Here is a 43,745-nt window from a genome sequence, read left to right on the forward strand (position 1 = left end):
GGAGGGGACCATTCTCCCTCCCCTGCGAAGCGGGGGAGGGCCGGGGTGGGGGCAAACGCCGCGCTACAGCAGCCCGTCGGCGAAATCGGTGATCAGCGCCGACAGGAACAGGTCGAGCAGCACCAGGACCGCCGCCGCGACGCCGGAGATGTCCAGCGCCGTGCGCATGACGAACCATTGGTAGGTCAGCATCGCCAGCATGATGCCGAACACCAGCCCTTCGGAGATCGGGCCGGGCAGAAGCCCGGTGGCGGCCAGGATCACCACCGGCAGATAGATGCCCATCTGCACGACCGACGACCAGTTGTAGGCGCACAGGAAGTCGATGAAGCGGCTCTGCCGGTCCAGCAGCCCGCTCACCCCGTGCATGACCACGGGGAAGGCCGTCCAGCTGATGACGTAGGCGATGGCCTCCACCACCACGAGCTGGAACAGCGGCGTGTCCGGCACCTGGTCCCACAGCCGGATCGCCAGCAGCAGCGTCCAGGCCGGGGCGACGATCACCGCGGCGTAGAAGGACTTCCACGCCCCTTCGGGGGTGCGGTCCAGATGCTGCAATCCGGTGGGGTCGAACCGGGCCAGACGATAGGCGCCGAAGACGGAGGTGGCGACGTCCCGGGCGGTCAGCGGCATGTTGCGGTCACCGGAGGGTGGGGGGAACGGGCGGAGGGGGCCTTACGTCAACCGATCCGGTCGAAGACGTTCCGCAAAACCTCGCCGTAAATGTCGGTCAGGCGGGTCAGGTCGTCCAGCGCGGTGTGCTCGTCCACCTTGTGCATCGTCTGCCCGACGAGGCCGAACTCGACCACCGGGCAGAAATTCTTGATGAAGCGGGCGTCCGACGTGCCGCCGGTCGTCGAGTACTCGGGACGGCGCCCGGTGACGCGCTCGGCGGCGTCCGCCACCAGCTCGGTCAGCGGGCCGGGCGGGGTCAGGAAGCTGTCGCCCGACACGAAATGGTCCAGCTCGTAGGAGCCGCCCACCCGGTCGAGCCGCTCGCGCAGCCACGCCAGCAGCGTGTCGGCGGTGTGCAGGTCGTTGAAGCGGATGTTCAGCGTCGCCTTGCCCTGCGCCGGGATGACGTTGTGCGCCGGGTTGCCGACGTCGATGGTGGTCAGCTCCAGGTTCGACGGCTGGAAATGCGGGGTGCCGGCGTCCAGCGGCTCCGCCGTGATGGCGGCCAGCATGCGGGCCAGCCGGGGTAGCGGGTTGTCGGCCAGATGCGGGTAGGCGACGTGCCCCTGCGCGCCGTGGACGGTCAGGAAGGCAGTCATGCTGCCGCGCCGCCCGATCTTGATCATGTCGCCCAGCGCCTTGGGGTTGGTCGGCTCCCCGACCACGCAGGCGTCGAGCGTTTCACCCTTGGCCTGCAGCCAGTCCAGCACCTTGCGGGTGCCGTTGATGGCGACCCCTTCCTCGTCCCCGGTGATCAGCAGGCTGATCGAGCCCTTGGGCGTCCCGCCTTCCTTCACAAAGCGGGCTGCTGCGGCGACGAAGGCGGCGATCGCCCCCTTCATGTCCACCGCACCCCGGCCGTAGAGGCGGCCGTTGTGGATCTCCGCGGCGAAGGGATCGATGGACCAGCCCTTCAGCTCGCCGGGGGGCACCACGTCGGTGTGCCCGGCGAAGCAGAAGTTCGGCCCCTCCGTGCCCAGACGGGCGTAGAGGTTGTCCACCGGCGCCGTGCCCTCCTCCTCGAACCGCAGGCGGTGGCACACGAAGCCCAGCGGCGCCAGCGCCGCCTCCAGGACGCCGAGCGCGCCGCCGTCCTCGGGCGTCACGCTGGGGCAGCGGATCAGGGCCTGCGCCACCCCGACGGGATCGCAGGGGTCGAAGGAGGGAGCGGCGGCGGTGGTCATCGTGGCGTCTTCCCCGGCGTCAGTCGCGCAGCAGGTCGTTGATGGAGGTCTTGGCGCGGGTCTGCTCGTCCACGCGCTTCACGATCACCGCGCAGTAGAGGCCCGGACCCGGCGTGCCGTCCGGCAGCGGCTTGCCCGGCAGGGTGCCCGGCACCACGACGGAGTAGGCCGGGACGCGGCCGACGAAGACCTCGCCGGTGTTGCGGTCGATGATCTTGGTGGAGGCGCTGATGAAGACGCCCATGGACAGCACGGCGCCGCGCTCCACGATCACGCCCTCGACCACCTCGGAGCGGGCGCCGACGAAGCAGTCGTCCTCGATGATGACCGGATTGGCCTGGAGCGGCTCAAGCACGCCGCCGATGCCGACGCCGCCCGACAGGTGGACGTTCTTGCCGATCTGCGCGCAGGAGCCGACGGTGACCCAGGTGTCCACCATGGTGCCGCTGTCGACATAGGCGCCGACGTTGACGAAGCTGGGCATCAGGATGACGTTCGGCGCGACGTAGGCGGAGCGGCGGACCACCGCGCCCGGAACGGCGCGGAAGCCGGCGGCCTGGAACTGCGCCTCGGACCAGCCTTCGAACTTCGGCGGCACCTTGTCGTACCAGGAGGCGCCGCCCGGCGCGCCGGGGATCGTCTCGTTGGCGTTCAGGCGGAAGGACAGCAGGACCGCCTTCTTCAGCCACTGGTTCACGACCCAGCCGGCGTCCGTCTTCTGCGCGACGCGCAGGTCGCCGGAGTCGAGGCCGGACAGGGCCTCCTCGACGGCGTCGCGGACGGCGCCCTTGGTCGAAACGTTCAGGGTGTCGCGGGTTTCCCACGCGGCGTTGACGGCGGATTCGAGGCTGGCGTGGCTCATGGCGGCATTCGCTGGGCTGTCTGTTCGAGGGTTCGGAACATGGGCCGGGCCGCGCCGCCTTGTCAACGTTGCCTTGTTTTTAAAGGGTTCCTACGGAGGGGGCGGGGCCTCGCGGCCGCCGCTCAGCCCGCGATCTCCTCCAGCCAGGCCGGCAGGTCGTCCACGGTGTGGTCGATGTGGCTGCCGGTGCCGACTCCGCCCTCGTCGGGGCGGGACCAGTCGGCCTCGCTGCGCACCCACACCGTCGTCATGCCCAGGGCATGGGCGGGGACGAGGTTGCGGGCGATGTCCTCCACCATGCAGGCGCGGGCGGGGTCGATGCCGTAATGATCCACCAGGATATCGTAGGGCCGCGGGTCGGGCTTGGGCACGTAGCCGGCCTCGACGATGCCGAAGGTCGCCTCGAAGCAGCCGTCGATGCCCAGCTGCCGCGTCACGTTCTCGGCGTGGCGGACGGAGCCGTTGGTGTAGATGATCTTGCGCCCCGGCAGCCGGTTCAGCGCGTCCGCCAGGCTGGGGCAGGGGGCCACCGGGCTGACGTCGATGTCGTGGACGTAATCCAGGAAGGGCACCGGATCGACGTCGTGCTCCACCATCAGGCCGCGCAGCGTCGTCCCGTGCTCCCGGAAGAAGCGCTTCTGCATGACGCGCGCCTCGTCGTAGGTGATGCCGAAATGCCCGGCGATGAAATCGCCGATGCGCCGGTCCACCTGGGCGAACAGGTTGCAGGAGGCGGGATAGAGGGTGTTGTCGAGGTCGAAGATCCAGACCCCGGTGTCGCGAAGGGAAGCCATCATGAGCTGAAGAATGGGGCTTCGCCGGCCCGCCCGCAAGCCGCTTCGCCGCGCGGCCCGATTCCGGTCGCGCGCGGTGGTGGGCTCAATGGGAGGTTGCGTATGGCAGCCACCCGGACCGCCTGAAGAAAGATTCAGGATGGTTGCGCATTTTTCCGGTATACTCCGCGCCGCGCAGTCTCAGGTTCGCACCGTGTCCGCAGACCCAACATCCGACGTTCCGCCGGTCAATCCGCCCGGCCCCCTTCCGACCTCCACGCTTCTGGCCGCCTTCCCCGGTCCGGCGATCCGGTTGGATTCCGCCCACGTGGTTGCCGCCGCGAACGCCGCCGCGGACGAGTTGCTGTCTGCCGGCGGGCGCTGGCTGGCGGACATCCAGGGGTGGCTGGCGACCTGCAGCGTGGCGCCGGGCCTGCGCTCCCTTCCGGTGGAGCTGCCGCGCGGCGTGATGATCGTCGAATGGGCGGCCACGCCGCTGCCCGACGGGGAAATCCTGCTGCTCGGACGCGACGCCACGCTGGAGCGGCAGCTCCGCCAGACGCTGATCGAGTCGCGCCGCCGTTACAAGGATCTGGTCGAGGTTTCGAGCGATTTTGCCTGGGAAACGGGCAGCGACGGGCGATTCGTCTTCGTCACGCCCAAGGGCGCGCTGGGTTACACCCCCGATGCGTTGATTGGTCGCAACCCCAAGGATCTGGCGGTGGCCGAGTGGGGCGACCTGCCGTTGCCGTTCGACAGCCGCCGTCCCGTCGATCAGGCGGAGCTGTGGCTGAAGCGGGTGGACGATCTGCCCGCCTGCTTCGTGGTGTCGGCGGTGCCGCTGTTCGGGCCGCAGGGCGACTGGATGGGCGCGCGGGGCGTCTGCCGGGAAACGACGGAGCAGGTGCTGCGCTCCGCCGAGCTGGCGCGGGTGCGCAACCGCGAGAAGATGCTCGCCCACATCGTCCACACGCTGCGCGACCAGCTCGACGCCCAGCAGGCGCTGCGCGTCGCCGCGGTGGAGACCGCCCGCGCGCTGGGCGCCGACGGCTGCCGCATCTACCGCGCGACGGACACGGGTGCCCTGCGTCCGGCCGCCGATTTCGCCGCGGAGATCCCGGAGGAGTTGCTGTCCGACCTGTCGCGGCCGGTTCTGGAGGAGATCGCCGCCGGCGAGGACGCGCAGGAGCTGACCTTGGGAGCGAACCGGCTGCTGGCCGCCCGGACGGAGCACCGTCAGGCCGTCAACGGCGCGGTGGTGGTCTGGCGCGGCGACGATTCCGATCCCTGGGACGAGGAGGACCGGATCCTGCTGTCCGGCGTGGCCGATCACATCGGCATCGCCCACGCGCATCTGGCCTATCAGGAGCGATTGCGCCGCCTGTCGGAGCGCGACGGGCTGACCGGCCTGTTCAACCGCCGCACCTTCTTCGAGCGGCTGGAGGAGGTGCTCGGCCGTCCGGACACCGGGCCATCCGCACTGCTCTATGTGGACCTCGACAACTTCAAGGCGGTGAACGACCTGCACGGCCACCAGCAGGGCGACGCCGTACTGATGGCCATCGGCGGGCTGCTGACCAACGGCGTCCGGCCCGGCGACCTGCCGGGGCGGCTGGGCGGCGACGAGTTCGTCCTGTGGCTGGGCCGCACCGACGAGGCGCAGGCCGTGGCGGTGGCCGAACGGCTGCTGGCCGGCATGGCCGCGCTGCGCCATCTCTCCGCCGGGCCGGACAAGCCGCTCGGGCTGTCCATCGGCATCGCCGTCCACCGGGTGGGGAGCGAGACCCTGCAGGAGCTGACCGACCGCGCCGATTCGGCGATGTACGACGCCAAGAAGCGCGGAAAGGGTCATTACGCCGTCGCCCCCCTCCCCATGGACGCCGCCGCCGTGGCGGACCCCATGGCGGAGGCGTCCCGATGACCGTCGGCGGCGATCCCCAGCTTCTCGATCCCGCCGACTACGAGGCCGCCAAGCAGATGGCGCGCAGCGCCGATCCGGCGGTGCGCCGCCGCGTCGCCGCGTCGCCCGAGACCCGGCCGGAGCTGCTCTATTTCCTGGCCGCCGACGCGGCGGCGGAGGTTCGCGAGGCCATCGCCACCAACGCCGGCACGCCGCGGCAGGCCGACCTGATGCTGGCCAAGGACCGGGAGGTCGCGGTGCGCGGCGCCCTGGCCCAGAAGGTCGCCCGGCTGCTGCCCGACCTGTCCGCCGACCAGGCGTCGCAGATCGAGCGTCTGACGCTGGAATGCCTGGAGGCGCTGGCCCGCGATCAGGCGACGGAAGTGCGCGGCATCCTCTCGGAGGCGCTGAAGGAGCTGCCCGGCGCGCCGCACGGCGTCATCAACACGCTGGCCCGCGACGTGGAGCTGTCGGTCTGCGCCCCGGTCCTGCAATTCTCGCCGATCCTGACCGACGAGGATCTGGCCGACATCATCATGCGCGGGCCGGTGGCCGGCGCCCTGTCGGCGATCGCCGGACGCAAGCAGATCTCGGCCTCCGTCGCCGACGCCATCGCGCGGTCCGACGACGAGGCGGCGATGACCGCCCTGCTCGCCAACCCCTCGGCCCAGATCCGCGAGGAGACGCTGGACCGCATCCTCGACCAGGCGCCGCAGCACGAGCCGTGGCACGCCCCGCTGGTGCGCCGGCCGCGCCTGCCGGCCCGCGCGGTGGCGCGTCTGGCGAGCTTCGTCGCCGACAACCTGCTGAAGGTCCTGCGCGAGCGCACCGACCTCGACCCCGCCGCCGCCCGCGCCCTGGCCGAGGGCGTGCGGGCGCGCGTCAACCGAGGGGCCGGTGGCAACGGCGGCGCCGGAGCCGGTGTCGCCCGCGGCCTCGTCGATTTCGGGGAGGAGGAGCTTGGCCATCTGCCCGGTGACAAGGACAAGGCGGCCGAACGCCCGTCCGACAAGGCGGCCCGGCTGAACAAGGAAGGCAAGCTGACGGAGAAGCTGCTGGAAGGCGCGCTGGCGGAAGGCGACCGGGCCTTCGTTCTGGCCGGGCTGGGCGAGCTGGCGCAGCTTCCCATGCCGATCATCGACCGCATCATCGGCACCCACGCCCCGCGCGCCGTCACCTCGCTGGTCTGGCGCTGCGGCCTGTCGATGCGCTTTGCCCGGCAGGTGCAATTGCGCATCGCCCAGATTCCGCCAAAAACCGCGCTTATGGCAAAGGAAGGCGTCCTCTACCCGATGTCCGACGACGAGATGCGCTGGCAGCTCGCCTTCTTCGGAGTCGAGGAGAAAGTCTGACGCCGCGCCACCACACGGACCCGTTCATGCGCGCCCTGGCCCTGCTGCTGTTGTTCCTCGGTCTTTCCTTTCCCGTCATCTCCCTTCCGGCCGCCGCCGCCCCGCCGCCCGCCTCCCCGGAGGAGCGGGAGGTCGCGGCCGTGTTCGACAGCGCCCGCGCCGCCCTGGCGCAGAAGCGCGGGGCGGCGGTCGTCCCGCTGCTGTCCCGCGCGTCGGTCGACAAGCTGGAGCAGGTGCGCGGCGTCGCCCGCAGCGGCAACGACTCCGGCCTCGCCAAGCTGGAGCCGGCGGAGAAGTTCGCCGCCATGGGCCTGCGCCGCTACGTCAGCCCGGCCGACCTGCGCCGCATGTCGCTGGGCGAATTGGCCGACCACGGCATGAGGAACGGCTGGCTCGGCCCCAACGTCATCGGCAGCAGCGGGCTCGGCCCGGTGCGGGTGCGCGGCGACCGCGCCTCCGCCCTGCTGATGGTCGACAACCGCCCGGCCCTGGTCCCCGCCGACTTCGTGCGCGAGGGCGGGGCCTGGAAGATCGACCTGACCGGCGTCTTCAGCTTCGGCAGCCAGATGCTGAAGGGCTTCGCCGCCATGTCGGGCAAGAGCGACGAGGCCTACATCGAGGACATGCTGCAGAAACTGCCGGCCAAACCGGCGCCGATGCACCGCTGACCGGCCGGGTGCCTGCCATCGGGCGGGGGAGTGCCGGTTTCGCGTTACACCTCCTGCGACGGGGTGGGCCGTTGCGCGGAATCCGGAGATTGCGTTAGAGTCGCGCCACACGCACGACGCGTTGGTGCCTTTCATGACCGCTCCGGATGGCTATCCCTTCGCCGCGTTGACCGAGGCGGACGCCGGGTTCTTCCCGTCGGCCAGGAGCGTCGGCGCCCCGCCGGCCATCCCCTACCGGGTTTCCTGTGCCCGCGTTTTCGCGGAGGCGGTGGTGCGTCTGGCCGTCAGGCGCGGCACCGACCTCTCCGCGCTCACCGCCGCCGCGTTGCTGCTGGTGCCCGACCGGACGCCCGATCCGGGGACGCCGCCGCAAGACGATGCGGAGCGGGCGGTGCTGGAGCTGCGGCTGCCGCCCGGCCACAGCGACGCGGCGATCCGCCGGTCGCTGGCGGCGGCGCTGGCGCTGGCCGAACCGGGCTGCCGGCTGATGCCCGCCGAGGAGGCGGGGCGGCTGGAAGGGGCGGTGGAGACGCTGACCTACCGAAACAAGGCGCTGGCCCACGCGCTGGAGCGGGTGTCCTTCCGTCCGCTGGACGGCAAGCTGACCCAGGTGCGCGACGCCGCCCAGATGTTCGGCTTCGTCAACGAATGGTGCTTCGACGAGGACCGGGTGGTGAAGCGCTTCCGCGAGCTGGCCCCGGTCTATCACCCGGACACCGGGGTGGTCGCCTGCCGCGACCGCATGGCCCAGCTGATCGACGCCCGCAACCTGCTGATCAACCACGTCCGCACGGCCTACCGCTCCGGCCCGTGGACCCGGCGTTCCTGAGTCCGGGAAAGGATCAGGTGCCGGTCATCTCCTCGACCCCGATGGCGTTGGTCAGGCTGGTGCCGTCCAGCACCGTCCCGTCGAGGTCCGCGCCGGTCAGGTCGGTGCCGGTCAGGTCGGCCTCGCTCAGATTGGCGCCGCGCAGGTCCGCCCCGGCGAGGTTGGCGCCGGACAGGTTCACCTTGCGCAGGTCGGCGTCCTTCAGGATGGCCATGCCCATGCGGGCGCGCTGCAGGTTGGCCCGCCAGACGTGGCTGCTCGACCCCTGGATGTGGACGGGGCCGAGCTGCGCCTCGGTGAGGTTGGCGCCGGTCAGGGTCGCCCGCTCGAAATTGACGCCGCGCAGATCGGCCCTGGTGAAGTTCACCTTGCGCAGATCCGACAGCGACAGGTCGGCGATGGCCAGCGAGGTGCCCATCATCGAGGCGCCGCGCAGCGTGATGCATTGCAGGATGCCGGCGGACAGGTTGATGCCGTCGAGCTTGCGCCCCGACAGGTCGAGCGAGGAGAGGTCGGCGCGCTTGCCGTCCTTGCCGCCGCTGTCGATCCAGGAGACGTGCAGGGTCAGGATGTTGCGCAGGTCGTCGTCCGGATTCTCCAGAACCTTCGCCATCACCGCGGCGGACAGGTTGGGGGAGCGGAGCTGGGCCGCGTCGAGGATGGCGCCGATCAGGTTGGCGTTGGTGAAGTTGGCGCGCCCGATGGCGCAGTTGGTCATCACCGCGCCGGACAGCCGGGCGCCGGACAGGTTGGCTTCCGACAGGTCGGCGTCGGTCAGGTCGCAGCCCGTCAGGTTGGAGTTCGTCAGGTTGGCGCGCATGAACTTGGTGCCGCGCAGGATCGCGTCGGTCAGGTCGGTCTGCATGACGAAGGCGTTCGCCACCTTGGCCCGCGACAGGTCGGCGCCGCGGATTACCGCCGCCGTCAGCTCCGAGGTCAGGACCGAATCCTCGAAATTGTGCGGCATCATCTCGCCCGACGGGGTGTAGTGCAGCAGCGTGCCGTCGCGCAGGTCCACCTCCACCAGCATGGCTTCCGACAGCACGGCGCCGCGCAGGCAGGCGCCGCGCAGGTCGGCGCGGCGCAGATCGGCCTTCTCCAGGTTCGCCAGCCGCAGGTCGGCGGCGTAGAGGTTGGCGTTGGTCAGGTTGGCCCGGGTCAGCCGGGCGCTGAACAGCTTCGCCCCGGACAGGTCGGCGTCGGACAGGTCGATGCCGGACAGGTCCAGATGCGACAGGTCGCGCATCTTCAGATTCGCGCGCACACCGCCCGGCTGGCTTTTCCGGAAAGCCTGATGGCGGAGCAGGATCGTGTTCAGCTGACTCTGCGTCAGCTTCGTCCGCGGCGTGTTCGTTCCGAAGCCTTGCGCGGGGGGCATCAGGGAAATCCCGGGTTGGAGTCGCGGCACACTCTAAAGGGGAGCCGCGAAGAAAAAGTTAACAATCGGTAACGCTTTATTCAAGTACGCCTCGAATGCGTTCTATCGCGGGCGCTGGGCCGGGGCCGCAAAGCCCTTGGTTGTGTATGGAAATAGTGACCTTTTGCGCGCCGTTGCGCAAGAGGCTGCGCGCGGGCGGGCCGTCGCAGGGCAATCGCTTGAGATGGGGACGCCGCCCGGTCGGGGGCAAGATCGACACGGATTTCACGGATTTGAACACGGATGGCACGGACGGACCCGTTCCAACCGCAAGCCGGACGCATCGGGCCGATCGGCTCCGTGAAATCCGTGTCGATCTTGTCCGCGTCTTCGGCACACGGCGTTCGGGCGATTGCCCTGGCGGGCCGTCGCTGCGTTGTTGACTCCACCCCCGGCGATGCGTATGGTCCGCCGACCTGCATCCGTCGAGCCATCGACCGGGTACCATCGGCCTGCGTGCCGAGGACCTCCGCCAGTCCGCGAGTTTCGCGCACTGGCTCGTTTGTGCTTGAGCCGATCGCGTTCGAGCGGATGGAGACCGAAACTGAGGACCGCTGACCCATGTTCGATGGCCTGACCGGACGCCTGGGCGACATCTTCGACAAGCTGCGCCGCCGCGGCGCGCTGAGCGAGGAGGACGTCAACGCCGCGCTGCGCGAGGTGCGCGTGGCGCTGCTGGAGGCCGACGTCGCCCTGCCGGTGGTCAAGCAGTTCGTCAACCAGGTCAAGGAACGCGCGATCGGCCAGGAGGTCCTGCGCTCGATCACCCCCGGCCAGCAGGTCATCAAGATCGTCCACGACAACCTCGTGGAGATGCTGGGGCAGGGCGAGGAGATCAACCTCAACGCCGCCGCCCCCGTGCCGATCCTGATGGTCGGCCTGCAGGGCTCGGGCAAGACCACCAGCACCGCCAAGATCGCGCTGCGCCTGAAGAACCGGGACCGCAAGAAGGTCCTGATGGCCTCGCTGGACGTGCGCCGCCCGGCGGCGCAGGAGCAGTTGAAGGTTCTCGGCGAGCAGACCGGCGTCGCCACGCTGCCGATCGTTCCCGGCCAGGACCCCGTCGCCATCGCCCGCCGCGCCATCGAGACCGGCCGGCGCGAAGGCTACGACGTGGTCATGCTCGACACCGCCGGCCGACTGTCCATCGACGAGGAGTTGATGGCCGAGGTCGCGGCCGTGCGCGACGCGACCAGGCCGGCGGAGACGCTGCTGGTCGCCGACGCCATGACCGGCCAGGACGCGGTGACGGTCGCCACCAACTTCAACGACAAGGTCGGCATCACCGGCATCCTGCTGACCCGCGTGGACGGCGACGCCCGCGGCGGTGCCGCCCTGTCGATGCGCCAGATCACCGGCAAGCCGATCAAGCTGCTGGGCATGGGCGAGAAGATCGACGCCCTGGAGGCCTTCCACCCCGACCGCATCGCCGGCCGCATCCTCGGCATGGGCGACGTCGTGTCGCTGGTCGAGAAGGCCGCCGAGACCATCGACAAGGAAGAGGCCGAGAAGCTCGCCCGCAAGATGGAGAAGGGCCAGGGCTTCGACCTCGACGACATGGCCTCCCAGCTCAAGCAGCTGCGCAAGATGGGCGGCATGTCCGGCCTGATGGGCATGCTGCCGGGCATCGGCAAGATCAAGAACCAGCTCAAGGACGCGAACATCGACGACGGGATGATCAAGCGCCAGGAGGCGATCATCTCTTCGATGACGAAGAAGGAGCGCAAGCACCCCGAGCTCATCAAGGCGTCGCGCCGCAAGCGCATCGCCGCCGGCTCCGGCACCAGCGTGCAGGAGGTGAACAAGCTGCTCAAGCAGTACGACACCATGCGCGGCATGATGAAGCAGGTGCAGAAGCTGGGGCAGAAGGGGCTGATGCGCCACGGGCTGCAGAGCCTCCTGCCGAAGAATTTCCGGGGACCAACCTGATCCCCGGCGAAAGCAACCGCGCGATGAGCGCGATCATGTTCAACCGCCTATCAAGCGACTACACCAAGGAAGCGACTGTCCCATGTCCCTGAAGATCCGTCTCGCCCGTGGCGGCGCCAAGAAGCGCCCGTTCTACTCGATCGTCGTTGCCGACGCCCGCAGCCCGCGCGACGGCCGCTTCATCGAGAAGATCGGCACCTACAACCCGATGCTGCCGCGCGAGCATGAGCAGCGCATCGTCCTGGACGCCGAGCGCGCCAAGCATTGGCTGTCGGTCGGCGGCCAGCCGACGGACCGCGTCGCCCTGTTCCTGGCGAACGCCGGCCTGATCGCCAAGCCGGAAATCCGCGAGACCCCGAAGAAGTCCGCCCCGAAGGCCAAGGCGCAGGAGCGTCTGAAGGCCGAGGCCGCCGCCAAGGCCGCCGCCGAGGGCTGATAAGGATCGGCGTCGGCCCCCTCCCTCCCGCGCTTGCGCGCGGGTCCCTCCCTCCCCCGCCTTTGGCGGTGGAGGGCTGAGATTCCCTCCCTCGCCGAAGGCGGGGGAGGGGTAGGGAGGGGGCAAGTGACGCCCCGCAACGCACACGCTCAAGCCATGTCCACAAAAGTCTGCGTCGGCCAATTCGCCGGGGCGCACGGCGTCCGCGGCCTCGTGAAGGTGAAAAGCTTCACCGAGGATGCGGCGGCCGTGGCGTCCTACGGCCCCCTCTCGGACGAGCGGGGTGCCCGGCGCTTCGCGCTGACGCTTCAGGGCACCATGAAGGAACTGTTCCTGGTCCGCGTCGATGGCATCGCCACGCGCGAACAGGCGCAGGAACTGACCGGTGTCCGGCTCTATGTGGACCGTTCCGCCCTGCCCGAGACGGAGGACGAGGACGAGTTCTACCACGCCGACCTGATCGGGCTGCGTGCGGAACTCGCCGACGGCACCGTCTGGGGCACGGTGAAGGCGCTGTACGACTTCGGAGCCGGTGACGTGCTGGAGATCCGCACCGAATCGGGGCCGCTGGAGATGCTGCCCTTCACCCGCGCCTGCGTTCCGGTGGTCGATGTGAAGGGAGGCCGCGTCGTGGTCGATCTTCCCGCGGTCATCGAGGCGCGCGAAGGCGGGGCGGAAGAGGACGGAGAGGCCGCGCCGGAGGGCGCGGATGTCGCTGAAGACGACGTTGAGAACAAGGGAACCCGCCCGTGAATCACGGCGCTTCCGGTTCTCTTGCCTGGACGGCCAAGGTTCTGACGCTGTTCCCGGAGATGTTTCCGGGTCCGCTGGGGCTCAGCCTCGCGGGAAAGGCGCTGGAAAATGGAGTCTGGGCGTTGGAATCAGTGGACATCCGCTCGTTCGCGCGCGATAAACACCGCTCCGTCGACGACACCCCCTTCGGCGGAGGGGCCGGCATGGTCATGCGGCCCGACGTGCTGGACGCGGCTCTGACCGCGACGGCGGGTCCTCCGGGCACTCCTGGACGCGGACGGGCGATCTACCTGTCGCCTCGCGGACGGGTGCTCGACCAGGAGCTGGTCAAGGAGCTGGCGGCCACCCCGGTGGTCACCCTGCTCTGCGGCCGGTACGAAGGGGTGGATGAGCGGGTGCTGGACGCGCACGGCCTTGAGGAGGTCAGCCTCGGGGATTTCGTGCTGTCCGGCGGCGAAACCGCCGCCCTGTGCCTGATCGACGCCGTGGTGCGCTTGCTCCCCGGTGTCATGGGCAATGTGGAGACGGCGGGCGAGGAAAGTTTCGAACGGGGGTTGCTCGAATACCCCCACTACACCCGGCCCGCGGTCTGGACCGACGGGCAGGGTGTGGAACGGTCGGTTCCGGACATCCTGTTGTCCGGCCACCACGAGAAGGTTCGCGCCTGGCGGCTCGCCGAGGCGGAGCGGATCACCCAGGCCCGGCGACCGGACCTGTGGGACCGCTACGAGGCGGGCAAGAAGGCCGAGGGTCAGATTGGGAAACGGGGTCGCCGGCGCGGCCCGAAACCAGAGTGACGGTCCGCCGCGAGGCGCACCGATGGAAAGGGGTAGTGTCATGAACCTGTTGCAGCAGCTCGAGCAGGAGCAGATCGAGAAGGCCCTCGGTGGCAAGACCATTCCTGTGTTCTCGCCGGGCGACACCGTCCGCGTGAACGTGAAGGTGGTCGAGGGCACGCGCGAGCGTGTCCAGGCTTACGAGGGCGTCGTGATCGCCCGCCGGAACGCCGGCGTGAATTCGTCCTTCACCGTCCGCAAGATCAGCTACGGCGAGGGTGTGGAGCGCGTGTTTCCGCTCTACTCCCCGCGTCTGGAGTCGATCGAGCTGGTCCGCAAGGGCGCCGTCCGCCGCGCCAAGCTGTACTATCTGCGCGACCGTCGCGGCAAGTCGGCCCGTATCGCCGAGCGCACGACCGGCCGCGGCATGAACAACACGAAGGCCGCCGCGGAGTAATCCGGCGCCCTTTCGTTCGGTACGCCTGAACCAGCACCCGCCCGGAGCGATCCGGGCGGGTGTTTGGCGTTGGGCTTTAAGCGGTTTTTTTTATCAACAACCCCGTCGATTGGCTTCCCAATCCACGGGGTCGTAGTTGATCGCGTCGAAGCTATAGGTCGGGGTGCTCGGCTGAGGATTGATGTATGGATCGCATCCGGGAACTTTTCCGTAGATGTATCCAGCAATATACCTATGGTTCCCTTCGATTATCACTCCATCCGCAACTTTGATATTGGGTGCGGTGCGGCCTTGGCCGAGTAAGGCAATGTAACGGTTTATGATTGGAATGCTGACATTGAACTGCTTCGTCCGAAGTGGGGCGTTCATCATCTTGAGTTTCATCTCTGTGCCGCTATAGGTTCTCATCGCAAATTCCTCATAGCAATTAGGGAATTTGATAATAGGAGTATTGAAAGGCGGCTTCAACGCGGTTTTGCCTGACCAAAACTGCATCTGAATGCCAGATGGGAATCGTGCGTTTGTATTCTGAAATTGTATTGTTGAAAAGCTTCCCAAGGCGATGAAAAACAACCTCTTTACCGTGCCCGCATCGTCGTCAGGATTCCCGCGCCAATCAGCGCCACCGCGACCAGCACGCCGGCGGTCAGCGGCTCGCCCATAAAGACCGCGCTCAGCAGCAGGGCGGTGACGGGGACGAGGCAGATGATCTGCCCGGCCTGGGCCGCCGGCATCGCGGTCAGCGACTTCGCCCACCACCAGAAGCACAGCCCCGTGGCGATCACCCAGTTGAAGGCCAGGACGGTGCCCAGCGCGGGCGTCCAGTGGATCGGCCGGGCGTGCTCCGCCGCCAGGGTCAGAGGCGCGGTCGCCACGGCGCTGACGGCGATCTGCCAAAAGGTCTGGGTCCAGAAGGGCGTGCGCCAGCCGCCGCGACGACGACGGTAGACGGTGGCGCCCAGCGCCCAGCTCAGCGCACAGGCGAGCAGCAGCCCGTTGCCGAGCAGAACCGCCGGGTCGCTCCAGTCCAGCAGGGCCGGGTTGAAGAAGACGAGGACGCCGGCGAAGGTCAGCAGCGCGCCGATCACCCGACCGCGCGTGAAGCGCTCCCCGGCGAGCAGCACGCCCAACGGCAGCGCCCACATCTGCATGGTGTAGGCCAGCACCGCAGCCCGCCCCGGCGGCACCACCCGCAGCGCGATGGAGCTGAGGTCCAGCATGCCGGCGATCTGGAGTAGCCCGACGAGGGCCAGCGGCCAGCGCTCCCCCGGCGGCGGCAGGAGGGGGAAGCGCAGCACCCGCGACAGCAGGGCCAGCACCGCCGCCGCCCCGGCGAAACGGAGAAGGCAGAAGGTCAGCGGCCCGATGTCGGACAGGGCCAGCTTCATCAGGGGCCAGTTGGCGCCCCAGAACAGCACGATTCCCGCAAGTTGCGCGTAGACCACGGTGCCCGGACCGCCCACGGGTCCCTGGCCGGCCGCGGCGTGTGGCATGGCCCGATCCGCCATGAATCCTCCCAACCCTGAATTTTGCCGCATCCTACGGCGCGGGTGGGGGCGGGAGGTCTGCGTTCCCGGTGCGGCAGCCCCGCGAGGGGGCCGGCGTTACGGCGTGGTGCCGGTGGAGAAGCCGGTGAAGACCTGGATGCCGAACCAGCCGCCGATGGCGAACAGCACCAGAAGGATCATGGTGGTGGCGATGGCGATGTTGGTCTGGCGGATGCGCCGGCAGTTCGGGCAGCCGGGAAGCTCGGCGGGATACGGCCGTTCGCAGCGTTCACAGCGGACAGTGGGGTCCGTCACGGGATGACCCTTCATGGAATGGGGCAAAGGAGATCGGTGGGCGGACGCTACCATAAGGAGCGCCTTCCCCGCCAGCCGATGGGCGGCGCGGGGAGGCTGCGATTTTTCGCTGCGGGACGAGGGGTGTTTTCCACAGGCTCGGCCTTGTCCTGGTTGAAAGAGACGGCTATTGTGCGGCCCTCTTACCGCACGCTTCGTTCGTCCGGTCTGTGGTTTGCGAGAGAGAATTGCCGCGAGAGAGAGTTGCTATGTCCAAGCCGCGCACCCTGTTCGACAAGATTTGGGACAGCCACGTCGTCCACCGTCAGGACGACGGCACCTGCATCCTCTACATCGACCGCCATCTGGTCCATGAGGTGACCAGCCCGCAGGCGTTCGAGGGGCTGCGGCTTGCCGGCCGTCCGGTGCGCCGTCCGGAAGCGACCCTCGCCGTTCCCGACCACAACGTGCCGACCACCGACCGCTCCAAGGGCATCGTCGAGGAGGAGAGCCGCATCCAGGTCGAGACGCTGGACAAGAACGCGCGCGACTTCGGCGTCCGCTACTTCCCGATGGACGACGTCCGCCAGGGCATCGTGCACATCGTCGGTCCGGAGCAGGGCTTCACGCTGCCCGGCGCCACCATCGTCTGCGGCGACAGCCACACGGCGACGCATGGTGCCTTTGGCGCCTTGGCCTTCGGCATCGGCACGTCTGAGGTGGAGCATGTGCTGGCCACCCAGACCCTGCTGCAGAAGCCGGCCAAGAACATGCTGGTCCGCGTCGACGGCGAACTGCCGGCCGGCGTGACTGCCAAGGACATCGTGCTGGCGATCATCGGCAAGATCGGCACCGCCGGCGGCACCGGCCACGTCATCGAGTTCGCCGGCGACGCCATTCGCGGCCTGTCGATGGAAGGCCGCATGACCGTCTGCAACATGGCCATCGAGGGCGGCGCCCGCGCCGGCCTGATCGCCCCGGACGAGAAGACCTTCGCGTATGTGATGGGCCGCGCCCTGGCTCCGAAGGCCGGCGCTTGGGAGCAGGCGGTGGAGTATTGGAAGACCCTGCCGTCGGACGAGGGCGCGGTCTACGACACCACCGTCGTTCTGAACGCCGCCGACATCGTTCCGCAGGTCACCTGGGGCACCAGCCCGGAGGACGTGCTGCCGATCACCGCGACCGTGCCGAACCCGGCCGATGTGGCCGACGCCGGCAAGCGCGCCGCCGTCGAGCGCTCGCTGGCCTACATGGGCCTGGAGCCCGGCCAGAAGCTGACCGACGTGAAGGTGGACACCGTCTTCATCGGCTCCTGCACCAACGGCCGCATCGAGGATCTGCGCGCCGCCGCGGTGATCGCCCAGGGCCGCAAGGTCGCCGAGGGCGTGCGCGCCCTGGTCGTTCCGGGCTCGGGCCTCGTCAAGGAGCAGGCGGAGGAAGAGGGTCTGGACAAGATCTTCACCGAGGCCGGCTTCGAGTGGCGTGAGCCGGGCTGTTCCATGTGCCTCGCCATGAACGCCGACCGCCTGTCGCCGGGCGAGCGCAGCGCCTCGACCTCCAACCGCAACTTCGAGGGCCGCCAGGGCCGCGGCGGACGCACCCACTTGCTCAGCCCGGCCATGGCCGCCGCGGCGGCGGTGACCGGGCATCTGACCGACGTGCGCAGCCTGTAAGCTCTTACGGTCCGCTGGTACGCCCGGAGCGGGGATGGCCTTCCAGCCGTCCCCGCTTCGTCGTTTTTAGGGGCATCCTCCGCTGTCGCGCGCCGAACGCCTCATCGACCTGATCCAGTGCCTGCGACGCCACCGCCGGCCGGTCAGCGGGCATGTCCTCGCCGACGAACTCGGCGTCAGCCTGCGCACGATCTACCGCGACATAGCCACCCTCCAGGCCCAGGGCGCCCGCATCGACGGCGAGCCGGGCGTCGGCTATCTCCTCCAGCCCGGTTTCCTGCTGCCGCCGCTGATGTTCGCGGAGGAGGAGATCGAGGCGCTCGCGCTGGGCATCCGCTGGGTCGCCGACCGGGCGGACGGCGCGCTGGGGGCGGCGGCGCAGAACGCGCTCGCCAAGATCGCGGCGGTGCTGCCGCCGGACCTCCGCGACCGCATGGACGCCTCCGCGCTGCTCATCGGGCCGGGAGAGCCGATCGTCGGGGACGGCGTCGACCTCGCCGTCGTCCGGCGGGCCATTCGCGGCGAGCGCAAGCTGTCCATCGCCTACCGCGACCGCGACGGGGCCGCCAGCGAGCGCGTCGTCTGGCCCTTCGCGCTCGGCTTCTTCGACAGGCTGCGCGTCCTGGTCGCGTGGTGCGAACTGCGCGGGGCGATCCGCCATTTCCGCGCCGACCGCATCGTCTCCGTGACGGCGCTGGAAGACCGCTACCCGCGGCGGCGGCAGGCGCTGCTGAAGGAATGGCGCGAGGCCGAGGGCATCCCGGCGCGGTGAGCGCGCCCGCGCACGACTGCTGACAGAAACTGTCAGTGTGGTGCCGTAGCTTGGTCTTCACCGGACGGGATCGCCCGGACCGGAGACCAAGCGAGGACACCAGCCCATGTTCAGCGCCAACATCATCCTTCTCTATGTGGACAGCCCGACCGACAGCGCCGCCTTCTACGCCGGCCTGACCGGCAAGCCGCCGGTCGAGGCGTCGCCCACCTTCGCCATGTTCGCGCTGGACTCCGGCGTCATGCTCGGGCTGTGGTCGCGCCACACGGTGCAGCCGGCGGCGTCCGTTGGACCGCTCGGCGGCAGCGGCGAGATCGGTTTCCGGGTGGCGGACGCCGCGGCGGTGCAGGGCCTTCACGACGACTGGGCGCGGCGCGGCCTGACCATCGCCCAGCCGCCGACCGCCATGGACTTCGGCCACACCTTCGTCGCGCTGGACCCGGATGGCCACCGCCTGCGCGTCTTCGCCCCGACGGAAGCGTGAGGTCCGCCATGGATCGGGCCACCGCCAGCCGCAGCTGGATCACCGTCGCCTCCGCCGAGCATGTCCGGCGGGGGCGGGCGGAGGGCTTCATGCAGGTCTGCCACGGCAAGGCGGCGCCGCTGCGCCGCATCCGCCCGGGGGACCGCGTCGCCTACTACTCGCCGACCGAGCGTTTCCAGGGAAAGGACCGCCTGCAATCCTTCACCGCCGTGGGGATCGTGCGGGATGGTGCCCCTTACCCGTTCGATATGGGCGGGGGATTCGTGCCCTTCCGCCGCGACGTGCGGTGGCTGGACGGGCGGGAGACGCCGATCCTGCCCCTGCTCGACCGGCTGGACTTCTCCGCCGGGGTGCAGAACTGGGGCTATCCGTTCCGCTTCGGGCTGTTCACGGTCACTGACCGCGACCTGGACACCATCGCCGCGGCCATGGGGGCGGACCTTCCCTGACCGGTCACCGCGACCGGGGGCTTCAATCCCCCCGCCCGCGGCTTCGTCCCATCAGCCCATCCGGGCGGTAGATCAGGAAGAGGGTAAGCAGGCCGAAGGCCACGATGTCCTTGTAGGCGATGGCGAAGTAGGCCGACCAGAAGGTTTCCACCAACCCCAGCAGAGCGCCGCCCAGCATGGCGCCGGGGACCGACCCGATGCCGCCGACCACCGCGGCGGCCAGCGCCTTGAAGCCGATCAGATAGCCCGTGTAGAAATTGACCCCGCCATAGTAAAGCGCGATCACCGCACCCGCCGCCGCGGCCAGCGCCCCGCCCACCGCGAAGGTGGTGGCGACGGTGCGGTCGACATCCACCCCGACCAGCTCCGCCGCCCCCACATCGTCGGCGCAGGCGCGGTGGGCGCGGCCGTAGGCGGTGCGCTGCATGATCGCCCACAGCAGGGCGTAGAGCCCGCCGGTCATCAGCAGGATCACGGCCTGCGAGGTCAGGGCGGTGACGGTGAAGGCGCCGTCGCTGAGCAGCTCGTGCCGGTTGGCCAGGAATTGGGCGGGCCACCAGTCGCGGGCGCCGTGCAGAAGCCGCATCCCCTCCTGATAGGCGATGGACAGGCCGACGGCGGCGATCAGCGGCGTGTGGTTGTGGGCGCGGCGCAGGCGGCGGAACACCAGCCGGTCCATGGTCCAGCCCTGGACGGCGGTGAAGGCCATCACCGTGGCGAAGACGCCCAGTACCGCCAGCGGCATCCCGCCCAGCCCGGCCATGCCCAGCGCCGCTGCCCCCATGGCGGTCAGCATGGCGCCGATCATGGTCAGTTCGCCCATGGCGAGGTTGATCTGCCCGAGGATGCCGTAGACGAGCGTGTAGCCCAGCGCCAGCAGCCCGTAGACGCAGGCCACCGTGGCGGCGTTGATGACCTGTTGCAGGAAGAACAGCAACGGCGCCCAGTCCGTTTGCGGCCTGCGTTCCGCTCCGCCCGACTCCGGCGGCAGGCCGAGGCGGGCGGCGGGCAGGCCGGCCCAGATGCGCAGCATGGCGAATTGCATGGGCCGCAGCCGCCCCATGCGGTCGGTCGCCACCATCACCAGCTCATGCCGGCGCGAATCGAAGAAGCGTCCGCCGAAGCGGCAGGCGATCCAGTGGGTGCCGGAATCGGTGCGGTAGGTGAGGCGCAGCGCCGGCTCGTCACCGCCCAGCGCTTCCGTGCCCAGGATGGTGACGGGTCCGGAGTCGAAGGCGGGGATCAGCTTGCCGCACAGCGTGGCCTGATCGCCGTCCACGCCGCAGCCGGTCAGCAGCAGCGCGACGACCAGCAGGAGAAAGGGCGGGAACAGGCGCGGCGGACGGCGGTGCACGGCGGAGGAACCTCGGCCGGTTGTTCGTTCGCTGGAGAATCTATCGGTTCCCGCTGTGAAACGCCAGCCGCCGCCTTGCGGCTGTCAGTAGCGGGCGTTGACGAAATACAGGCCGTCGGGCGGGGCGGTCGGCCCGGCGGCGGAGCGGTTGCGGGCCTCCAGCGCGCGGCGCAGATCGTCGGCGCTCCACTTGCCGGCTCCGACCAGCTCCAGCGTGCCCACCATGTTGCGCACCTGATGATGCAGGAAGGAGCGGGCGGCGGCGTGCACCCGCACCTCGTCGCCGACCCGCTCGACGGCCAGCCGCTCCAGCGTCTTGACCGGGGAGTTGGCCTGGCAGAGCGCGGCGCGGAAGCTGGTGAAGTCGTGCCGGCCGACCAGGACCTGAGCGGCTTCGTGCATCGCCTCGGCGTCCAGCGGACGCATGACGTGCCAGGCGCGGCCCGTTTCCAGGGCGAGCGGGGCGCGGCGGTTGACGATGCGGAAGACGTAGCTGCGCCCCAGGCAGGTCATGCGCGCGTGGAACTCCTCCGGCACCGCCTCGGCCTGCAGGACGGCGACGGGGGCGGGCCTCAGGTGGAAGTTCAGCGCGTCGCGCAGCTTCAGCCCGGTGAAGGGCTTCTCCAGGTCGAAATGGCAGACCTGCCCCAGCGCGTGCACCCCGGCGTCCGTCCGTCCGGAGGTGTGGACGCGCACGGTCTCGCCGGACAGGCGCTCGATGGCTTCCTCCAGCGTCTGCTGGACGGAGGGGCCATTGTCCTGCCGCTGCCAGCCGACGAAGGGTCGGCCGTCATATTCGAGGGTCAGTTTCCAGCGCTGCATGCGGCGTCGCCGAGACGGGTGCCGACGGGCAGGGCGAAGCCGCGCAGCAGGGCGGCGCCGTCCACCGGGGCCTTGCCGGGCCGTTGCACCAGGGTAAGGCGCACGGCGCCGTCGGAACAGGCCACGGTCAGGCGGTCGTCGAGCAGCGTGCCGGGCGCCGCCTTGCCGAAAATGAGGCCGGATTCTTTGGTGTTCTTTTCGGGGGTCGGAAACATGACCGCACCGTCCGGCGGCGCCAACTCGGCTTTCAGGACCTTGATGCGCTCCACCCCGCCGGTCGGCGTCGGGGCGTCGAACCAGCAGCCGGGCCAGGGGGTGAGGGCGCGGACCTGCCGCTCGACGAAAGCGGCGTCGCGCGTCCAGTCGAGCCGGCCATCCTCGCGCGTCAGCTTGGCGGCGTAGGTCACGCCCGCCTCGGGCTGCGGCTCGGCGGTCAGGCGGCCGGCGTCGAGGCCGTCGAGCGCCTCGACGATCAGGCGGGCGCCCATGTCGGCCAGCGCGTCGTGCAGGCTGCTGGCGGTGGTCTCGGCGGTGATCGGCACCGCGTCCTTCAGCAGCATGGCGCCGGTGTCCAGCCCGATGTCCATTTGCATGATGGTGATGCCGGTCTCGGCGTCGCCGGCGAGGATCGCGCGCTGGATCGGGGCGGCGCCGCGCCAGCGGGGCAGAAGCGAGCCATGCACGTTCAGGCAGCCCAGCCGCGGCGCGTCGAGGATCGGCTGCGGCAGGATCAGCCCGTAGGCGGCGACCACCGCGGCATCGGCCTTCAGCTCGGCGAACTCGGCCTGGGCCTCGGCGTTGCGCAGCGACTTGGGCGTGCGCACGGGGATGCCGCGCTCCTCGGCGAAGCGGTGGACCGGGGATTTCTGGACCTGCTGACCGCGCCCGGCGGGGCGGGGCGGCTGGCTGTAGACGCAGACCACCTCGTGCCCGGCATCGGTCAGGGCGCGCAGGCTGGGCACGGCGAAATCCGGCGTGCCCATGAAAACGAGGCGGAGCGGCGTCATGAAGGGTCGTCCAACGTCGGTAAGGTCAGGCGCGCTGCATCTTCTGGACTTTGCGCAGGATCATGTTGCGCTTCAGCATCGACAGGTAGTCGACGAACAGCACACCGTTCAGATGGTCGATCTCGTGCTGGATGCAGGTCGCCAGCATGCCGTCGGCCTCGATCTCGCGGGTCTCGTTGGTCTCGTCCAGATAGCGGACGCGGACCGAGGACGGGCGGGTGACTTCGGCGTACTGGTCGGGCACCGACAGGCAACCCTCCTCGCACACCGACGTCTCGTCCGACTTCCAGACGATTTCCGGGTTGGCGAGGCGGATGGGGTTCGGCTTCTCGTCCTTCTCGTGCACGTCCACGACGATCACCCGCTCCAGGATGCCGATCTGCGGCGCGGCGAGGCCGATGCCCTTCGCGGCGTACATGGTCTCGACCATGTCGTCCATCAGCTTGGCGATGCGCGCGTCGACCTTTTCGACGGGCTTCGCCTTCTGCTTCAGGACCGGGTGCGGGGCGACGAGGATATCCAGAACGGCCATGGGAACTCAGCAACGGTGCGTGGAGGTGCGACAATCCGTCAAAATATGAGGGGCGGGCCACAAGGTCAAGGAAGGCGCACAGCGCACCCCGCCGCGACCCGCCGATGCGGCCGCACCTCAGAGGGGCGAGCGGGTGATCGACTTGATGGGGCCGCGCGGGTTGCCGGACATCTCGGCGATCTTGCGGTCCTGCTCCTCGATGAAGCCGCGGGCCGGCTCGTCGCCGTCCAGCCCGCCGACCAGCGTGCCGGGAACCTTGCGGTTGGAGGTGCGGGCGCCGTCTTGGTACAGAACGTCGAACAGCACGAAGGCGCTGTCCACCGGCTGTTTCTTCTTGGTCTTGGCCATGGGGGGAACTCCGAACGTCAGAGGGTGCTTGTAGAAGAAAAGCGCGCAACGGAAAAGGGCACCGGTTTCCCGGTGCCCCCTCCGATGCCGAGTCTTGAGACGTGGCTCAGACGGCCTTCAGGTTCTCCGCCGAGGTCTTGCCGCGCTTCGGATCGCGCTGCTCCTCGTAGGACACCTTCTGGCCCTCGTTCAGGCTGCGCAGGCCCGCGCGCTCGACCGCGGAGATGTGGACGAAGACGTCCGCGCCACCGTTGTCCGGCTGAATGAAGCCATAACCCTTGGTGCTGTTGAACCACTTGACGGTACCGACGGGCATGATTGCTCTCCGATTAGTATGAAAGGCGCCGCATCGGCCGGTGCGGCGCATCAGACTGTGTCCAGGCATAGCGACGATCTGGGCACCCGAAGGCGTAGCAGGCCGGCAGTCCGAAGCAGAATGACAGGAGGGAAATTGGGACCGCTCCCGTCCTTTGCAAGGCGAAACAAGACGGGCAAATCTGGGTTGCGGGGTGCAACCCTACGCCCTGGCTGCCGCCCGCAGGTCCGCGGTCCGGTGTTCGGCGGCGCGAAGCTCCGGCGCCTGGAGCGGGCGCGGGGCGTGGTCCAGCGGTTCCAGCAGGGGAATCTCCTCGGCGCTGTCCGGGGTGGCGTGGAGGTCGCGGAAGCGGCGGGCGGTGACCAGGACGCGGGATTCCAGGCTGCCGACCGCCCCGTTGTAGCAGCCCACGGCCTTGTCGAGCTGCCCGCCCAGCCGCTCCATATGGCCGCCCAGATCGTGCAGGCGCTTGTAGAGTTCGGCGCCCAAGGCGCTGATCTCGCGGGCGCTGTCGGTCAGCCGCTCCTGCCGCCAGCCATAGGCGACGGCGCGCAGCAGCGCGATCAGCGTCGTCGGGGTGGCCAGGATCACCCGGTGGTCGATGCCGGCCTCGATCAGCGCCGGGTCGTGCTCCAGCGCCGCGGAGAAGAAATTCTCGCCGGGCAGGAACAGCACGACGAATTCCGGCGAATCCGCGAACTGGTCCCAATAGGCCTTGGTGCCGAGCTGCTTCATATGCTCCCGCACATGGCGGGCGTGGCGCGACAACCCGTCGCGGCGGGCGCCGTCGTCGGCCGCCTGCACCCCGTCGAGATAGCCTTCCAGCGGGGTCTTGGCGTCCACCACGATGGTCTTGCCGCCGGGCAGCTTGACCACGAGGTCGGGGCGCAGCCGCCCGCCGGCGGCCTCCACGCTCATCTGCTCCACGAAGTCGCAGTGGTCGAGCATCCCGGCCATCTCGCAGACCCGGCGGAGCTGGATCTCGCCCCAGCGGCCGCGCGCCACCGGGCTGCGCAGGGCGCGGACGAGGTTGCCGGTCTCCGTGCGGAGCTGGGCCTGCGTCTCCACCAGCGACAGCACCTGTTGCTTCAGCCCCTCGTAGGCGCCGGCGCGGCTGCGCTCCATCTCCTGGATCTGGCCGTCCATGCGCTCCAGCGACTGGCGGACCGGGGCGACGATGTCGGCGATGGCGGTCTGCCGCTTCTCCAGGTCGCCGCGCGCCTGCTCCTGGAAGGTCGTCAGCGTCTCCTTGGCGAGGTCGAGGAAGCTCTGGTTGTTGGAGCGCAGGGCCTCCGCCGACAAGGCCTTGAAGCTGTCGGACAGGGTGGCCTGCGCACGCTCCAGAAGGGCCAGCTTTTCCGCCGACGACGCGCGCTCGCGGGCCAGCGTGGTGGACAGCTCTGCCTGCCGTTCGCGGGCGGCGGACAGCTCGCCGGTCAGCCGGGCGACCTGGTGGTCGCGGGCCTCCACCTCCTCCCGCAGGTCGCCTTCGATTCGCTCGGCGATGTCGAGCCGGGTGACCAGTTCGGCGTGGATGGCGGCGGCCTCCGCCTCGGCGCGTGCGGCGTAGAGGCGCACGATCATGCCGGCGAGGATCGCCCCGAGAAGGGCGCCGGCAAGGCCGCCGAGAAGCACCGACTGTGCGTCGAACGCGAACTGCATGAAATTCCCCGAAGAACGCTGCAAATCCCGAGAGTACAGGAACGAATCAGGAAAGAGAACGGGCAATGAACAAAGGTTGATCCCTCCCCGGCTCCGTCCCGCCTGTGCTGCGTGTCGGTGAAGCGGGCTTGCCCGTCGTCGCCGTCTGCGCCATATCCGACGGATGCCCCACGATCCGTCCTCCCACGGCCCCAAAGGCCCCCGCGTCCGCACCATCCCGCCCGGCGAGGACCGCGAGCGGCTGACCTGTCCGGACTGCGGCTACATCGCCTACCAGAACCCGCTGATCGTCGTCGGGTCGGTGGCGACCTGGGAGGACCGCATCCTGCTGTGCCGCCGCGCCATCGAACCGCGCAAGGGCTACTGGACGCTGCCCGCCGGCTTCATGGAGGAGCGGGAGAGCACCATGGAGGGCGCCGCCCGCGAGGCGTGGGAGGAGGCACGGGCGAAAATCGCCATCGACTCGCTGCTGGCCGTCTACGACATCCCGCGCATCAGCCAGGTGCAGATGATCTTCCGCGCCCGCCTGCTGTCGCCGGACGTGTCGGCCGGGCCGGAGAGCCAGGAGGTCGGGCTGTTCCGCTGGGAGGAAATCCCCTGGGACGATCTGGCCTTCCCGACCGTCCAGTGGGCCCTGCGCGAGCACCGGTCGCGGCTGGGCCGCCAGGACTTCGCCCCGGCGGTGAACCCCACGCCGGACGTGCTGGCGCAGTGGGAGCGGATGCTTTAGCCGGCACTCACTCCACCACCGGTGTGGCGGGGAACTTTGCCACCAGCTCCGCCGTGCCCTGCTCGCGCTTCACGGTCAGCGGCAGCCATGTGCCGGGGGCCTGGCGCTGCACCACCGTCGTCAGGTCGGAGGCCTCGCGCACCGGGGACCCCGCCGCCGCGACCACGAGGTCGCCCGCCGTCAGGCCGGCGGCGGCGGCGACGCTGCCCTCGGTGACGGAGCGCACGCGCACACCCTCCGGTCCCGGTTCCAGCATCACGCCCAGCCGGGGGCGCGGCGTCTCGGCCGGCGCCTCGCTCGCGCCCAGCCCGTAGACCGCGTCGGCGATCCGCCCGTCCAGCTCGGCGCAGGGGCGGTCCTCGTCCCAGGGCAGCAGGACGACGCTGTTCCGGATGCCCAGATCGGCCAGCTGGTGGGGGACGCCGTCGCGGCCTTCGATGTGCCCCTGGCCGAGGATGGCGACGACGGTGCGGTTGGTCTGGCGGTGGGTCTCGGCGATCCGCTCGGCCATGGCGCGGTCCCAGACCGATTGCGCCTCGACGAATCGCTCGAAACTGCCGGAGCGGCGCTCGCCCGGCCCATGGGCGGCCATCACCTGACGCAGCCGCTCGGTGTAGGAGGCGGGGGGAGGGGCCGGGTTGCCCACGCCTTCCCGTTCACTGGCGGGCACGGCGGCCCAGCCCTCGCGCGCGGTGCGGCTGACCAGCCCGCGGTCGACGTTCAGCGCGACCACCGGCAACCGGTTCATGCGGGCGAAATGCAGGATCGGCAGGTAGAAGCGGGCGTCGTAGCCCCAGACCTTCGGCCAGTTGGTCTCGCGCAGCAATTCCGCCTCGGTCAGTTGCCCGGCGCTCCAGCGGTCGAGGACCGGCTGGACGCTGCGCGGGAACATCTCCATGCCGACCGCCAGATCGGGATTCAGCGCGTGCAGCGCCGCCAGGCTGTGAAGCTGCCAGCGGTGGTGGTCGGCGTCGTCGTGCCGCTCCCCCAGCAGCACGGCCGGGGAGGCGGCGGCGCGGCGCAGCAGGTCGGCGGCGTTCAGCGGGCGGGCGGCGGCGTCGGCCCAGCCGCCGGGCGGCACGCAGGCCGTGTTGGCCTGCGCCTGGGCCGGGCCGGCCAGCAGGCCGCCGGAGAGGAGGCCGGAGAGGAGAAGGACAGCCATCAAACGGGGGAGCACGTCGGCGGTCCTCCTGGACATGGTGAAACGGTTGGACCCAGGCTGAAGGTTGGGCGGTGCAGGGCGCCCGTCAACAGCGCCCGGCACAACCGGCAACGGCCGCGCTGGCGCGGTGCGGCGAAGCGGGGTATCTTCGGACATCATGCCGCACCGTAAAACCGTCATTCTGACCGGCGCAAGCCGGGGCATCGGCCACGCCACCGTGCAGCGCTTCAGCGCCGAGGGCTGGCGGGTCATCTCCTGTTCCCGCGAGGAGGTGCCGGACCATTGCCGGCGCGATCCGAACTGGACCCACCACATCCCGACGGACCTGTCCGATCCGGACAGCCGCGCCCGCTTCCTGGAGGAGGCCAACCGGGCGCTGGACGGCGGACCGCTGCACGCGTTGATCAACAACGCCGGCATCTCGCCCAAGACGCCGATCAAGGAGCGTCTCGGCTGCCTGAACGGGGCCATCGAAGGCTGGCACCGGGTGTTCGAGCTGAACTTCTTCGCCCCGCTGGTCCTGGCCCGCGGCTTCGCGGCGCCGTTGTCACGGGCGAAGGGGGCGATCGTCAACGTGACCTCGATCGCCGGCCATTCGGTGCACCCCTTCGCGGGGTCGGCCTATTCGACCTCCAAGGCGGCGCTGTCCGGACTGACCCGCGAGATGGCCGTGGAGTTCGCCGAGATCGGCGTGCGCGTCAACGCCGTGGCGCCGGGCGAGATCGAGACCGCCATGACCGGGCCGGAATACGACGTGCTGATCCCGCGCATCCCGCTGAAGCGCATGGGGACGCCGGAGGACGTGGCGGCGGTGGTCTTCTACCTGTGCGGCCCCGACTCGGGCTACGTCACCGGGACGGAGATGTTCATCACCGGCGGGCAGCACCTGTATTGATGCGGGTGGCTGCCCGTTGGGAAAGGTGCGTTGGGGACACAAGATTCACACGGATTTCGCGGATCTTCTCACGGATTACACGGATTTTTTTCTGATGCTTGCTCGGCAAGGACTTTTCGAGACGCTTCTGCTGAGCAAGATCAAAGAAAAATCCGTGTAATCCGTGCTTCAAATCCGCGAAATCCGTGAAGTCCTTTTGCCCGCAACGGCGTTCATCCACCTCAGCCGAGGTTATGCTTCGCCACCACCGCCGCGAAGTCGTCACCGAAATGCTCGCCGACGCGGATGACCGAGACGCCGTGCGGGATTTCCTTGAGGGCCGGGTTGTCCAGGCTCATCGAGGTCAGCAGCGCCATCGGCACGTTGTGGGTGACACTCATCGCGCGCAGGCCGCGGATCAGGTCCAGGCCGGATAGGCCGTCCATCACCATCGACGCGATCAGCATGTCCGGCGGGACGCGCACGGCAAGGCTGATCGACTCGATGGGGTCGCTGACCGTCACGGTGCGGAAGCCGCAGGCCGCCAGTTCCCCGCCCAACTTCTTGGCGACGACCTTGGACGGGGTGACCAGCATGATCTCGACGTTGCTGATCTGGATGTCGGTGATCTCGAACTGGTAGCGCACCGGCAGGGCGCGGATGATCCGGTTCGTCTCCGCAACCTGCGGCTGCTCGGCGCGATCCACCAGCTCGGCGATGCGGTCCACGAAGACCTGCGCGTCGTTCAGCTCGCGCGCCTCCAGCCGCTTCAGCCCGGACAGGTATTCCTCCAGGCGGTGCGCGACGAGGCTGACGGTGGGGTAGCCGAAGCTGGTGCCCATGCCCTTGAAATTGTGGGCTTCCAGACGGAGGACGCCGATGACCGCGGTTTCCTCCCGCGTGCCCTTGGCCACGCCTTCCAGGGCGGCGTTCATCACCTCCAACCGGTCGCGGGCGTCGTCCATGAATTCGACGCGCAGGCGGTCTTCAAGATCGTCGGGCGACAGGTTGGAAGCCATGGCGGGGGTCCTGACTATGCTTTCGGGTTAGGCATTATGCCCCGAAAGTTACACCAGAACCCTAACGCGAAACAAACTCCCGCATGAAACGCGGCTAAAACGCCGCGCCGATCACAACCGGGACAGGAGATTGTTGAACCAGGCCAGCCGTTCTTCGGCCTGGGCGATGTCGTGCTCCAGCCATTCGGCGAAATGGCCGTCGGTCCCCGCACTCGCCCGCTTCAGGTCGCCCAGCCGGGCCAGCTCCGTCTCGCACAGGGAGGCGAGGTGGTCGATCTGGTCGCGCTGCGACTCGACGTCCAACAGGTGCAGGAAGCGCAGCTTCAGCGCGATGACCAGCTTGTTCAGCCCGTCCGCCGAGGGCGCGCGCACGTTGGCGCGCATCAGCGTGTCGAACTCCGTCCGTCCGGCGTCGGTGGCGCCGAGCAGGGCGTTGTCCTCCATGCCGGTGCCGTCCAGCGCCTCGATCAGCCCCTCGTAGCGCAGCATCTCCAGCGAGGTGCCCATGAGGTCGAGCGACGGGCCGACGATGCGGTCGAGGAAATGGCGGAGAGCGCCCGCCAGTTCGGCGTAACGCTGCGGCCCGTTCTGGATCAGCGTGCCCAGGACGGCGAGGCGCACGGCCTCCTTCGGCATCAGCGAGTTGTCACGGTACATGGCGAACCCCTGGGCGGTGGCGTTGACGGTTGCGGACCGAACGTTGCGAAACGTTCTCAGCAACGTCTAAAGGTAAGGCGCTCCGGCCCACAAGTCCAGAGCGCCGATGCCTTTATCGCCGGGAGACCGCCGAATCCCCTCCCGCGCGCGGGAGGGGGCGGGGCTTCACGCCGCCAGACGCAGGTCCAGGCGGCTCCACACGTCGAGTAGGGCGTCGACGAGACGCGCCATCTCGGCGTCGCTGTGCAGCGGGGTGGGGGTGAAGCGCAGGCGCTCGCCGCCGCGCGGCACGGTCGGGTAGTTGATCGGCTGGACGTAGATGTCGTGCCGCTCCATCAGCTCGTCCGAGGCGCGCTTGCAGCGGTGAGCGTCGCCGACCATCACCGGGACGATGTGGCTGGCCGACGGCATCACCGGCAGGCCGGCCTCGGCCATCAGCCGCTTCAGGGTCGCCGCGCGCTCCTGGTGCTGGTCGCGCTCCGTCTGGCTCTGCTTCAGATAACGGATGCTGGCCAGAGCCCCGGCGGCCAGGACCGGCGACAGGGAGGTGGAGAAGATGAAGCCGGCGGCGAAGCTGCGGATGCAGTCGACCAGCGCGGTGGAGCCGGTGATGTAGCCGCCCTGCACGCCGAAGGCCTTGCCCAGCGTGCCCTCGATGATGGTCAGCCGGTCCATGGCGCCGTCGCGCTCCGCCACACCGCCGCCGCGCGGGCCGTACATGCCGACCGCGTGCACCTCGTCCAGATAGGTCATGGCGCCGTGCTTGTCGGCGACGTCGCACAGGTCATGGATCGGGGCGACGTCGCCGTCCATGGAATAGACGCTCTCGAAGGCCACGACCTTGGGGCGGTCCGGGGCGATCTGCGACAGCAGCTCGTCCAGGTGCTTGGGGTCGTTGTGGCGGAAGATGTGCTTCTCGGCGCCGCTGTTGCGGATGCCGGTGATCATCGAATTGTGGTTCAGCGCGTCCGACAGGATCACGCAGTTCGGCAGCAGCTTGCCCAGCGTCCCCAGCGTCGCGTCGTTGGACACGTAGCCGGAGGTGAAGAGCAGCGCCGCCTCCTTCTGGTGAAGGTCGGCCAGCTCGCGCTCCAGCAGCACATGATAGATGTTGGTGCCCGAGATGTTGCGCGTGCCGCCGGCGCCCGCGCCCACGCCGTCGATGGCGTCGTGCATCGCCTGCAGGACGACCGGATTCTGGCCCATGCCCAGATAGTCGTTGGAGCACCAGACGGTGACCTCCCGCTCTTTCCCGGCGGCGTCGCGGAAGGTGGCTTTCGGAAAGTTCCCCGCTTGCCGTTCGAGGTTGGCGAAGACCCGGTAGCGGCCATCCTGTTTCAGGCTGGCGATCTGGGTGCGGAAAAAGCTCTCGTAATCCATCGCGCGTTCCGTTCGCATTCATCCGAAGGGGCGGGTGCAGTCCGGGCGGTCCAGCCACCGGGCCTAGCACGTTAGGAAGATGGCATGATCGTTGCCGCGTTGCCACCCGGCATTGACCGAGGTCAAAAGGTCTGCCCTGTGGGGAGCCAATTGTCGCCGATCCGGCGCCGCGGGACCATTCGACCTATGGATGATCGGCCGCGCGGGGGCGATTCATGTCCGGCGCCCGTCACACCGTTGCCGTTGCCGGGAAACTCCCTTTCGCGCTGGCCTTTCATTGATGATTTCAAGTGATCGTGAATGTTCCCAAGCTATGCCGGACAGCAAATTCCTCTGATATTCCTGCCCGATTGCGCCGAATACCTTTGTCGTGTTCTTTTACGAACAACGTCGTATGGACGCGAATAAGGGAAAGTGAGAGCATTCATTCAAGCCGTTGATGAGGAGTGTTGTGCCATGAATGCCGTTCTGACCTTCGACAGCGCGCGAGGCCGGCGGGTGTCTGGTCCGGAACTGGGCCGTGGCGCCATCGCTCCCGGCGGAAGCAGGGTCATCCCCTTCCGCCCGGCTTCCGCCGCCGCGGTTTCCCCGGCGCCGTCCGTGCCACGTCGTCCCGCCGTGCCGTCGCCGGCCCGTTTCGACGGGGCGACCCGTGCCCCAGAGATGCTGCCGGCCAAGTTTGAGGCCAAGTTTGAGGCCGAGGCCGCGCCGTCGGCGGCGCGTCTGGCGCGGCTGATCTACATGGCGAGCGTCGGCGGCTACATGGCCGTCCACGAGGACACGCTGGTGCAGCTGAACGGCCGGATGGTCTGGCCGACCGCTGACGCGCTGATCCGCGACGCGGCGGCGGCGGGCGTTCCGGTCTCGTCGCACGTCATCAACACCGCCCGCTCATGAGCATCGCCCGTTCCTGAGCGCCGTTGCGGCATGAAATGGGCCGCCCGCGCCGGATAGCGGGGCGGCCCTTCGTCGTTGCGGCGCTATCGTCGCGGAACCAGCCGTTACCCGCGCAGCACGGGGATCGCGGCGTCCAGCATCGCGGGCAAGCGGTCGAACACAGCGATGGTATCCTCCTCGCTTATGCACAAGGATTCCGTCAGACGGTCGGTTGACCGATATCTGGCGGATATTTTGGCCAGAACAGCTACATACTGTTTACACTCTTGACGACTATGGAGTGTTGGGGGAGCATGATGCACGGGCTTGGCCTTCCTCTGCGGGCTCCCGTTGCCTGAGAACGCCTGTGGATGGCGAGTTCAGGCTTGCTTTTTCTTGCGTAGGCCATTACGACGCCCGCCTGAGGTTGGGGTCGGGGTGGCGATTCTCGTTTGGGGGGTGGTATGAGTGGGACGGAGGCCGGTCGCCGGTTTTGGAACACGGACCTTAAGGATATTGAGGCCACCTTCCTGAAGGGACGCTCTGTCACGGAATTGCCTGTTTTCCTCAGCGACGCTGTTCCCCCACAAGGCAGCGTTCTGCTCGGCCAGGCTGTTGATATCGATCGTGAAATTGAGCGAATCGAACGCAAAGAGCGCCGTCAGAAGATGACGCGTTTTCTGAAGTTCTGGGAACGTTGATTTTTTTTGCCCGAAAACACAACTTCAGGAAGTTTTTCTTCGGTATCTCGTAATGAATTTGGCCGCAGGGCGATATGAGTGCAACTGATCGTATTCGCTCGGCCAGTGAACTTCTTTGTAACGCGGATGAGGTGGCCCAGGCTGTCCCAAAGGCGTTGGAACAGTCGATCCGGCTTTATTACGTCTCCCGGTATCTTGTCGCCGTCTTCGAGGCGCGCTTCGGGCAACTGCCACTTCAGGTTTGGAACGAGTACCGCAACGCGCTCGATCATTTTTTCAGGCATGTGACCGCCGCGCAGGGCCGGGACATCTTTTCGTCCGAGGAACAGGGCCATCTGCGCAAGATGGAAGGGCACATCCAGCGCGCGGTGCTCGACATCTGCAAATTTTTCTGCGTCAGGAACCGCATACACATTGACGAGCAGATTCTTGCGTATGGCAAGAACGTTCTGGAACTGGTGGATCACGGCACCTTCTACTCGGGTGTTCTGTCCGATCGACAGGCGGCGTTGCGCGCTGCCGAAGCAGCGAAAATCGCTGATAGCGCCCTTGGGGAAGATGCGCGGACCAACTCGGAAATCGTTTCGAGATACGTGAACGCGGTCTTCTGCTTCGAGAAAATAATCATTTCATTCGAGGATCACCAGAAAGCGATCGGCCAATGTCAGCAGTTGGTTGCTGCACAGGAGCGCCGCTTTGGTTTTAAATCGGTTTTTGTCGGCTTGCTGATCAACCTTCTGTCTGCGTTCGTTGGTTACATTGTCGCGCTGATCATGCCCGTTGACGTGACCAACTGGTTCTCCCACGTTGCGAAATGGGTAAGTGGCGCTCTGTAGAGCGCCACTCCATAGTCCCCTTACCCGCGCAGGACGGGGATCGCGGCGTCCAGCGCGATGGTCAGGCGGTCGAACATCAGGTTGATGTCCGCCTCGCCGATGACCAGCGGCGGGCAGACCGCCACGCTGTCGCCCATGGCGCGGATGATCAGGCCGTTTTCCTGGCTCAGCCCGTTCACCACGGCGCCGGCCCGGCCCACCGGATCGAACGGGGTCTTGGTCTCCTTGTCGGCGACCAGTTCGAGGGCGCCGATCAGCCCGACGCCGCGCGCCTCGCCGACCAGCGGGTGGTCGGCCAGGGCCTTCAGCCGGCGCTGGAACAGCGGGGCGACGGCGCGGACATGGCCGACCAGATCCCGCTCCTCGTAGATCTTCAGCGTCTCGATCGCCACCGCCGCCGCCACCGGGTGGGCGGAATAGGTGTAGCCGTGGCCGAAGGTGCCGATCTTCTTGCTCTCGTCCACGCAGGCCCGGTAGACCGCGTCCGACACCATCACCGCGGAGATCGGCAGATAGCCGGAGGACAGCTGCTTGGCGCAGGTAATGATGTCCGGCTGCATGCCCATGGTCTGGCTGCCCCAGAAATTCCCGGTCCGCCCGAAGCCGCAGATCACCTCGTCGGCGACCAGGAGGATGTCGTACTTCTTCAGGATCGGCTGGATCTTCGCGAAGTAGGTCGCGGGCGGCACGATGACGCCGCCGGCGCCCATCACCGGCTCCGCGAACAGGGCGGCGATGGTGTCCGGCCCCTCGGCCAGGATCAGCGCCTCCAGGCTTTCCGCAAGACGGGTCGCGAAATCCTCCTCGCTCTCGCCCGGCTCGGCGAAGCGGTAGTGGTGCGGGCAGTCGGTGTGCTGGATGCGGGCGATCGGCAGATCGAAATCGCGGTGGTTGTTCACCAGGCCGGTCAGGCTGGCGGTCGCCACGGTGACGCCGTGATAGGCCTTCACGCGCGACAGGATCTTCTTCTTCTCCGGACGGCCCAGCGCGTTGTTGTAGTACCAGACCAGCTTGACGGCGGTGTCGTTCGCCTCCGACCCGGAGTTGGCGAAGAACACCTTGGACATCGGCACCGGAGCCAGCTTGATCAGCCGCTCGGCCAGATCGATGCCCGGCTCGTGGCTCTTGTGGCCGAAGACGTGGTAGGTCGGCAGCTTGCGCATCTGGCGGGTGGCGGCCTCGACCAGGCGCTCCTCACCCCAGCCCAGCGACACGCACCACAGGCTGGCCAGACCCTCGATGTATTCCTTGCCGCTGTCGTCGAAGACTCGCACGCCCTCCCCCCGCTCGATGATCAGCGGACCTTGGGTCTCGTGCGCGTGCAGGTTCGTGTAGGGGTGAAGGAAATACGCCTTGTCACGGCTGGCGGCGGAGTTTCCAGCGCCAAAATTATCAGTCGCCGCGACGCCCTGTTCGGTCATGATCTCTATCCCTGTGTTCGCTGCCGGAGTCGGTCGTTGCCGATGCTGGTTCGCCGCTGTTGAAAATGTTAAACGGCGCTCCCGATCATAGGCATGGTTGGCCCTCCTGACAAAGCCGGAGAATCGGGGGGTGGGGCGGGCATTCCCATCCTGCATGGCGCCCGGGCCCGTTGCGCAGGCTCCGGAGATTCGGAAGAGACGGGGAACGATGATCACTTTGTATGGAATGCCGAGCAGCGCGTCGATGGCGCCGCACATCCTGCTGCGCGAGATCGGTCTGCCCTTTGACATGGTCCTGCTGGACCGCGCCACCGCCGCGCACAAGGCGCCGGACTATCTGCGGCTGAACCCCAACGGACGGGTGCCGACTCTGGTCGACGGCGATCTCGTGCTGTTCGAAGCGGCGGCGATCTGCCTGCATCTGGCCGATTCGCACCCGGCCGCCGGGCTGGCCCCCGCGCCCGGCACGGCGGAGCGCGCGCGTTTCTACCAGTGGCTGGTCTTCCTGACCAACACCGTCCAGGCCGACATGCTGGTCTATTTCTACCCGGAGCGTCACGCCGAAGGGGCGGAGGCGCAGGCCTCGGTCAAGGCCATGGCCGAGGCGCGGCTGCTGGAGCGTTTCACGCTGCTCGACCGCGAATTGGGGAGCAAGGCGTGGTTCCTCGGCGGCGATTACAGCGCCGTCGATCCCTACCTGTTCACGCTGGCCCGCTGGACCCGATTCATGGGCACCCCGGCGCGCCGCCTGCCCAACCTCGGCCCCTACCTCGCCCGCGTGCTGGACCGTCCCGCGGTCCAGGCGGCGTTCGAGGCCGAAGGGCTCGGCGAGCCTTACTATTGAGCAAACAAAGGGGGATGCCGCTCAGCGCGGCACCTGCCAGGGCAAATGCTCCGCGCCGACCAGCCGGTCGGCGTCGGCGGCGGGCATTGGGCGGGCGAAATGGTAGCCCTGCCCATAGTCGCAGGCGAGCGCGCGCAGCAGGTTGGCGTCGGCGCTCGTCTCGATGCCCTCGGCGATGACGTCGAAGCCGAGAAGCCGCGCCAGATCCATGATGATGCGGACGATGGCGCGGTTCTCCTCCGACTGGTGCATGGCCATGACGAAGGAACGGTCCACCTTCAGGCTGTCGATGGGCAGCTTGTGCAGGTAGGACAGCGACGAATAGCCGGTGCCGAAATCGTCGATGGACATCTTGATGCCCAGCCCGCGCAGGGTCTGCAGCAGACGGATCGACTGCTCGGCCTTTTCCATGACCGCGCTTTCGGTGATCTCCAGCTTGATCCAGGACGGCTCGGCCCCGGTCTCGCGCAGCACCTCGCGCACCAGAGCGACCATGTCGGGGTCGTTCAGCTGGCGGGTGGACAGGTTGATGCTCATGAACAGGTTGGCGGAGCCGGGCAGGCGCTGGTCCTGCCATTCGGCGATCTGCCGGCACGCCTCGCGCAGCACCCAGGCGCCCAGCGTGACGATCAGGCCGGTGCTCTCGGCGATCGGAATGAAGACGCCGGGGGGGATGTTGCCGCGCTCCGGATGGTTCCAGCGCACCAGCGCCTCGAACCCGGCCAGCCCGCCGGTGACCATCTCGACGATCGGCTGGTAGGCCACCCACAGCTCCTCGCCGCGCTCCAGGGCGCGGCGCAGGTCGTGCTCCAGCCGCACCTGCTCGACGACGCGGGCGTGCATGGCCGGGTCGAACCAGGCGTGGCGCCCGCCGCCCTGTTCGCGGGCGCGGCCGGTGGCGATCTCCGCGTCGCGCAGCACGTCCTCGGGCCGGGTGTGGGTGTCGCAGGAGGCGGCGACGCCGATGCTGGCCGACAGGAAGACCGAGGCGCCCGACGCCGTCTTGGCCGAGCGGACCAGCGACGCGATGGTGGACAGCCGCTCCTCCACCGCCAGCGGGTCCTGCGTGCCGCCGATCAGCAGCGCGAAGGCGTGGTCGCTGATGCGGGCGATCAGGTCGACCGAGCCGGCGCGCACGCTCAGCCGCGTCGCGACGTCGGTCAGGATCTCGTTGGCGAATCCCTGGCCCAGGCTGGTGCGCACGTCGACGAAGCGGTCGAAATCCACGATCACCACCGTGAAGGGTTCCCCCATCGCGTGGAAATCGGCCATGTGCTTGACCAGCAGCAGCCGGTTCGCCAGTCCGGTCACCGGGTCGTAATAGGCCAGCCGGAAGAGGTCGTCCTGGGTGCGCCGCCGCTCCGTCATGTTCTGCATGATGACGAAATAGCCGGCGATGGAGCCGTCGGGGTCGCGGTAGGGCGCGTGCACCCGCATCACATAGTCGTTGCCGCCGCCGGAGCGGGGAAGCCAGCCCTCCACCTGCACCGTCTCGCCGTCGAGCGCGCGTTCAACCGCGGCGCTGTTGTTGCGCAGCGTTTCCGGTCCGAGGATGTCGCCCACCGTGGTCCCGACGAGGGCGTCCAGCGTGCGGCCCATATAGTCCAGATACGCCTGGTTGGCGTAGAGGTGCCGCCGCTGCGTGTCGAGCAGGCCGACCATCGCCGGCATGACGTCGAGAAGTTGCCGCAGGGTGTCGAGCGCCGGAGCCCCGGAAACGGTGCCGGACAGGGCTGAGGCAAGCGAGGCGAGATGAGGGTCCGGCTTCATGGGCGGGAATGGTCGAGACACCGTTGGGAAAACCACGATCAACACTTACGCGAAAGAATGCCCGCCCGTCAAAACCAAAGCCGCCGAAGATGGTGGAAAGCATCGCCCCACTATAATTGTCGAACGACCGGGCCAACCATCATACTCGGGTATTCGTGCAAATCACGGTTGATGTTTTGATGGATGTTGATTGGATTTGTGGCATCGGCGGGGTGCGGGGCCGGCGGGTCGCGTGCCGATCCGCGTCGGACCACGGCAGGTTGCCGGCCTCGCGCAGGCCATCGGCGGTCGAATCGTAGGCCGGCGACCGGATCGGACGGTCGCGCGGATGCGGCATGTCAGCGTTCCCCATTCTGACCGTCGTCAGAACCGGCCGCGCCGGGCTATAATTTCGCCCAATGCGCGAGAAGAGGTGGTGCATCACGATCGCCCACCCGCGCGAGCGAGGGAGAATCGCCATGGCACTCAAGGATCTGCTGGTGGTCGTCGACGACACCGACGCCGCAGCGGCGCGAATCGATGCCGCCGCCCAACTGGCCGCGCGCACCGACGGCCACATCACCGGCCTTTACCCCGTCGTCCCGCTGACCCTGCCGGGCTATGTGGAGGCCGAGCTGCCGGACGAGGTGCGGGCCATGCAGCGCGGCTACACCGAGAATCAGACCGCCAGGGCCGAGGCCCTCTTCGCCGACGCGGTGCGCCGCAACGGCCTGACCGACCGCTCGGAATGGCGGGTGCTCTATGGGCATCCGACGGACAGCGCGGCGCTGCACGGGCGCTACGCCGACGTGCTGGTGGTCGGGCAGGCCGACCCGCACCGCGACCGTGACCGTCCGATCGCGCTGCCGCAGGATCTGGTGTTCGAATGCGGGCGCCCGCTGCTGGTCGTGCCCTACGCCGGCAGCTTCCCCCACATCGGGGAGCGGGTGCTGGTCGCCTGGAACGGCAGTCGCGAGGCGGCCCGCGCGGTGGGCGACGCCATGCCCATCCTGACCGCCGCCAAGCGCGTGGTGGTGATGGCCGTCAACCCCAAGGCCGGTCCCGCCGGCATCGGCGACGAGCCGGGCGCCGACATCGCCAAGCATCTGTCGCGCCATGGCTGCCGGGTGGAGGCCACCCACATCGTGACCGACCAGATCGATCCGGGCGACACGCTGCTGAACACGGTCGCCGACGAATCCTGCGATCTGCTGGTCATGGGGGCTTATGGGCGGTCGCGGCTGCGCGAACAGGTGCTGGGCGGCATGACCCGTTACATGCTGGAGCACATGACGGTGCCGGTCCTGATGAGTCATTGAGGCCATCCGGTCGTCCGGGAATAGTCCGGCGGTGCCGCCTGTTCATCCCAGTGTGGCGGCGCCGGACTTTGGCCGATGGGTTCGGTCGATGGGCTTCAGTCGACGGGCGCCGCCGGACCTGCGAAGGAAGGCCGGCATGAGCGCGCTGATTTCCACGTTTCTCCACCGCATGCGTCCTTCGGGCGTTGCCGCGGTGTTTCGTCCGGCGGCCCGCGTTGCGGTGCTGGGCATCGCCGGGGCGCTGGCGCTGGCCGTTCTGCCAACGGCCGCGGACGCGCACGGCCCGCGCGACCGCGGGTCCTGGTATGGCGGTCCTCCCTACGGCGGGCCTTCGGTGATCGTGCCGCCGCCGGGAAGCCGGGTGATCGTCGTGCCGGGCTACCGCCCGCCGCCGCCCATCGTGGTCGCCCCGCCGCCTTACTGGGGGCCGCCGCCCCGTCATCACCATCACCGCGGCTGGCGGAACGATTGGGGGCCGCGCCCCTATCCGGGGCCGGGCGTGCAGTTCTACGGCGGCTGGTCCGCGGGCCGGGGCTGGTGACGGCCCGGTCTGCTTGAGGCCGGGCCGTGTGAGGCCCATCCGCGTGGGGCGAGTCCGACGGGAAAGGACGGACTTCCCGTCATCGGCATCGCAGCGACGCATTCTCGCATGGACATCATCCCGTTGCCCGGCCATGCTCGCCGTGGTGGCGCTTGGTTTTGAGCGCCGCGCAGTGCGTGCGTGAGGGTGCGATGCTCTTTTCCAATCAAGAAACGGATGTTCGGCGGGCCACGAAGCGCGGCCTGTCCGCGGTCGTCCTGGGGATGGCGGTCCTGTCGCTCGGCGCCTGCGCCAGCCAGAGCCAGAACCGCTACAGCTACCGCGACGTCGGCCACGCGACCTCGGTCGAGTTCGGCACCGTGATGGCGACCCGTCCGGTGGATATCCAGGGTCAGAACACGGGGGCCGGGGGGCTGGTCGGCGGCGCTGCCGGCGGGCTGGCGATGTCCAACGTCGGCAAGGGCTCCGGCAACGTGGCGGCGATCCTGGGCGGTGCCCTGGTGGGCGCCGTGGCCGGCGCCGTGGCCGAACAGGCGATCTCGGACCGCACCGGGATCGAGTATGTGGTGACTCTGGCCACTGGCCGCACGATCACCATCGTTCAGGAGCAGGGGACCAACGAGCCGATCTTCGGTCCCGGCCAGCGGGTGATGGTGCAGACCAACGGCACCTACCAGCGTGTCCTGTCCGCCGATCATCTGCCGACCGAGACGAACCGCCCCAAGGGCATCAAAGTGGTGGATTGAGGCGGATCGGATCGGCCGCGGGCTGAGGCCCCGGCACGGCATCTCCTCCCGCCTGTTGACCCGAGGGAACGAGGGGAACGGCGTGCGGGAGAATGGTTCGATGAGGGATGGAACGTTCGGGGCGGCGGGGAGCCTCCGCAAGATTTTGCGGGGTGGCGCCATGGCGTCGGTGGTCCTCACGGGCGCCTGCGCCGGGCTGAGTCCGCCGCCACAGGCCGCCCCCGAACCCGGCGCGGTGAGCGCCCTGGATCGGCTGAGCCCGAACCGCTGCAACGGGGCCGTGGCGTCCTCCCTCGCCGGGGTGCGGATCCCGGTGTCCGACGTCCGCTATCTGGCCTACGGTCTGTACCGCAACATACCGGGCGACATCGTCGGCTACGACGCGTGGGTGGGCTTGAACAGCCAACCCGGAGCCGTGGTGGTGCAACTCGATGAATATTGCGCGCCGCGCCAGATCTACGCGCGCGAGGGCGCCCGGCTTCCCGACGCCCGATGACGCGCCGGCCGCGCCCGGACAACAAAGCCCCCGGACAAAAAAACTGCCGCTAACCCATTGGGCTAGCGGCGAGTTGAACAGGGAGGCTTCACGTCTGGGAGACGCTGGGTCCGAGGACCCAACCCCGGAAGCGGACTTCCGGGACGAAACGCCGGATGCTGCGACGCAACATCCAACGCCCAAGATTTGACCATTCTGCCCAAAGGATTCCATCCCCAAATATCCAATTCGGCCATGCGAGAACCGCATAGCTTGCAAGTATTTGAAATCGAATGAAAAATCGACATCCGGGAGCGTATGGTGCCGAAGAGTGGGTGGCCTCGCGTGGAAAACGGCAACCGGATTGCAAAGATGCGGGATGGGTTTCGGTACAATCCGTACAAAAAGAAAGGCGCCCGACATGGCTGGACGGGCGCCTTTGCATCAAAAACAGGCAAACGCCTTGCCTGCACAACGACTGGGCTGGGTCAGAAGGCCGACTCCGCCACCTTCTTCACCAGGAAGTCGCGGAACACCGCGATGCGCTTGGAATGGCGCAGCTCCTCGGCGTAGACGAAGTAGGCGTCGACCTTGGGGCCGTCCACGTCCGGCAGGACGCGCGTCAGCTCCTTGCTGCCGTCCACCAGGAAATCGGGCAGGGCGGCGATGCCCAGGCCGCTCTCCACGGCGCGGTACATGGCGTAGATGCTGTTGACCTGCAGGATCGGCTTGCGCACACCCGGCGCCGGGTCGCCCACCTCGTTGATCCAGTTGACGTTGGCGATGGGCGCACGGACGTCCGGCGGGTAGGCGACGATGTCGTGCCCGTCCAGATCGGCGGGGATCTTCGGGGCGCCGCGCTTCTTCAGATACTCCTGATGGGCGTAGAGGTGGAAATGCACCGACATCAGGTGGCGCTGGATCAGGTCGGGCTGGCGCGGCGTGTTCATGCGGATGGCGATGTCCGCCTCGCGCATCGCCAGATCCAGCTCGTTGTCGTCGATCAGCAGGGTGAGCTGGATGTCCGGGTAGATCGACAGGAACTCGTTGACGCGCGGCGTCAGCCAGGTCGAGCCGAAGGCCACCGTGGTGGTGACGCGCAGCGGCCCCTTCGGATGCTCCCGGCTTTCGGTCAGCATCGCCTCGGTCATCGACAGCTTGGCGAAGACATCGCGGGCGGTGCGGTGCAGAAGCTCGCCCTGCTCGGTCAGGATCAGGCCGCGCGCGTGCCGGTGAAACAGCGGCACACCCAGGCTCTCCTCCAGCGCGCTGATCTGGCGGCTGACCGCCGACTGGCTGAGATTCAGCGTCTCGCCGGCGTGCGTGAAACTTCCAGCCTCGGCCACGGCGTGGAAGACCCGAAGCTTGTCCCAGTCCATCATGCCTGTCTTGCTGCCCGCGCCCTGGCGGGGAGCCTCCCGTTCATTCTGAAGACGGCGCATAGCCGCCATGCTCATTTATACCGGGAACGCGCGGCGAACGCACCCCCAACCAAAGGCGGAACGCACGGAAAAGAGCCAAGCTTGGTAAGAATTTTCCTTTGTGCTGCGAAGAGCGCACATTTGTTTATCCCGCATTGTGGGAATTCGGCTTTTCCCGCAACCGAAGGACGGCTTTTTCACGCCGGATTTTCTCGGAAGATAATCGAAAAAGGGCACGGGAGCGGGGGACTCGGGATGGGCGCGTTTCCCTGGCGGCGGCGGGTCAATCCCCTCGGGCCGTCCTTTTGGGCGGGAAGGGGGGCGCGGCTCAGTCGGCCGCTTCAAGGGCGCGCGGCGGTTCCTTGGCCCGCGCGCGGGCGCGGTGGCCGCTGATCTCGGCACCGGCGTCGGGCGGCAGCCGCAGGAAGAACAGGGCCGACACGCAGGCCATCCCGCCGACCGTGACGAAGGCCGGCACGAAGTCGGTGGGCGTCAGCGTCGCGCCGGGGCTGCCGGTGACGCTCTGCGTCAGGTGCAGCACCGTCGCCCCGACCGCGACGCCCAGGCTGAGCGAGACCTGCTGCATCACGCTGGCCAGCGTGTTGGCGCGGCTCAGGCATTCCTTGGGCACTTCGGCGTAGGCCAGGCTGTTCAGGCCGGTGAACTGCAGCGAGCGGAAGAAGCCGCCCATCAGCAGCGCACCCAGGATGACCCAGTGCGCCGTCTCGGGCCGGAAGGCGGCGTAGCTCGCCAGGATCAGGCCGCTGAGCAGCGCGTTGGCGGTCAGCACCCGGCGGAAGCCCAGCCGGCGCAGGATCGGACCGGCCAGCGCCTTCATGGTCAGCGCACCAGCGGCCCCGGCGAAGGTCAGCGCCCCGGACTCGAAGGGCGTGCGCCCGAAGCCGACCTGGAGCATCAGCGGCATCAGGAAGGGCACGGCGCCGATGCCGATGCGGAACAGCGTGCCGCCCATGACCGAGGCGAAATAGGTCGGCAGCCGCAGCAGCGAGGGGTCGAGCACCGGCCGCTCCATCCCGCGGGCGTGGCGCAGATAGAGCCACGCGGCGGCGAAGCCCAGCCCCAGCACCCCGGCGACCGCGGCGGGCGGCAGCACCCCGCGCCCGACATTCTCCAGCCCGAACATCAGCGCGGCCAGGGCCAGCGCGCTCAGCACGAAGCCGCGGCCGTCGAAGGGGTCGCGCTCGGTCTCGCGCACGTTGGGGATCAGGGTCAGCACCAGCGCGATCCCGATCAGCCCGATCGGCACGTTGATGTAGAAGATCCAGCGCCAGGAGGCGTAGGTGGCGATGAAGCCGCCGACCAGCGGCCCCAGCGCCGGGCCGATCAGCGCCGGCAGGGTCATCTGGGCCATGGCGGCGACCAGCTTTTCCTTGGGCACCGTCTTCAGAAGGATCAGCCGCCCGACCGGCACCATCATCGCCCCGCCCAGCCCCTGGACGATGCGCGCGCCCACCAGCTCGTACAGCCCGTCCGCCTGGCCGCAGAGGATCGAGCCGACGGTGAACACCCCGATGGCCGCCGCGAAGACCGTCCGCGTGCCGTAGCGGTCGGCCATCCAGCCGCTGACCGGCAGGAACACCGCCAGCGCCAGCATGTAGGAGGTCATGGCGAGGCTGAGGCGCAGCGGGTCCTCGCCCATCGACCGCGCGATCTCCGGCAGCGCCGTGGCGATCACCGTCGCGTCCAGATTCTCCATGAACAGGGCGCAGGCGATGATGAAGGGAATGAAGCGGGTGGCGCGGGGCATGGCGGGGGGCATGGC

The 43,745-nt window shown here is 68.5% G+C and carries 47 protein-coding genes and 1 pseudogene; 24 read left to right on the forward strand and 24 right to left on the reverse strand.

Annotated elements, in window-relative coordinates:
- Positions 1-63 precede the first annotated feature (63 nt).
- From DXK32_RS23950 to DXK32_RS23965, 4 genes are all read right to left on the reverse strand, one after another.
- A complete protein-coding gene (locus DXK32_RS23950) occupies positions 64-633 on the reverse strand; it encodes a hypothetical protein (protein ID WP_114860793.1) in 570 nt (189 codons plus the stop codon).
- Positions 634-680: 47 nt separating this feature from the next.
- Complete coding sequence (dapE, locus tag DXK32_RS23955; RefSeq protein ID WP_114860794.1) at positions 681-1,859, reverse strand: succinyl-diaminopimelate desuccinylase; 1,179 nt, start codon at positions 1,857-1,859, stop codon at positions 681-683.
- 19 nt (positions 1,860-1,878) lie between these two features.
- Positions 1,879-2,721 (reverse strand): 2,3,4,5-tetrahydropyridine-2,6-dicarboxylate N-succinyltransferase, encoded by an 843-nt coding sequence (gene dapD, locus DXK32_RS23960; RefSeq protein ID WP_014239316.1) that lies wholly within the window; start codon positions 2,719-2,721, stop codon positions 1,879-1,881.
- Between the two features lie 122 nt (positions 2,722-2,843).
- Entirely contained in the window at positions 2,844-3,515 is a 672-nt protein-coding gene (locus DXK32_RS23965; RefSeq protein WP_432612361.1) for a pyrimidine 5'-nucleotidase, read from the reverse strand.
- A 193-nt stretch (positions 3,516-3,708) separates the two neighbouring features.
- Between DXK32_RS23965 and DXK32_RS23970 the strand changes: the two genes are divergently transcribed.
- The 4 genes from DXK32_RS23970 to DXK32_RS23985 all read left to right on the forward strand — a co-directional run bounded on the left by DXK32_RS23970 (position 3,709) and on the right by DXK32_RS23985 (position 8,243).
- Entirely contained in the window at positions 3,709-5,415 is a 1,707-nt protein-coding gene (locus tag DXK32_RS23970) for a sensor domain-containing diguanylate cyclase (protein WP_114860828.1), read from the forward strand.
- Positions 5,412-6,746 (forward strand): DUF2336 domain-containing protein, encoded by a 1,335-nt coding sequence (locus DXK32_RS23975; RefSeq protein ID WP_114860796.1) that lies wholly within the window; start codon positions 5,412-5,414, stop codon positions 6,744-6,746. The genes DXK32_RS23970 and DXK32_RS23975 overlap by 4 nt, the downstream gene beginning before the upstream one ends.
- A 26-nt stretch (positions 6,747-6,772) precedes the next feature.
- Positions 6,773-7,414 carry a hypothetical protein gene (locus DXK32_RS23980; RefSeq protein ID WP_114860797.1) on the forward strand — a complete coding sequence of 214 codons (642 nt, stop codon included), beginning with the start codon at positions 6,773-6,775 and terminating at the stop codon, positions 7,412-7,414.
- 133 nt (positions 7,415-7,547) lie between these two features.
- On the forward strand, positions 7,548-8,243 hold the full coding sequence (locus tag DXK32_RS23985; protein ID WP_114860829.1) for a hypothetical protein: 696 nt from the start codon (positions 7,548-7,550) through the stop codon (positions 8,241-8,243).
- A gap of 13 nt (positions 8,244-8,256) precedes the next feature.
- On the opposite strand, the gene DXK32_RS33540 is transcribed toward DXK32_RS23985, so the two are convergent.
- Complete coding sequence (locus tag DXK32_RS33540; protein WP_114860798.1) at positions 8,257-9,621, reverse strand: pentapeptide repeat-containing protein; 1,365 nt, start codon at positions 9,619-9,621, stop codon at positions 8,257-8,259.
- A gap of 600 nt (positions 9,622-10,221) precedes the next feature.
- Between DXK32_RS33540 and ffh the strand changes: the two genes are divergently transcribed.
- From ffh to rplS, 5 genes are all read left to right on the forward strand, one after another.
- Entirely contained in the window at positions 10,222-11,589 is a 1,368-nt protein-coding gene (ffh, locus tag DXK32_RS23995; RefSeq protein ID WP_114860799.1) for a signal recognition particle protein, read from the forward strand.
- A gap of 82 nt (positions 11,590-11,671) precedes the next feature.
- Positions 11,672-12,025 carry a 30S ribosomal protein S16 gene (rpsP, locus tag DXK32_RS24000; RefSeq protein ID WP_014239325.1) on the forward strand — a complete coding sequence of 118 codons (354 nt, stop codon included), beginning with the start codon at positions 11,672-11,674 and terminating at the stop codon, positions 12,023-12,025.
- Between the two features lie 156 nt (positions 12,026-12,181).
- Positions 12,182-12,778 carry a ribosome maturation factor RimM gene (gene rimM / locus DXK32_RS24005; RefSeq protein WP_114860800.1) on the forward strand — a complete coding sequence of 199 codons (597 nt, stop codon included), beginning with the start codon at positions 12,182-12,184 and terminating at the stop codon, positions 12,776-12,778.
- A complete protein-coding gene (gene trmD / locus DXK32_RS24010) occupies positions 12,775-13,575 on the forward strand; it encodes a tRNA (guanosine(37)-N1)-methyltransferase TrmD (protein ID WP_114860801.1) in 801 nt (266 codons plus the stop codon). Before rimM ends, trmD begins: the two co-directional genes overlap by 4 nt.
- 40 nt (positions 13,576-13,615) lie before the next feature.
- Entirely contained in the window at positions 13,616-14,011 is a 396-nt protein-coding gene (gene rplS / locus DXK32_RS24015; RefSeq protein ID WP_014239328.1) for a 50S ribosomal protein L19, read from the forward strand.
- A 93-nt stretch (positions 14,012-14,104) separates the two neighbouring features.
- On the opposite strand, the gene DXK32_RS32340 is transcribed toward rplS, so the two are convergent.
- From DXK32_RS32340 to DXK32_RS24025, 3 genes are all read right to left on the reverse strand, one after another.
- Positions 14,105-14,584 (reverse strand): hypothetical protein, encoded by a 480-nt coding sequence (locus DXK32_RS32340; protein WP_205215821.1) that lies wholly within the window; start codon positions 14,582-14,584, stop codon positions 14,105-14,107.
- Positions 14,585-14,589: 5 nt separating this feature from the next.
- Positions 14,590-15,504, reverse strand: a complete 915-nt coding sequence (locus tag DXK32_RS24020) for a DMT family transporter (RefSeq protein ID WP_162801330.1) — start codon at positions 15,502-15,504, stop codon at positions 14,590-14,592.
- 111 nt (positions 15,505-15,615) lie between these two features.
- Complete coding sequence (locus DXK32_RS24025; RefSeq protein ID WP_114860803.1) at positions 15,616-15,813, reverse strand: hypothetical protein; 198 nt, start codon at positions 15,811-15,813, stop codon at positions 15,616-15,618.
- 248 nt (positions 15,814-16,061) lie between these two features.
- Here DXK32_RS24025 and leuC point away from each other — a divergent pair, with 248 nt between their 5' ends.
- The 5 genes and pseudogenes from leuC to DXK32_RS24045 all read left to right on the forward strand — a co-directional run bounded on the left by leuC (position 16,062) and on the right by DXK32_RS24045 (position 19,170).
- The gene (leuC, locus tag DXK32_RS24030; protein WP_114860804.1) at positions 16,062-17,465 is read left to right on the forward strand and encodes a 3-isopropylmalate dehydratase large subunit; all 1,404 of its coding nucleotides are present in this window, start codon (positions 16,062-16,064) and stop codon (positions 17,463-17,465) included.
- A gap of 109 nt (positions 17,466-17,574) precedes the next feature.
- Positions 17,575-17,712: pseudogene (locus DXK32_RS33545) on the forward strand (helix-turn-helix domain-containing protein); the annotation flags it as partial.
- A gap of 45 nt (positions 17,713-17,757) precedes the next feature.
- Complete coding sequence (locus DXK32_RS24035) at positions 17,758-18,237, forward strand: helix-turn-helix transcriptional regulator (protein WP_247877313.1); 480 nt, start codon at positions 17,758-17,760, stop codon at positions 18,235-18,237.
- A 106-nt stretch (positions 18,238-18,343) separates the two neighbouring features.
- Positions 18,344-18,721 carry a VOC family protein gene (locus DXK32_RS24040; RefSeq protein WP_114860806.1) on the forward strand — a complete coding sequence of 126 codons (378 nt, stop codon included), beginning with the start codon at positions 18,344-18,346 and terminating at the stop codon, positions 18,719-18,721.
- Between the two features lie 8 nt (positions 18,722-18,729).
- The gene (locus DXK32_RS24045) at positions 18,730-19,170 is read left to right on the forward strand and encodes an EVE domain-containing protein (RefSeq protein WP_114860807.1); all 441 of its coding nucleotides are present in this window, start codon (positions 18,730-18,732) and stop codon (positions 19,168-19,170) included.
- 22 nt (positions 19,171-19,192) lie between these two features.
- Here DXK32_RS24045 and DXK32_RS24050 read toward each other — a convergent pair whose 3' ends face one another.
- From DXK32_RS24050 to rmuC, 7 genes are all read right to left on the reverse strand, one after another.
- On the reverse strand, positions 19,193-20,524 hold the full coding sequence (locus tag DXK32_RS24050; RefSeq protein ID WP_114860808.1) for a branched-chain amino acid ABC transporter permease: 1,332 nt from the start codon (positions 20,522-20,524) through the stop codon (positions 19,193-19,195).
- 84 nt (positions 20,525-20,608) lie between these two features.
- Positions 20,609-21,346: a tRNA pseudouridine(38-40) synthase TruA gene (truA, locus tag DXK32_RS24055; RefSeq protein WP_114860809.1), complete on the reverse strand. Its 738-nt coding sequence runs from the start codon at positions 21,344-21,346 to the stop codon at positions 20,609-20,611.
- Positions 21,328-22,353 (reverse strand): methionyl-tRNA formyltransferase, encoded by a 1,026-nt coding sequence (gene fmt, locus DXK32_RS24060; protein ID WP_114860810.1) that lies wholly within the window; start codon positions 22,351-22,353, stop codon positions 21,328-21,330. The genes truA and fmt overlap by 19 nt, the downstream gene beginning before the upstream one ends.
- A 25-nt stretch (positions 22,354-22,378) precedes the next feature.
- Positions 22,379-22,885 carry a peptide deformylase gene (gene def / locus DXK32_RS24065; protein WP_114860811.1) on the reverse strand — a complete coding sequence of 169 codons (507 nt, stop codon included), beginning with the start codon at positions 22,883-22,885 and terminating at the stop codon, positions 22,379-22,381.
- A gap of 117 nt (positions 22,886-23,002) precedes the next feature.
- Complete coding sequence (locus DXK32_RS24070) at positions 23,003-23,233, reverse strand: hypothetical protein (RefSeq protein WP_109070767.1); 231 nt, start codon at positions 23,231-23,233, stop codon at positions 23,003-23,005.
- 106 nt (positions 23,234-23,339) lie between these two features.
- Entirely contained in the window at positions 23,340-23,549 is a 210-nt protein-coding gene (locus DXK32_RS24075; RefSeq protein ID WP_014239340.1) for a cold-shock protein, read from the reverse strand.
- 201 nt (positions 23,550-23,750) lie between these two features.
- Positions 23,751-25,211 carry a DNA recombination protein RmuC gene (gene rmuC / locus DXK32_RS24080; RefSeq protein WP_114860812.1) on the reverse strand — a complete coding sequence of 487 codons (1,461 nt, stop codon included), beginning with the start codon at positions 25,209-25,211 and terminating at the stop codon, positions 23,751-23,753.
- Positions 25,212-25,374: 163 nt separating this feature from the next.
- Here rmuC and DXK32_RS24085 point away from each other — a divergent pair, with 163 nt between their 5' ends.
- Positions 25,375-25,941: an NUDIX hydrolase gene (locus tag DXK32_RS24085; protein WP_114860813.1), complete on the forward strand. Its 567-nt coding sequence runs from the start codon at positions 25,375-25,377 to the stop codon at positions 25,939-25,941.
- Positions 25,942-25,948: 7 nt separating this feature from the next.
- On the opposite strand, the gene DXK32_RS24090 is transcribed toward DXK32_RS24085, so the two are convergent.
- Positions 25,949-27,103, reverse strand: a complete 1,155-nt coding sequence (locus tag DXK32_RS24090; protein ID WP_247877314.1) for a ChaN family lipoprotein — start codon at positions 27,101-27,103, stop codon at positions 25,949-25,951.
- Positions 27,104-27,260: 157 nt separating this feature from the next.
- On the opposite strand from DXK32_RS24090, the gene DXK32_RS24095 reads away from it, so the two are divergent.
- Positions 27,261-27,998: an SDR family NAD(P)-dependent oxidoreductase gene (locus DXK32_RS24095; RefSeq protein ID WP_059399062.1), complete on the forward strand. Its 738-nt coding sequence runs from the start codon at positions 27,261-27,263 to the stop codon at positions 27,996-27,998.
- A gap of 221 nt (positions 27,999-28,219) precedes the next feature.
- Here DXK32_RS24095 and DXK32_RS24100 read toward each other — a convergent pair whose 3' ends face one another.
- From DXK32_RS24100 to hemA, 3 genes are all read right to left on the reverse strand, one after another.
- On the reverse strand, positions 28,220-28,996 hold the full coding sequence (locus tag DXK32_RS24100) for an Hpt domain-containing protein (RefSeq protein ID WP_114860815.1): 777 nt from the start codon (positions 28,994-28,996) through the stop codon (positions 28,220-28,222).
- Positions 28,997-29,107: 111 nt separating this feature from the next.
- The gene (locus DXK32_RS24105; RefSeq protein ID WP_114860816.1) at positions 29,108-29,653 is read right to left on the reverse strand and encodes a hypothetical protein; all 546 of its coding nucleotides are present in this window, start codon (positions 29,651-29,653) and stop codon (positions 29,108-29,110) included.
- A 165-nt stretch (positions 29,654-29,818) separates the two neighbouring features.
- Positions 29,819-31,033, reverse strand: coding sequence for a 5-aminolevulinate synthase (hemA, locus tag DXK32_RS24110; RefSeq protein WP_114860817.1), 1,215 nt, complete (start codon positions 31,031-31,033; stop codon positions 29,819-29,821).
- Between the two features lie 456 nt (positions 31,034-31,489).
- Between hemA and DXK32_RS32345 the strand changes: the two genes are divergently transcribed.
- The 3 genes from DXK32_RS32345 (at position 31,490) to DXK32_RS24125 (ending at position 33,446) form a co-directional block, all read left to right on the forward strand.
- Positions 31,490-31,930, forward strand: coding sequence for a hypothetical protein (locus tag DXK32_RS32345; protein WP_162801331.1), 441 nt, complete (start codon positions 31,490-31,492; stop codon positions 31,928-31,930).
- Positions 31,931-32,373: 443 nt separating this feature from the next.
- Positions 32,374-32,610: a hypothetical protein gene (locus DXK32_RS24120; RefSeq protein ID WP_114860819.1), complete on the forward strand. Its 237-nt coding sequence runs from the start codon at positions 32,374-32,376 to the stop codon at positions 32,608-32,610.
- A gap of 74 nt (positions 32,611-32,684) precedes the next feature.
- Complete coding sequence (locus DXK32_RS24125) at positions 32,685-33,446, forward strand: hypothetical protein (RefSeq protein WP_162801332.1); 762 nt, start codon at positions 32,685-32,687, stop codon at positions 33,444-33,446.
- 20 nt (positions 33,447-33,466) lie between these two features.
- On the opposite strand, the gene DXK32_RS24130 is transcribed toward DXK32_RS24125, so the two are convergent.
- The gene (locus DXK32_RS24130; protein ID WP_114860821.1) at positions 33,467-34,867 is read right to left on the reverse strand and encodes an aspartate aminotransferase family protein; all 1,401 of its coding nucleotides are present in this window, start codon (positions 34,865-34,867) and stop codon (positions 33,467-33,469) included.
- A 208-nt stretch (positions 34,868-35,075) separates the two neighbouring features.
- Between DXK32_RS24130 and DXK32_RS24135 the strand changes: the two genes are divergently transcribed.
- Positions 35,076-35,711, forward strand: a complete 636-nt coding sequence (locus DXK32_RS24135) for a glutathione S-transferase family protein (protein ID WP_114860822.1) — start codon at positions 35,076-35,078, stop codon at positions 35,709-35,711.
- Between the two features lie 21 nt (positions 35,712-35,732).
- Here the strand turns inward: DXK32_RS24135 and DXK32_RS24140 are convergent, their stop codons facing one another.
- Positions 35,733-37,481, reverse strand: a complete 1,749-nt coding sequence (locus DXK32_RS24140; protein WP_114860823.1) for a putative bifunctional diguanylate cyclase/phosphodiesterase — start codon at positions 37,479-37,481, stop codon at positions 35,733-35,735.
- Positions 37,482-37,620: 139 nt separating this feature from the next.
- Positions 37,621-37,818, reverse strand: coding sequence for a hypothetical protein (locus DXK32_RS32350; RefSeq protein WP_162801333.1), 198 nt, complete (start codon positions 37,816-37,818; stop codon positions 37,621-37,623).
- A 121-nt stretch (positions 37,819-37,939) separates the two neighbouring features.
- Between DXK32_RS32350 and DXK32_RS24145 the strand changes: the two genes are divergently transcribed.
- From DXK32_RS24145 to DXK32_RS24160, 4 genes are all read left to right on the forward strand, one after another.
- Positions 37,940-38,779 (forward strand): universal stress protein, encoded by an 840-nt coding sequence (locus DXK32_RS24145; protein ID WP_114860824.1) that lies wholly within the window; start codon positions 37,940-37,942, stop codon positions 38,777-38,779.
- Positions 38,780-38,915: 136 nt separating this feature from the next.
- Positions 38,916-39,320 (forward strand): hypothetical protein, encoded by a 405-nt coding sequence (locus tag DXK32_RS24150; RefSeq protein WP_114860825.1) that lies wholly within the window; start codon positions 38,916-38,918, stop codon positions 39,318-39,320.
- 191 nt (positions 39,321-39,511) lie between these two features.
- The gene (locus tag DXK32_RS24155) at positions 39,512-40,066 is read left to right on the forward strand and encodes a hypothetical protein (protein ID WP_247877315.1); all 555 of its coding nucleotides are present in this window, start codon (positions 39,512-39,514) and stop codon (positions 40,064-40,066) included.
- 100 nt (positions 40,067-40,166) lie between these two features.
- Complete coding sequence (locus DXK32_RS24160; protein WP_247877316.1) at positions 40,167-40,562, forward strand: hypothetical protein; 396 nt, start codon at positions 40,167-40,169, stop codon at positions 40,560-40,562.
- Positions 40,563-41,029: 467 nt separating this feature from the next.
- Here DXK32_RS24160 and DXK32_RS24165 read toward each other — a convergent pair whose 3' ends face one another.
- Both DXK32_RS24165 and DXK32_RS24170 read right to left on the reverse strand, forming a co-directional pair.
- A complete protein-coding gene (locus DXK32_RS24165) occupies positions 41,030-41,920 on the reverse strand; it encodes a LysR family transcriptional regulator (protein WP_035675533.1) in 891 nt (296 codons plus the stop codon).
- A 370-nt stretch (positions 41,921-42,290) separates the two neighbouring features.
- On the reverse strand, positions 42,291-43,742 hold the full coding sequence (locus tag DXK32_RS24170) for a DHA2 family efflux MFS transporter permease subunit (protein ID WP_247877317.1): 1,452 nt from the start codon (positions 43,740-43,742) through the stop codon (positions 42,291-42,293).
- Between the last annotated feature and the right edge of the window lie 3 nt (positions 43,743-43,745).

This window comes from Azospirillum brasilense (assembly GCF_003349955.1).
GTDB classification, from domain to species: domain Bacteria; phylum Pseudomonadota; class Alphaproteobacteria; order Azospirillales; family Azospirillaceae; genus Azospirillum; species Azospirillum brasilense_B.

What these genes read in the sequence shown, in the direction of transcription:
- DXK32_RS23950 (WP_114860793.1), bottom strand. Translation starts at nt 633, where the DNA reads ATGCCGCTGACCGCCCGGGACGTCGCCACCTCCGTCTTCGGCGCCTAT.
- dapE (WP_114860794.1), bottom strand. Translation starts at nt 1,859, where the DNA reads ATGACCACCGCCGCCGCTCCCTCCTTCGACCCCTGCGATCCCGTCGGG.
- dapD (WP_014239316.1), bottom strand. Translation starts at nt 2,721, where the DNA reads ATGAGCCACGCCAGCCTCGAATCCGCCGTCAACGCCGCGTGGGAAACC.
- DXK32_RS23965 (WP_432612361.1), bottom strand. Translation starts at nt 3,515, where the DNA reads ATGGCTTCCCTTCGCGACACCGGGGTCTGGATCTTCGACCTCGACAAC.
- DXK32_RS23975 (WP_114860796.1), top strand. Translation starts at nt 5,412, where the DNA reads ATGACCGTCGGCGGCGATCCCCAGCTTCTCGATCCCGCCGACTACGAG.
- DXK32_RS23980 (WP_114860797.1), top strand. Translation starts at nt 6,773, where the DNA reads ATGCGCGCCCTGGCCCTGCTGCTGTTGTTCCTCGGTCTTTCCTTTCCC.
- DXK32_RS23985 (WP_114860829.1), top strand. Translation starts at nt 7,548, where the DNA reads ATGACCGCTCCGGATGGCTATCCCTTCGCCGCGTTGACCGAGGCGGAC.
- DXK32_RS33540 (WP_114860798.1), bottom strand. Translation starts at nt 9,621, where the DNA reads ATGCCCCCCGCGCAAGGCTTCGGAACGAACACGCCGCGGACGAAGCTG.
- ffh (WP_114860799.1), top strand. Translation starts at nt 10,222, where the DNA reads ATGTTCGATGGCCTGACCGGACGCCTGGGCGACATCTTCGACAAGCTG.
- rpsP (WP_014239325.1), top strand. Translation starts at nt 11,672, where the DNA reads ATGTCCCTGAAGATCCGTCTCGCCCGTGGCGGCGCCAAGAAGCGCCCG.
- rimM (WP_114860800.1), top strand. Translation starts at nt 12,182, where the DNA reads ATGTCCACAAAAGTCTGCGTCGGCCAATTCGCCGGGGCGCACGGCGTC.
- rplS (WP_014239328.1), top strand. Translation starts at nt 13,616, where the DNA reads ATGAACCTGTTGCAGCAGCTCGAGCAGGAGCAGATCGAGAAGGCCCTC.
- DXK32_RS24020 (WP_162801330.1), bottom strand. Translation starts at nt 15,504, where the DNA reads ATGCCACACGCCGCGGCCGGCCAGGGACCCGTGGGCGGTCCGGGCACC.
- leuC (WP_114860804.1), top strand. Translation starts at nt 16,062, where the DNA reads ATGTCCAAGCCGCGCACCCTGTTCGACAAGATTTGGGACAGCCACGTC.
- DXK32_RS24035 (WP_247877313.1), top strand. Translation starts at nt 17,758, where the DNA reads ATGTTCGCGGAGGAGGAGATCGAGGCGCTCGCGCTGGGCATCCGCTGG.
- DXK32_RS24040 (WP_114860806.1), top strand. Translation starts at nt 18,344, where the DNA reads ATGTTCAGCGCCAACATCATCCTTCTCTATGTGGACAGCCCGACCGAC.
- DXK32_RS24045 (WP_114860807.1), top strand. Translation starts at nt 18,730, where the DNA reads ATGGATCGGGCCACCGCCAGCCGCAGCTGGATCACCGTCGCCTCCGCC.
- truA (WP_114860809.1), bottom strand. Translation starts at nt 21,346, where the DNA reads ATGCAGCGCTGGAAACTGACCCTCGAATATGACGGCCGACCCTTCGTC.
- fmt (WP_114860810.1), bottom strand. Translation starts at nt 22,353, where the DNA reads ATGACGCCGCTCCGCCTCGTTTTCATGGGCACGCCGGATTTCGCCGTG.
- def (WP_114860811.1), bottom strand. Translation starts at nt 22,885, where the DNA reads ATGGCCGTTCTGGATATCCTCGTCGCCCCGCACCCGGTCCTGAAGCAG.
- DXK32_RS24070 (WP_109070767.1), bottom strand. Translation starts at nt 23,233, where the DNA reads ATGGCCAAGACCAAGAAGAAACAGCCGGTGGACAGCGCCTTCGTGCTG.
- DXK32_RS24075 (WP_014239340.1), bottom strand. Translation starts at nt 23,549, where the DNA reads ATGCCCGTCGGTACCGTCAAGTGGTTCAACAGCACCAAGGGTTATGGC.
- rmuC (WP_114860812.1), bottom strand. Translation starts at nt 25,211, where the DNA reads ATGCAGTTCGCGTTCGACGCACAGTCGGTGCTTCTCGGCGGCCTTGCC.
- DXK32_RS24085 (WP_114860813.1), top strand. Translation starts at nt 25,375, where the DNA reads ATGCCCCACGATCCGTCCTCCCACGGCCCCAAAGGCCCCCGCGTCCGC.
- DXK32_RS24090 (WP_247877314.1), bottom strand. Translation starts at nt 27,103, where the DNA reads ATGGCTGTCCTTCTCCTCTCCGGCCTCCTCTCCGGCGGCCTGCTGGCC.
- DXK32_RS24095 (WP_059399062.1), top strand. Translation starts at nt 27,261, where the DNA reads ATGCCGCACCGTAAAACCGTCATTCTGACCGGCGCAAGCCGGGGCATC.
- DXK32_RS24100 (WP_114860815.1), bottom strand. Translation starts at nt 28,996, where the DNA reads ATGGCTTCCAACCTGTCGCCCGACGATCTTGAAGACCGCCTGCGCGTC.
- DXK32_RS24105 (WP_114860816.1), bottom strand. Translation starts at nt 29,653, where the DNA reads ATGTACCGTGACAACTCGCTGATGCCGAAGGAGGCCGTGCGCCTCGCC.
- hemA (WP_114860817.1), bottom strand. Translation starts at nt 31,033, where the DNA reads ATGGATTACGAGAGCTTTTTCCGCACCCAGATCGCCAGCCTGAAACAG.
- DXK32_RS32345 (WP_162801331.1), top strand. Translation starts at nt 31,490, where the DNA reads ATGAATGCCGTTCTGACCTTCGACAGCGCGCGAGGCCGGCGGGTGTCT.
- DXK32_RS24120 (WP_114860819.1), top strand. Translation starts at nt 32,374, where the DNA reads ATGAGTGGGACGGAGGCCGGTCGCCGGTTTTGGAACACGGACCTTAAG.
- DXK32_RS24125 (WP_162801332.1), top strand. Translation starts at nt 32,685, where the DNA reads ATGAGTGCAACTGATCGTATTCGCTCGGCCAGTGAACTTCTTTGTAAC.
- DXK32_RS24130 (WP_114860821.1), bottom strand. Translation starts at nt 34,867, where the DNA reads ATGACCGAACAGGGCGTCGCGGCGACTGATAATTTTGGCGCTGGAAAC.
- DXK32_RS24135 (WP_114860822.1), top strand. Translation starts at nt 35,076, where the DNA reads ATGATCACTTTGTATGGAATGCCGAGCAGCGCGTCGATGGCGCCGCAC.
- DXK32_RS24140 (WP_114860823.1), bottom strand. Translation starts at nt 37,481, where the DNA reads ATGAAGCCGGACCCTCATCTCGCCTCGCTTGCCTCAGCCCTGTCCGGC.
- DXK32_RS32350 (WP_162801333.1), bottom strand. Translation starts at nt 37,818, where the DNA reads ATGCCGCATCCGCGCGACCGTCCGATCCGGTCGCCGGCCTACGATTCG.
- DXK32_RS24145 (WP_114860824.1), top strand. Translation starts at nt 37,940, where the DNA reads ATGGCACTCAAGGATCTGCTGGTGGTCGTCGACGACACCGACGCCGCA.
- DXK32_RS24150 (WP_114860825.1), top strand. Translation starts at nt 38,916, where the DNA reads ATGAGCGCGCTGATTTCCACGTTTCTCCACCGCATGCGTCCTTCGGGC.
- DXK32_RS24155 (WP_247877315.1), top strand. Translation starts at nt 39,512, where the DNA reads ATGCTCTTTTCCAATCAAGAAACGGATGTTCGGCGGGCCACGAAGCGC.
- DXK32_RS24160 (WP_247877316.1), top strand. Translation starts at nt 40,167, where the DNA reads ATGAGGGATGGAACGTTCGGGGCGGCGGGGAGCCTCCGCAAGATTTTG.
- DXK32_RS24165 (WP_035675533.1), bottom strand. Translation starts at nt 41,920, where the DNA reads ATGGACTGGGACAAGCTTCGGGTCTTCCACGCCGTGGCCGAGGCTGGA.
- DXK32_RS24170 (WP_247877317.1), bottom strand. Translation starts at nt 43,742, where the DNA reads ATGCCCCCCGCCATGCCCCGCGCCACCCGCTTCATTCCCTTCATCATC.